The organism is Hallerella porci (genome assembly GCF_003148885.1).
GTDB lineage: Bacteria > Fibrobacterota > Fibrobacteria > Fibrobacterales > Fibrobacteraceae > Hallerella > Hallerella porci.
Genome location: NZ_QGHD01000020.1, coordinates 1 through 45,640 on the forward strand (window position 1 = coordinate 1; position 45,640 = coordinate 45,640).

The 45,640-nt window shown below is 45.4% G+C and carries 34 protein-coding genes; 9 read left to right on the top strand and 25 right to left on the bottom strand.

The annotated features are described in order from the left end of the window. Positions 1 to 143: 143 nt before the first annotated feature. Complete coding sequence (locus tag B0H50_RS09165; RefSeq protein WP_106199097.1) at positions 144 to 830, bottom strand: hypothetical protein; 687 nt, start codon at positions 828 to 830, stop codon at positions 144 to 146. A gap of 478 nt (positions 831 to 1,308) precedes the next feature. Here B0H50_RS09165 and B0H50_RS09170 point away from each other — a divergent pair, with 478 nt between their 5' ends. The 3 genes from B0H50_RS09170 to B0H50_RS09180 are packed head-to-tail and all read left to right on the top strand — an operon-like array spanning position 1,309 to position 2,084. After that, positions 1,309 to 1,584, top strand: coding sequence for a type II toxin-antitoxin system RelE/ParE family toxin (locus B0H50_RS09170; RefSeq protein WP_106199094.1), 276 nt, complete (start codon positions 1,309 to 1,311; stop codon positions 1,582 to 1,584). Next, positions 1,565 to 1,876, top strand: coding sequence for an addiction module antidote protein (locus tag B0H50_RS09175; protein WP_106199091.1), 312 nt, complete (start codon positions 1,565 to 1,567; stop codon positions 1,874 to 1,876). Before B0H50_RS09170 ends, B0H50_RS09175 begins: the two co-directional genes overlap by 20 nt. Positions 1,877 to 1,889: 13 nt before the next feature. Further along, positions 1,890 to 2,084, top strand: coding sequence for a hypothetical protein (locus B0H50_RS09180; RefSeq protein WP_106199089.1), 195 nt, complete (start codon positions 1,890 to 1,892; stop codon positions 2,082 to 2,084). A gap of 170 nt (positions 2,085 to 2,254) precedes the next feature. Here B0H50_RS09180 and B0H50_RS09185 read toward each other — a convergent pair whose 3' ends face one another. From B0H50_RS09185 to B0H50_RS09245, 13 genes are all read right to left on the bottom strand, one after another. After that, a complete protein-coding gene (locus B0H50_RS09185) occupies positions 2,255 to 3,025 on the bottom strand; it encodes a hypothetical protein (protein ID WP_146193727.1) in 771 nt (256 codons plus the stop codon). Then, positions 3,025 to 3,960, bottom strand: coding sequence for an MlaD family protein (locus B0H50_RS09190; RefSeq protein ID WP_106199085.1), 936 nt, complete (start codon positions 3,958 to 3,960; stop codon positions 3,025 to 3,027). The genes B0H50_RS09185 and B0H50_RS09190 overlap by 1 nt, the downstream gene beginning before the upstream one ends. Before the next feature lie 106 nt (positions 3,961 to 4,066). Beyond that, the gene (locus B0H50_RS09195) at positions 4,067 to 4,825 is read right to left on the bottom strand and encodes an ABC transporter ATP-binding protein (RefSeq protein WP_109587600.1); all 759 of its coding nucleotides are present in this window, start codon (positions 4,823 to 4,825) and stop codon (positions 4,067 to 4,069) included. Then, a complete protein-coding gene (locus B0H50_RS09200) occupies positions 4,825 to 5,697 on the bottom strand; it encodes an ABC transporter permease (RefSeq protein ID WP_109587601.1) in 873 nt (290 codons plus the stop codon). Before B0H50_RS09200 ends, B0H50_RS09195 begins: the two co-directional genes overlap by 1 nt. Continuing rightward, positions 5,694 to 6,296, bottom strand: a complete 603-nt coding sequence (yihA, locus tag B0H50_RS09205; RefSeq protein WP_106199081.1) for a ribosome biogenesis GTP-binding protein YihA/YsxC — start codon at positions 6,294 to 6,296, stop codon at positions 5,694 to 5,696. The genes B0H50_RS09200 and yihA overlap by 4 nt, the downstream gene beginning before the upstream one ends. Continuing rightward, positions 6,293 to 6,886, bottom strand: a complete 594-nt coding sequence (recR, locus tag B0H50_RS09210) for a recombination mediator RecR (protein WP_106199080.1) — start codon at positions 6,884 to 6,886, stop codon at positions 6,293 to 6,295. The genes yihA and recR overlap by 4 nt, the downstream gene beginning before the upstream one ends. Next, positions 6,879 to 8,114, bottom strand: a complete 1,236-nt coding sequence (locus tag B0H50_RS09215; RefSeq protein WP_106199079.1) for an EAL and HDOD domain-containing protein — start codon at positions 8,112 to 8,114, stop codon at positions 6,879 to 6,881. The genes recR and B0H50_RS09215 overlap by 8 nt, the downstream gene beginning before the upstream one ends. A gap of 8 nt (positions 8,115 to 8,122) precedes the next feature. Further along, positions 8,123 to 8,962: an ATP phosphoribosyltransferase gene (hisG, locus tag B0H50_RS09220; protein ID WP_106199078.1), complete on the bottom strand. Its 840-nt coding sequence runs from the start codon at positions 8,960 to 8,962 to the stop codon at positions 8,123 to 8,125. Beyond that, entirely contained in the window at positions 8,959 to 9,219 is a 261-nt protein-coding gene (gene hisE / locus B0H50_RS09225) for a phosphoribosyl-ATP diphosphatase (RefSeq protein ID WP_106199077.1), read from the bottom strand. The genes hisG and hisE overlap by 4 nt, the downstream gene beginning before the upstream one ends. 80 nt (positions 9,220 to 9,299) lie before the next feature. Continuing rightward, a complete protein-coding gene (locus tag B0H50_RS09230) occupies positions 9,300 to 9,488 on the bottom strand; it encodes a hypothetical protein (RefSeq protein WP_109587602.1) in 189 nt (62 codons plus the stop codon). Positions 9,489 to 9,559: 71 nt separating this feature from the next. Beyond that, complete coding sequence (locus tag B0H50_RS09235) at positions 9,560 to 10,279, bottom strand: hypothetical protein (protein WP_106199075.1); 720 nt, start codon at positions 10,277 to 10,279, stop codon at positions 9,560 to 9,562. Between the two features lie 132 nt (positions 10,280 to 10,411). Next, entirely contained in the window at positions 10,412 to 10,966 is a 555-nt protein-coding gene (gene pth, locus B0H50_RS09240) for an aminoacyl-tRNA hydrolase (RefSeq protein WP_106199074.1), read from the bottom strand. Positions 10,967 to 10,973: 7 nt separating this feature from the next. Then, positions 10,974 to 12,248: a bifunctional folylpolyglutamate synthase/dihydrofolate synthase gene (locus B0H50_RS09245; RefSeq protein WP_106199073.1), complete on the bottom strand. Its 1,275-nt coding sequence runs from the start codon at positions 12,246 to 12,248 to the stop codon at positions 10,974 to 10,976. 31 nt (positions 12,249 to 12,279) lie between these two features. On the opposite strand from B0H50_RS09245, the gene B0H50_RS09250 reads away from it, so the two are divergent. Further along, positions 12,280 to 13,143 (top strand): hypothetical protein, encoded by an 864-nt coding sequence (locus B0H50_RS09250; protein ID WP_109587603.1) that lies wholly within the window; start codon positions 12,280 to 12,282, stop codon positions 13,141 to 13,143. Positions 13,144 to 13,245: 102 nt separating this feature from the next. Here B0H50_RS09250 and B0H50_RS09255 read toward each other — a convergent pair whose 3' ends face one another. Further along, the gene (locus B0H50_RS09255) at positions 13,246 to 14,730 is read right to left on the bottom strand and encodes a carbohydrate-binding domain-containing protein (RefSeq protein WP_109587604.1); all 1,485 of its coding nucleotides are present in this window, start codon (positions 14,728 to 14,730) and stop codon (positions 13,246 to 13,248) included. A 119-nt stretch (positions 14,731 to 14,849) separates the two neighbouring features. Next, the gene (locus tag B0H50_RS09260) at positions 14,850 to 16,985 is read right to left on the bottom strand and encodes a carbohydrate-binding domain-containing protein (RefSeq protein WP_146193728.1); all 2,136 of its coding nucleotides are present in this window, start codon (positions 16,983 to 16,985) and stop codon (positions 14,850 to 14,852) included. A gap of 232 nt (positions 16,986 to 17,217) precedes the next feature. On the opposite strand from B0H50_RS09260, the gene B0H50_RS09265 reads away from it, so the two are divergent. Both B0H50_RS09265 and B0H50_RS09270 read left to right on the top strand, forming a co-directional pair. After that, positions 17,218 to 18,357, top strand: coding sequence for a glycosyltransferase (locus B0H50_RS09265; protein ID WP_106199100.1), 1,140 nt, complete (start codon positions 17,218 to 17,220; stop codon positions 18,355 to 18,357). Between the two features lie 5 nt (positions 18,358 to 18,362). Beyond that, positions 18,363 to 20,828, top strand: a complete 2,466-nt coding sequence (locus B0H50_RS09270; RefSeq protein WP_233244696.1) for a DNA topoisomerase III — start codon at positions 18,363 to 18,365, stop codon at positions 20,826 to 20,828. A gap of 29 nt (positions 20,829 to 20,857) precedes the next feature. Here B0H50_RS09270 and B0H50_RS09275 read toward each other — a convergent pair whose 3' ends face one another. Both B0H50_RS09275 and B0H50_RS09280 read right to left on the bottom strand, forming a co-directional pair. Further along, a complete protein-coding gene (locus B0H50_RS09275) occupies positions 20,858 to 21,952 on the bottom strand; it encodes a 3'-5' exonuclease (protein WP_106199068.1) in 1,095 nt (364 codons plus the stop codon). Then, complete coding sequence (locus B0H50_RS09280) at positions 21,952 to 22,503, bottom strand: hypothetical protein (RefSeq protein WP_106199067.1); 552 nt, start codon at positions 22,501 to 22,503, stop codon at positions 21,952 to 21,954. The genes B0H50_RS09275 and B0H50_RS09280 overlap by 1 nt, the downstream gene beginning before the upstream one ends. 40 nt (positions 22,504 to 22,543) lie before the next feature. On the opposite strand from B0H50_RS09280, the gene B0H50_RS09285 reads away from it, so the two are divergent. Together B0H50_RS09285 and B0H50_RS09290 are read left to right on the top strand one after the other, a co-directional pair. Then, entirely contained in the window at positions 22,544 to 23,404 is an 861-nt protein-coding gene (locus tag B0H50_RS09285; protein ID WP_106199066.1) for a glutamate--tRNA ligase family protein, read from the top strand. A gap of 310 nt (positions 23,405 to 23,714) precedes the next feature. Further along, positions 23,715 to 27,806, top strand: coding sequence for a DUF3320 domain-containing protein (locus tag B0H50_RS09290; protein ID WP_109587607.1), 4,092 nt, complete (start codon positions 23,715 to 23,717; stop codon positions 27,804 to 27,806). A 126-nt stretch (positions 27,807 to 27,932) separates the two neighbouring features. Here B0H50_RS09290 and B0H50_RS09295 read toward each other — a convergent pair whose 3' ends face one another. The 7 genes from B0H50_RS09295 to B0H50_RS09325 all read right to left on the bottom strand — a co-directional run bounded on the left by B0H50_RS09295 (position 27,933) and on the right by B0H50_RS09325 (position 44,243). Beyond that, positions 27,933 to 32,279 carry a fibro-slime domain-containing protein gene (locus tag B0H50_RS09295; protein ID WP_109587608.1) on the bottom strand — a complete coding sequence of 1,449 codons (4,347 nt, stop codon included), beginning with the start codon at positions 32,277 to 32,279 and terminating at the stop codon, positions 27,933 to 27,935. Positions 32,280 to 32,512: 233 nt separating this feature from the next. After that, complete coding sequence (locus B0H50_RS09300; RefSeq protein ID WP_233244698.1) at positions 32,513 to 35,884, bottom strand: SNF2-related protein; 3,372 nt, start codon at positions 35,882 to 35,884, stop codon at positions 32,513 to 32,515. A gap of 133 nt (positions 35,885 to 36,017) precedes the next feature. After that, positions 36,018 to 39,152 (bottom strand): efflux RND transporter permease subunit, encoded by a 3,135-nt coding sequence (locus B0H50_RS09305; RefSeq protein ID WP_109587610.1) that lies wholly within the window; start codon positions 39,150 to 39,152, stop codon positions 36,018 to 36,020. 21 nt (positions 39,153 to 39,173) lie between these two features. Further along, entirely contained in the window at positions 39,174 to 40,217 is a 1,044-nt protein-coding gene (locus B0H50_RS09310) for an efflux RND transporter periplasmic adaptor subunit (RefSeq protein WP_106199060.1), read from the bottom strand. Positions 40,218 to 40,229: 12 nt separating this feature from the next. Further along, complete coding sequence (locus tag B0H50_RS09315) at positions 40,230 to 41,618, bottom strand: TolC family protein (RefSeq protein WP_106199059.1); 1,389 nt, start codon at positions 41,616 to 41,618, stop codon at positions 40,230 to 40,232. Positions 41,619 to 41,886: 268 nt separating this feature from the next. Continuing rightward, on the bottom strand, positions 41,887 to 43,428 hold the full coding sequence (locus B0H50_RS09320; protein WP_106199058.1) for a carbon starvation CstA family protein: 1,542 nt from the start codon (positions 43,426 to 43,428) through the stop codon (positions 41,887 to 41,889). A gap of 110 nt (positions 43,429 to 43,538) precedes the next feature. After that, positions 43,539 to 44,243: an acid phosphatase gene (locus B0H50_RS09325; protein WP_106199057.1), complete on the bottom strand. Its 705-nt coding sequence runs from the start codon at positions 44,241 to 44,243 to the stop codon at positions 43,539 to 43,541. An 882-nt stretch (positions 44,244 to 45,125) separates the two neighbouring features. On the opposite strand from B0H50_RS09325, the gene B0H50_RS09330 reads away from it, so the two are divergent. After that, positions 45,126 to 45,545, top strand: coding sequence for a DUF6261 family protein (locus tag B0H50_RS09330; protein WP_106199056.1), 420 nt, complete (start codon positions 45,126 to 45,128; stop codon positions 45,543 to 45,545). Positions 45,546 to 45,640: the final 95 nt, after the last annotated feature.

The window sequence follows — 45,640 nt, forward strand, 5'->3', positions numbered from 1 at the left end:
ATCATCCGAATCCTTTTGCGAACTGCTAGAGTTCTATGTAATTTCGGATGTACTTGAATCTTCTGCTGCTGCAGAACTTCCACTGTCGTCACAAGAACAAAATAAAGAGGCTAAAACGAAGAGTGAAATTTTAGTTAGATGTTTCATTGGTTTATCTCCTTTAAAATCTTACTGACTTTTTGATTGAGTTCTTTGACAGCTTCATTGCTTATTTGGCTTTGCAGGTATCGAGACCAGCCGACAACGCGAGTGCCCTTGTATGTTCCAAAGTAGAGAGTCGCTTTCTTACCATCTCTCTTTAGCACAATTTCTTTTTCATCTAGAGGAGATATTTTTTCAATAAAAGAATTGACGACCGTTTGGCCATTCAAGAAAATGATATTGAACTTTTTCTGATCTAGCAGCTCCTTAAGAAATGGACTGCAAATTTTCAAAAGTTCCTTTTGAATAGGCTTGCATTCACTCCACTTTTTTTCCGTTGCCCATTGAACTAAGTCAAGGTGCACTAAAGTGCTGTCGTAGTACGATAATTCAGAATCTATATCCTGAATAAAGCGGTTGATTTTGTTGAACCAACGTTTGTACGGATTATTCTGAAAATAATTTAAGCAAGCAGCATACACCTTTTGCGCATCATCTGTGCTTAACTCTTCATCATCACGCTTGTCGAGTGACTTGCGAGAGCATAGGCGCGCCTTGTTATCGCTTAGAATATCGCCTTTGCTGTCACGAAATTCGTTGAAACTTGGATTGATTGAAATCGTACATGCATTGGCTTTTTCAATGTTGCCAAAGAAAGGCACGAATGTGGATTGTTTTAAGATGCCCAAACCAGCTGGAATAGGCTGACCAGCTACCTTAAGTAAACTTTTGTTTACACGAAGGGGGGGGGGGGGGTAATTTTTAACTTTTCATTCATATGTTTGAAATATAATTATTTTTTTACAAGTCTGCAAGTTTCTTCATTCTCAATAATTTAAGGAACGCCTTATTTCGCTACGGTGTCATTCTGAGTGAAGAGCGATGCTCGAAACGAAGAATCTAGCATCATGCCGAAGGCACGCATTTTTTAAATTACTAATTTCCATCCGACCGCAAAGCGGGCTAGACATTTTGCAATGCAAAATGTCTACTTATTTCTAATTTTTCCCGCTGTCACTTTTTGTCATCCGCTTTTTATTATATTCTGTCTAAACAATTTTAAGCCTCACTGTTTTTAGCATGTCGGTGAGGAAGGAGTGAAAATGAGATGATTTTCTTGAACATCTTGACAATTTGTAACCAATTAGCTACATTATGGGAGGGTAGATGATTACCGTTTATAAGACGGAATATTTTACCCGCTGGTTTAATCGATTGCGTGATGCTAGAGCGCGAGCAAAGATTGCAATGCGGATTCTGCAAACGGAATGCGGAAATTTTGGAGATTCAAAATCTGTTGGCGACGGCGTGCTTGAAATGCGAATTGATTATGCTCGAGAAAATAATGAAGTCGTTATTTTGCTTGCAGGTGGAGACAAGTCCACTCAGCAAAAAGATATTGCCAAGGCGAAGGAAATAAAAAATGAAAAAGAAAAAAGTTGAGATTACAAAATTAGATGTTGCAGATCTTCTCCAATCAGAAGACGATGTTCGTTGTTTTCTGCAAGAAGCACTCAATGAAAACGATGCGGAATTGTGGCAAAAGGCAATAGGATATGCAGCTCGATCTGCGGGCATGGCAAAAATTGCAGATGCGGCAGGGCTCAACCGAGAAAGCCTTTACAAATCGCTTAAAGAAGGTGCCCACCCTCGTTTTGACACGATTATGAAAGTTCTTAACGCCATGCAATTAAAACTTTGTATAATGCCTATTACGAAGATGAACTTTTCCTAAGGCTGTTGACTGTATGACGGATTTATTATACGAAAAAGAAACAGCCTTCCGCAAGGGAGAAAAAGCTGGAATTGCGAGAGGAGCTGCTGCAGGAGCTTTGAACAAAGCTCGCAAAATGGCAAAAAACTTGCTTAAACTCAAAAAACTGTCTATTTCTGAGATTGCAGTGGTTTCAGGTCTTTCGGAAGCAGAAATTCGCAAGCTGTAAATTTGACACGCAATTCCGCAAGCAAAAAAAAGTAGTCCTCCGACTACTCTTTCGTCCAATTTTCCTTTTCTATTCCGAAATTTTGTGATTTTCACAATTTTTCGGTCTTGATTCACGCACCAAGTTCTAGATTCTTCACTGTGAACATTCCGCGCTTCGCAAGAAGAATTTTACTTTTTCTTTTTCGCGCGTTCGGCGTTGCGCGGAAGGCCTAATAATTCAAAGGCATTTGCGCTGCGGAGAAAGCAATCTTTGGCGATTGCAGAATCCGATGAATTGAGACCGCGATAATAGAGAATTGTCGCCGACATAAATGGGCGATTCGCGCGGATGGAATAATTTAAAGCGACGCCATAAAGCGAATCGGCGATGGACTCGTGCAATAAAGAATTGACGCGGGCAGATGCAAATGCAAATTTTCCGGGAGCGTCTCCGTCGAAAGCATCGTCGGCGTCTTCTAAATATTTTTTTGCCGAAGTTGCATTTCCTTTTTGAGCAAAGGCAATCGCTGCTGCACTTAAAATGCCACCGCGAATTCCGTCGGGAATTTCATCTAAAAATTTTTCGGAAAGCGAATGTTTAATGTTGATTACTTTATCCACATTTTTCTTTTCTAAATACAATTCCATCCACGCAAGGTAATAAGCGCCGAGAGTATTCGTATCCAATTCCACTTTGCGCACTTGCTTTAACAAATCTTCGGCAAATTGCAAATCCAAACTTTGAATGCGGAGAGTCGCCATCGAAACGAGAATACGCCCTTCGGCAGAAATGTCCGATTCTTTTCGCGATGAAAGAAGTGCTCGTTCGTAGAGGCCGTAAGCCTTTGCAAATTTTCCTGCTTGCACCGATTTGTCTGCGCGATACGCCAAATCCCCCGACTCGGAATCGGCGAATAAAAATGCGCACAAAATAAGCACACAAAAAATGCAGCGACGCATTACCATGCATCCTCCGCGACAAACGGAACCGAATCGCGTTTCGGAATCGAGCGGCGAATAATCCACATATTCGATGCACCTTCAATTAAATTGTCTGCGCTGTGGAGAGTTTCTTCGCCGCGGGTCACGAGATCGTTGACGCCGCCCACCATGCGTCCGAGCGAATCCACCGTTCCATTCAAACGTCCGAAGACATCGTCGATGGAATTAAACAAATTGTTGACTTTTTGCGGCGTTCCTTCCAACGCATCGGTCATCGTGAAAAGTTTCTGCGTGAGCGTATCGGTGCGGTAAAGAATTCGCGGCACTTCTCCGCTGAGCACATCCAAAAGTTTCACGCCTTCATACGAGAAATGATCCAAGCGATCGAGCTGCGTATTCAATTTTTCGTAAACGAGTTTCGATCCGAGAAGCGCGCCGATTGTCGTATTCGTATCCATCGTGAGGGCGACGAGAGTATCTGCGGCATCGATTAAAACCGTCACACGTTCGAGGACTTCATTTAATGTTTCGAGAACGGTTTCAATGTCTTGCGCTTTTCCGGCGACAATCATATCACCATCATCGAGGATGCGGCCTTCGCCTTTGCTCACATCGATGTTGATGACGCGTTCTGAAATCACATTCTGATCGCGGATTGCAAAAATCATTGCGCGGTCAGTAATCCACGGTTGAAATTCTCGTTTGAGAGTAAATTCCATCCGCACTTTTCCCGATGCGTCAATTTTTAAATCGGAAACGTGACCGACCCGCACGCCGTTAATTTGTACTTCGGTTCCCGGGTGCAGACCTTGCGCTTTATCAAAGTAACTGTAAAGTTTATATTCTTCGACGCCGATGACACCGACCGAAGTTAAGCGCGCGTATAAAACGAACAAGAAGACCATCAAAGTAAATGTGAGAAACACGCCGACCAAAAGGCCAGAGAGATCCATCCAATTTATCTTTCGCACCGGTTTCAGCAACCAGTCATCTCCTTATTCTGAAACAAATCTGAGGTTCTTTCAAAAAATAAATTTTTCATTCGCCGTCCGAAATCCTTTACAAAAAATCGCGCAAATTGCGGAACATTTCGTGCGCAATCGGAATATCCGAACGAATCCATTGTTCAAATTTATAACGCTCGGAAAGTTTCTTGTTTTCTAAGAAGCAAAGATCGGCGCCGAGCTCTTTGGAAATTAACAAATCGTGAGTGACCAAAATCAGCGACGTTTTAAAAAGCGCTTGCATATTATCGATCAAAGGAATCAGCATGTTGCGGTTATAATTATCGAGACCTGCCGTCGGTTCATCCATTAAAAGAAGCCGCGGGTCCATCGCCCACGCCCGCGCAATTGCGACACGTTTTGCAACTCCCGAACTCAGCAAATGCGGAAATTTATCTTGCACGCTGCGGACGCGCATCAAATCCAAAGCCATATTCACACGACTTTCAATTTCTTCGTCCGTTCCGCGATGATGATAATATAAAGGCATTGCAATGTTATTGCGCACGGTTAAATTCGAAATGAGCGCACCATTTTGAAAGATGAGTTCGACGCCGCGCTTCGCTACTTCGAGCGCTGTATGCTGCGACTTCGGGAGATGCTCTCCGAAATAATAAAGTGCGCCCGCATTCGGCACATCCAATCCTGCGATAATGCGAAGGAGCAAACTTTTTCCTTGGCCCGATGCGCCTGCGATGCAAAGAGTTTCACCGCGTCCTAATTTCAAATTCAAATCGCGCAAAACATCATCGTTATCGCCGGGATAACGGAATCGCAAATTTTCAATGCGCAACGCTTCGCCTTGATTTTCCATTAAATAATCCTCGACATTTGCGTGGCATAATCGAAAATGTAAAAGAAGGAAAAGAGCACATCCAAAACGATGACATACAAGAAAGAATAAATCACCGAGCGCGATGTCGCCTTTGGCACTTGACGAATGTCGCGACGAATCGTGAGTCCGCGATAACAAGCGTTGATGAAAATAAATATGCCAAAGAAAATCGGTTTAATCACAGCAAGTGCAAAATCGGTAACGGTTAATGACGCGAGAATAGACGCCGAAAGAAAATGCCACGAGAGATTTAAATTCAAAGATTCGCCCGAGACGGCGATTAAAAATTTGGTGATTAAAAAGCCCGCGCTAATTCCGCAGACAGAAAACAGAACCGTTGCGATGAGCATCGAAATGACGCCGCCGATTAAAGCGGGCATTACCAAATAGCGCACCGGATTTACGCCGAGAGTTGCAAGCGCATCCACTTCGGAGTTAATGGACATTGTCCCAATCATCGTCGTGAGCGCAGAACCGCTACGGCCTGCAATTAAAAAAGCCGTCAAAATGGGACCGACTTCGCGGATAATGACCGCGACCATTAAGCCGCCGAATGAATTCGAAAATCCGACGCGAGGCATCACCGTGAGCGCTTCGACAATCGTCACCGTTCCGGCAAGTGCTGCGACCACAAAAAGCACGGGGAAAACTTCGACCGCTGTAAAATAAATTTGCTGAATAATACTTTGCATGTCGCGTTTAAAATTGCGACCTTCTGCAAAAATCGAATGAATCGTTTGAAAAAATAAAAGCAGTTGGCAACCGAAAACCGTTGACAAAAATCGTCGCCCGATTTTATTGAACACCGAGCCGAAAAAAGTCCAGTCATCCAGTGTTCTGTGAATTTTCATTTTGCCTCAACCGCAACCGTCGAAAGAATTTCTTGCCAAATTTCTTCCATGCCGACTTTTTTGAGCACGCTTAAACGCAGCGGTTTCACATCGTTCCCGAGAATTTTTTGAATCGCGTTGCGCGTCTTCGCTTGTTCGGATTGATTCGCTTTATCGCATTTGCTCATCACCGGGAGAATGGGACAGCCCGCCGCGCGGACATTTTCAATTGTTTCCACATCGATGGGTTGTAATCCCACTTTCGAATCGATGAGATAAATGATGCCGCGAAGATTTTTGGATTTTTCCACATAAGCGCGGATGCCATTTTCCATTTCACTCATCTTGTTAAAATCGACGCCGGCGAATCCAACTCCCGGAAGATCGACTAAATAAAACGCTTGATTGATTTTAAAGAAATTGATTTCCCGAGTTTTTCCCGGCTTTGAACTAATGCGGACGAGTTTTTTCTTGCCCGAGAGCGCATTTAAAAGCGAAGATTTTCCCGCGTTCGATCGCCCGAGAAAGGCAACTTGCGGAAGTCCATCATCCGGAATCTGCGAAAGTTTTGTCGCAGCGGTCGTAAATTCAGCGGTGATATTCATCATCGTTTCGTTCATATTCCAGTCCTCGATTCAAATGCACGCAAGACGGTGACTTCATCAATATATTCTAATTCGCTGCCCATCGGAATGCCGCGGGCAAGACTTGTGCGCTTTACAGGAAGATGCGCGAGTAATTTATCGATTAAAAGAATTGTCGAATCCGCTTCGGGGCTAGATCCTAACGCAAAAATAATTTCTTCAATTTTTTCATCTTGAATGCGTTGAATTAACTGCGGAATATGCAAATGCTCGGGCCCAATTCCATCAAGTGGCGAAAGGACACCGCCGAGAACGAAATAAAGTCCGTGATAAATTCCCGCATTTTCAAACGGTAAAATATCCGAAAATTTTTCGACAACGCAAATACTTTTTGAACCGGCGCGCGCTTTGCAAAGCGGACACGGATCTTCTTCGGCAAAAGAATGACACAGGCTGCAGCGTTTTACTTTTTCGCAAGCTTCGGCGATGGCTTGCGTGAGCGAGTCTGTATTTTCACGCGGACGATTTAATACAAAATAAGCAAGACGTCGCGCAGTTTTTTTTCCAATTCCCGGAAGCGACGCAAATTCCCGCACCAATTTTTCGAGGCTTGGCGGCTCAACCATGGCTGTTTCCGTAAGCAGCGTTTAACGCTTTTACCAAATTTTCATTCGAAAGCGAAAGGCGTTTCATCAAAGTGCCGACGCGTTCTTGGCGGTCATTTTCTACCGCTTCGGCGAGCGCTAAAAGAGTTCCCAATTTTCCCGAACCGTGGAGAAGCGCTTGCGTTATTTCTTTATCGACTTTTAAATCTTCCAAAATCGTGGGCATCGGCGCTTTGACAAGGGCGTCCATGCGGCTGATAATCGCGGTGATAAATGCCTGCGCCGAAAGAGGACCTTCGGCGTCAATATCTTCGGCGAGAGCTTCGACGAAACAAGCCCGCTGCGATACATTTTGAAAGAGTGCAGTCCCTTGCGCGCGTCCACCCATTTCGGGTTGCGCATAAAGTAAAAGCATTAACCAATCGCGAATTTGCGGAATGCCTAACCACGCAATCGCATCTTGAACGGTTTCGATCGGGCGACGGCGATAGGACTTTTGCGAATTGGCGTATTGCACCAAACTTTTCGAAAGCGCTTCTTGTTCGGAAAAAACTTTTTCGATATCGGTAAACGAAGGTTCGCCGCGCAAAAATTGAAGCAAATGCAAAATGAAAGCGAGCGAGCCATCGATGCGTTTTCCGCGGACGATTTCCGGCTGCGCAAAAAAGAATCCTTGGAACAAATCGTAGCCTTCGCTCAATCGTTCTTTGAATTCTTCTTCGGTTTCCACTTTTTCGGCAAGTAACATCATTCCGCGTTCTTTAAAATACGGAACAGCAGCCTTTAACGCTTCCGGAGAATTTTCGATTAAATCGAGTTTCACATATTTGATATACGGGAAAAATTCTTCTAAGCGTTTGAGATTTTCTGGTTCAAAGACGACATCGTCGAGCGCAAATTCAAATCCGCGGGCGTGATATTTTTTGACAATTTCAACGATGTCTTTTTCAGCAGAAACCGATTCCAAAATTTCTAAGACGAAACGGTCTGAATCCAGCGGACCAAAGATGCCGTCTAAAAGCATTTGACGGCTGCAGTTGATAAACGCTTTGTGATTTCCTACGAGTCTTGCAAGCCCGATATTGTTCAGCACATTTTCAAGAACTTGCGCCGTTTCACGGACACCGTTGTGGATTACCGCACGATTATCCGGAGAATCGCGGAACAAAAGTTCATAAGCAAAAATGCCTTGGTGCGAATCTAAAATCGGTTGGCGCGCCAAGTACGCAGGAGATTCTACTGGATTCATTCCGAGCCTTAAATTCTCGCGGACTTGATGGCGAAGAGAAGAATGCTGCGTGCGCCCGCATCCCAAAGCTTATCCATAATGGCGTTCGCTTCTTCTTGCGGAACCATCGCTTTGACCGCATACCAATCGCGACCATGCAATTTGGAAATCGTCGGCGCATCCAAACCCGGAGTGAGTTTGCACGCTTTGTCCAAAATATCCGCAGGGCAATCGTACTCGATCATCATGTAATTTTTGGCGACGAGCTTGCCTTCGATGCGGCGAATGAGCGTGTGAACTTCTTCTAAATCTTGTTTCTGCGGATGGCAGAATAAAGCCGCGTTACTGCGGAAGAGCGGTTCCCCAACAATGCGAAGTCCCGCTTGTTTTAAAGTCGTTCCCGTTTCGACGACATCGACAATCGCATCGGCAACTCCTAAGCTCACCGAAATTTCGACAGCGCCTTCTAGCACGACGAAATTCATGTCTTTTTTGTAGTAGCCGCTCACGATATTCGGGAAACTCGTCGCAATCGTCGAATTTTTGAGTTCGTCCAAAGATTGCACCGGACTTTCGTTCGGAACTGCAGCGCACATTTTCGAAGCGCCAAACGGCAAATCCAAAACTTTTACCGCAGGACTTTTTGCTTCGGCGTTAAAATCAATTCCGGTAATTCCCGCATCGATAATGCCGCGGCCGACATACATCGGAATATCGCTCGGACGCAAGAAGAAAAATTCAATATCATTCTTCGCATCGATTTGCGTCAAAGTCTTGTAAGGCTTCGAAGCCTTGTAACCGCATTCTTTTAAAAGCTCTTGAGTCGGGTCAAAGAGCATTCCTTTATTGGGAAGAGCGACTTTAATCATAATTTCGCGTAAACCTCTTCGAGCTTAATTCCTTTTTCTGCCATCATCACGGCGACATAATAAAGCACTTGCGAAAGTTCTAAGCACTGCGCATCGTGCGATTCAAACCGAGCCGCCATCCAAGATTCGGCAGCTTCTTCGACAAGCTTTTTACCGATTCCATGCGGACCTTTCTTGAAAAGTTCGGTGGTTCCCTTTCCTTCCGGCATATCCTTTTTGCGCTGGCAGGCAAGAGCGTACATTTCTTCAAAAGTCATAAAAACCTCGATTTTGAATTTTGCCCAAATGTAGAAAATTTGCCCCCAAAAATTTTTCCGCAGAAATCGGAAAACGAAAACTATCTCGATTTTCCGACCCGATTGCCGTAAGCATCGTAATAATCGACGGAGCCGTCGGAATTTACCCGCGATTTGCCCACATAATTGCCGTGATCATTATAATACTGCGTCGTATTTCCGCGTTCTTCAGAACGTCCCGTTTTATTGCCGTGATCGTCATAAAAATCCGCAGCAAAAATCAAGCTCACAAAAATGAAAATAAGCGAAAAAAATTTTCATAAGAATAATTTAGAAAATTGACAATGCATTAATTTCTCTTTTATTTCATCGCTTTGAAAATTCCTTTTTCCAAATCCAAATAACCGCGGTGATGTTCCATGAGAGCGCAGCCTAAAATTCCGTGAATTGTATTTTCGGAAATCGCATTGGCTTTGGCGATTTTCTGTTTTACTTCTTCGGATAAAACGCTGTAACGAATGGGAAAAGTAAAGCCGCCGACTTCGGAAAGTGCGCGTAAAATGGGCGCCGTATTGTAGCCGACGAAAACGTGAAAATCGGTGCGATTTCCTTTGCGCACGCAAGCGTCGAGCCAAAGACTTTCGGCAAAAGAAGTCGTCACTCCCGAATCTAAAATCATTTTGCGCGGAACGCCGTTGACTTTGATCGATACGATAATGCAGCCGTCAATTCTTTCCATCGGAATCGTATGCCAATCGGGAGAAAGCGAAATTTCTTCGGTGTCAAATTGAATGCGTCCTGCGGATTCATCGACGATGAATTTAAATCGTTCAAGTCCATCGAGCCCGAGAATTGTCGTGACCGAAACGCCGACATGTTTAGAAATAAGTTCCAAATCGATGCCGCGATTTTTGAGTTCATTCGCTTGGAATGAAATCGGAATTTCCGTTCCGCAAATTTGAAGCGGTTCATCGGAAACGCTAAACGAATGCACCGATCCTGTATCGACGAGAATCGTGTGATTGTCCTTTTGAAAAAGGATGAATCCATTTGTATCGGGCAAAAGCTTATAAATTTCCATGATGAACCTCCGCAAAAGTTAGTCATCTTCTTATGAATAAGCATATATTCATTTTGACAAAAAAGAACAAAGCGCCACAAAATTTTGCAATTTCGTGACACTTTTTTCGCTTTCAAATGGATGAATTGAATTTTATTTTCCGTTAAATTTTTCCATGCATTTTTTAATGCCGAATTTAAAATAACATTCGACTAATGCGGGAACTTTTGCGATGGCATTTTCAAAAGCTTCGCGGTCTTCGGGCGGAAATTTTGAAAGCACCCAATTTGCCAAATCCCATTTCGGCGGGCATTTTCCGACGCCGAAACGCACCCGCGGAAATTTATCGCCGATGTGTTCGATGATATTGCGCAGACCATTTTGTCCGCCGTGACTGCCGCTCGCGCGAACGCGAATGCGCCCCACATCTAAATTGATATCGTCCGAAAAAACGAGAAGATGATCCGCTTTGACTTTGTACCAAGTCATGAGCGCTTGCACCGCTTCGCCCGAGAGATTCATAAACGTCTGCGGCTTTGCGAGAAGAACTTCTTCGCCGGCGACGGACACTTTTTGCGTGAGCGCTTTGTGTTCGGATTTCCATTCGCGGTTTGCGTCCGCTAATTTTTCAACTGCAGCAAATCCTGCGTTGTGATGCGTGTTCGCATATTGCGTTCCCGGATTTCCAAGTCCAACGATTAAATACATAAATTCCTCAACGATGAATCGGTTTGTGCGTTTCGCTTGCAGTCATTTCCATTTCGCGGAAAAATTTTAAGCTATCAAATTTTTCTTTTAAAAGTTGAATGGCTGCGCCTATCATATACAGCGAACCGGTGATGAGAACGGGTGAATTCGCTTCGGTTTGAACCGCCTGCAAAAATTCTTCTGACATCGGTGCCGACGTGCCAACTTGACAACCGAGCGATTTTAATTCCTGAGAAACTTCGTCAATTTCGCGGAAGCGTTCGTAGGGCGTCCGCGTCACATGCCACACCGAAATATGCGGCGCCATCATCGGAATCATTTCTTCAATAGCTTTGTCTTTGAGCGCGCCAAAAATACAATGAAATTTTTGATTCGGATAATCGGATTCTAATGTTTCGGCTAAGCGTTTCACCGCATGCGGATTATGAGCGCCGTCTAAAAGCCAGCAGAATTTTCCGTTCGCATCGATTAACTTTTGCATGCGCCCGAGCCACTGCGCATTTTTTAACGCATTGCGCGCGGTCGTTTCGGAAAATTTTTCGCCGAGAAATTTTTCTGCAGCGGCAAAAGAAAGCGAAGCATTTTCGATGTAATGATGTCCCGCATTCAAAAGTTTTAAATCTTCGAGAATTTCCGGTTGGACAATTTTTGCGGGAATTGCGCGGACAAATTCTTCGGCATCGCGGACAAGTTCATTTGAAATGCCGCCGACAAACATCGTCGCCTGCGGAGAAAGAATTCCCAATTTTTCGTGCAAAATCGCAGACTCGGTTTTTCCCAAAAGTTCGGTATGCTCAAGCCCGATGCTCGTGAGAATTGCGAAATTTCCTCGCGCTGTCCGCGTGGAATCTAAACGTCCGCCGAGTCCTGCTTCAACAACTGCAGCGCCGACTTTTTCTTCGGCAAAATACAAGAAGCAAACTAAAGTCACCACTTCGAAAAAAGAGATGAACGTGTGCGTTTTTTCGGAAGCTGCTTTGACTTGCAAAAGCAAGCGATTAAAATTTTCTTCGGAAATCGGAATGTCGTCAATGCGGATGCGTTCCCGCACGTTCACCAAATGCGGGCTCGTGTAAAGCCCCGCGGAAATTCCGTGCGCTGTTAAAATTTTGGAAAGATAATAAGCGGTAGAACCTTTGCCGTCTGTGCCGACGACATGAATCGTTTGAAAATTTTTCTCAGGATGCTGAAACACTTCTAAAAGGCGTTCCATATTTTTTAAATCTCCCGTCATCCCAAGCGGAGCGAGAGAATGCAAATAATCTAATCCAGCGTGATTCATAGTTTATAAATTAGCTAAATTCGATTTTACTATGAGCGAAGAAGCTTTAGAAAAAGCGTGGAGTAATCACTCCATTTTGTGGAAAGAAAATGTTTGGGTTTATCCCGTCATTAGCCGCCGCGCAGGCGGAATTTCTATCGGCATCAATTTAAATCCCGATAAGCACTGCACATTTGACTGCGCTTATTGTCAAGTGGAACGCAGCGTTCCCGGGCTTTCTTTAAAAAACGATGTTATCGAAATCGAGAAAGAACTCGATAAAATTATTTCTGCTTACGAGAAAAATGGACTCGCTGATTTTGTTTCTTTTCAAAATGTCGAAGCCGAAAAAAGAATGATTAAAGACATTTGCATTTCGGGCGATGGCGAAAGTACAATGTCTCCGATTTTTCCGCAAGTTTGTGCGATGATGCGCCGCAAGCAAGACGAACTTTCCCAGTATCCACTACAGCTTACGCTCATTACAAACGCAACTCTTTTGGACCGCGAAAATGTGCGAAAAGGGCTGAAAATTTTAACGGAAAAACGCGGCGAAATTTGGGCAAAGCTCGATGCGGGCACAGAAAATTGGTATAAAAAAATTGACCGTTCTCGCATTCCACTTGAAAAAGTCGAGCAAAATATCGAAGGCGCAATTCGCGATTTTCCGCTGCGCATTCAGACGATGCTTTGTCAAGTGCAAGGCGAATTTCCGAGCGATGAAGAAATTCAATTTTATATTCAGCGGCTGCAGAAAATTTATGCGATTTGCCCGCAGAATTTTTTGGGAGTGCAACTTTACGGCGTCGTGCGCCACACGGCAATTCCCGATGTACTTCCGCTCAAAAAAGAATTTTTTCAAAATGTCGCCGAAAAAATTCACGCGGTGCTTCCCGTTTCTGTGCAAATTTTTTAAGGCAAATTTTTATCGTAATTTTTTGAATTTGTTAATGCAAAAACGCAGCACGAAGCGCTGCGTTTGCGGTTTATCTTTTGCGAAAAGCAGAAAATTTTTGAACTAATTGACGCATTGCGTAGCGATTTTATTGGATGCGTCAAATGTAAACGAGCAAAGCGTTTGAGAATCGATGACAACCTTATATTGTCCTGCGGAAAATTCCGAAGTGGCCGCAAAAATCGATTGAATATTTTTTTCTGCGGTCGCCGTCAAAATAACGGTTCCTTCCTCATTTTGAATGGAAACTTCTGCGCCTTTTTTCACTTCTTCAGAAAGATTCAAAACGGCGGTAAAAATTTCTGCAGACTTCGGAATCATCGTTGAATCAAAGCCGCCGCCGAGACCAAACCAACGACCTTCGGAAATGGTAAAATTCTCCGAGCCGATGAACGGTTTTGAACTTTTTGTAATTTCTGCGCTGCCGTTTACAAGCATTAAATTTTTGCTTGCATTAAAAGCTTCGTCGCCCGATTCAATGGAATAATCGCCTTCAAAAATTTGAACGGTTTCGGCGTGGAATGCGTCGCCGTTTTTCGTGCGAATTTCAAAAGTTCCGTTTCCGATAGAATCGAGATTGGTCGCTTTCACGCCGGCGTTTCCGACATCCATTTTGAATTTTCCCGTGCTGATAGCGATGCGTCCTTTTTCCAAATTGCCAACCTTATCCGAAGAAATTCCCGAGCCATCGCCCGTGCGCAAGTAATATTCGCCGCCCTCTTTAATGCGGACCGAACCTTTTCCTTTTAATGCATTATTCACCGCGTTCACATAAATTTTCGGTGAGTCTTTAATCACCAAATCCGCTTTCGTGTGAATGCCGTTGTTGTAATTTCCCGTCACATAAAGAGTGCCGTTTCCGCCGATGGTCATATCTTCACGCGAATAAAGACAAGCTTTCGGAACCGAATCCGCTTCGGTGTAAGTGCCCACATTCATAAATTCATAATGGCGCGAGTCCGAAAGAACATTCACCGAGCCTTCGACAAGTTCCAATTTGACTTTATCGCCTTCGACAAAGAAAATCGGCGCATTTTTAGAATTGTGAATTTGAACGCCGTTCAAAACCAATTCGACTTTTGCCGTTTTGATGACGTTGATTAAAATTTGTCCATCGGAAAGATTTCCGCTGAGCACATACAAACCACCGCTTCCGATAAGCAGTTGATTTCCCGAAACGGAAACCGATTTTGTGCCCGCATTCGTGACAGAAATATTTTCATCTTGAAGCGAAACCATTACCGCAGAATCCGGCGCTGTATAAGTTCCCGATTTCGGAGCGGGAACATCCCACGTAAGCCAAGTACTTGTGCTAAGCGTATCGGTATCCGCATTTTCGTTGTCCGAAGGATCGTCTTTTTCCGGATTTTCTACCGAAGAATTGGAAGATTCCACCGAAGGATTTTCGGTGAAACTCGACGACGATTCTTGAGATTGAGAAGAGCTGCTCAATTCTTCTGCGGGAGCCGTTGACGAAGAATCCGAAGAGCAAGCGAAAAATGTAAACGCAGCCGCTGCGCAAGTCCATTTCCAAAAATTCTGTTTCATAAAGCCTCGGGGCAAAATTTTCGCCTATAATATAATTTCGAATTGGACGAAAAATAAAAGAGTTAAAATCAATTAACAAAAGACGAAAAACGCCCCGAATTTCGGGGCGTCCAAGCCATTTATTTGTAATAATATTGCATTCCATTCGGGAAAGTAATTGAATTCATTCCCGAAACATCGACGGTTGAAACCGATGCGACATCGCCGCCGTAAATAATCATGCTTCCAGAACCTTGCGGCTTAAACGCTGCATTTGCTGAACCATAATAATTGGCGTTCGTGTAAGAAGTCGAAGAGCAACTCGGATAGCTTTCGGTTTGACTGCCGAAGCCGAGAAGAACACCGCCCGAAATCGTGAAGCCGTCATCGGTATCGATTAAACCACCCGATTGATTCGTAGAACAGCCGCTTCCGCCGCCCATGCCGCCGCCATTACTCGAAGGAATTTCGAGAATCAAAACGCCGCCGGTTTGCGTTGCAGTTCCGTTTGCATCCAAGACGTCGATGTCATTGCCCGATGCGCTCACATAATGATAGCCGCCGCGGATATAAGCGTAGCAGTGAGACGAAGATTGCGGGCCTCCGCCCATGCCGCCCCAGCCGCCCATGCTACCCGAAGATCCACTCGAGCCGACAGCAGTTCCGCCCGCAGCATTCCAACCGTCATCGGTTGCGTATGTCGAAGTAACGCCGCCGTCAAAATACATGAACCAAGCTTCCATGCCTTCTACCGCTTTCACAATGTTAATTGAACCGTCGTTGACATGTAACGCAGAGTCTGCGTGAATGCCGTCATCGCCCGCGGTCACAGTCGTTTCGCCACCGTTAAAGAGAATGCTTCCGTTCGAATGAATGCCGTCATCGCCTGCGGTCACGGTAACTTTGCCCGCTAAAATATTCACGAGAGAATCCGAGACAATGCCTTTGCCCGCGTTAGCGGTAATCGTCATCGTCGGGCTGCTCACACTGTCCGCAATCACAATGAAATTGGACGCTTCAACGCCATCATCTTTCGCGGTAATCGAGAAAGTTCCGCCGGTAATCACAATGCGACCTTTTCCACTCGCCAATTTTTCTGCGTCGTCTTCGTCGGATTTAATGCCATCGCCCAAAGTCGATGTTAACGTAATATTTCCGCCTTCAATTTCTACGGAACGTTTTCCTTTGAGCGCGTTTTTCTTTGCGGTGACAGAAAGCGTCGGCGCATCTTTGATTTTCAAATCTTTCGTCGTGTGAATGCCGTTTCCGCAAAGACTCGTATCGGCGCAAGAAACATTCACCGTTAACGAACCATTGCCTTTTAATGTCAAATCTTTTTTGGAATAGACAACTGCTCGCGTCGTATCATTTTTCGTTTCGCCTTCATCGACGAAGCTCCAAACTTTATTGCGCGTTGCCGCGTCGCCGAGTTGATTCGTCGTGCCATCGACGGCGTAAAGGAAAACTTTGTTCGCGTTCTGCACGTAAATAGCAGCGTCATCGGGACTCGTTAACGATAATCCGTTCAAGTACAAATAAACTTTTGCGGTGGTATCGGCAGCGACTAAAATTTCATACGACGATGTACTGCCCGCTAAATAATAATTGCCGGCGCAGAGAATTTTCACCACCGTTCCTGCCGTATCCACGCATTGATTATTCTTTTCAATCGTGAGCGCAGATTCGTTAAAAGTTAAAATCGGATCATTTTCATTCGGGATAATCGCGACCGATGAAATGGGAATTATAAAATTACTCGACGAAGAAATTTCGGGAATCATGACGCTCGACGACGATTCATTTCCCGACGGAATCGCTTCGGAACTTGACGAAACAATCGCAGACAAATACGTTTTTTCGCAAGATGCATTTGCCAAATCGTAATAATACGAGCCCGCAGCATCGCTATAAAAATACCGCGTTCCAATGATCGAAAGCGGCGCTGAAGTTTCATTGCAGATAAATGAAGCTGCCGAAGAGCTCGACAAAGTCGGGTCCACAATTTCTCCGTTTGCACTCGACGAAGACGCCAAAACCTCGGGATATAAAACCGTTCCGTCCGCCAAGACAGAATATTCAATTGCACCAGAACTGTTCAAGCAATAAGTGTTGCCGAGTCCATCTTCGAATGCGGTAAATTCACCGCAAACCGAAGAAACCGGATTTACATCTGCACCGCTTTCTGTTCCGCTCGACGAATCGCTTCCGCAGCCAAAAAACGAAGCCGTACTCAAAAGCGAGAGTGCGAGAACGCTAACTTTCTCCAATTTTTTCATACCAAACTCCTTTGTTTCTTTCAAAATTAAACGCAGATTTATCTCTTTAGGCGTAAAATCGCATTTACAAACAAAACTTTTTGAAACCAAAAGTTTCACTTCAAATGGAATGGGAAAAATTTTCTCAAAAACCTTTCCCGAGTCATTTAATTTTCGTTCCTGCGCCCTAGAAGCCCTAAAAATTTCGCCTCGTTTTTTCGCATTTCGTTTTCCTATTTTATTTTTGCTCTGTATGATTTTCACCGTTCTCGAATACGCCTTTGTGGTGCTGCTCGTTTTCTCAGCGATTTTTTACGCTGTTTTTCAAACGCGGCTTTTTTGCGCACTCGGGAAAGTGCATTTGGGAAATTCGATTCGGACTCCGCTGCCATCGGTGAGCATTCTCGTTTCCGCAAGAAATGAAGAAGCGGGAATTTCGAAAACTCTCGATTCGTTGATGAAGCAACTTTATAAAGGACGCTGGGATATTTGGATTGCCGACGATCGTTCTACCGATAACACGCCAAAAATTCTCGCGGATTATGCGGCAAAATTTCCCGACCGCATTCATGTGCTAACGATTACCGAGCTCACTCCGGGCGAAAGCGCCAAGAAAAATGCCATCGCAAAACTCGTCCAAGCTTCTGCGGGCGAAATTCTGCTTTTAACCGACGCCGATTGCATTCTCCCGCCGACGTGGATTCGTGCGATGATCCGCGAATTTGAACCGGGCATCGATTTTGTCGCCGGGCATTCTGCCATTGAACTTCCGAAAGATCGCACCAACTGGTTACTCAATATGCAAGCGGTCGAAACGATGGCTTATCGCATCGCAGGCACGGGCGCCCTCGCCATGGGAACGCCCATCACGAGCACCGGAAATAATCTCGCCTACCGCCGTAAATTTTTCGAAGAAGTTCACGGATTCGAAGGCGTCTCAAAAATTCAAAGCGGCGATGATGATTTGCTTCTTCAAAAACTCGCCCGCGAAGCGCCGTGGAAAGCGCATTATTCCGTAGATCCCGAAGCGTTCGTCATCACGCAAGGCAAAGAAACTTTCCCCGAACTTTGGGAACAGCGCAAACGTTGGGCGTCGAAAACGACTTATTATGCGCCGAAAGTCGTCGTCATTCTTTCTCTCGTTTTCCTCTTTTTTACGCTGATTTCTCTCGGTTACATTTTATCCTTTTTCAGTCTCCCGATTTTCTTTGCAACCGTCTTCGGCGTTTTAGTCAAACTCGTCGGCGACACTTGTGTTGAACTTCGCGGACTCCGCATCTTTCATCAACAAGAACTTTTCAAATGGTTTCTCCCCGTAGAAATCGTTCACGCTCCTTTTACCGTCTTTGCCGTGCTCTTCGGAATCGCCGGTCATTTTAAATGGAAAGGTTAATTTCAATGGTTAAAAAATCTGATGTCGTCAATTCATTAACTCTTGTCATCGCCGAAAAGCCAAGCGTCGCAGCAGATCTTGCCCGCGCCATTACCGTCGGCGGAAAATTCAAAAAAGAAAAAACGCATTTTGAAAACGACGCTTATATTATTTCGTGGGCGCTCGGCCATTTAGTCACCCTTTGCGATCCCAAAGAAATCAGCGATGTTTATAAAAGTTGGAAGATGGCAACTCTTCCGATTATTCCCGATACATTTCCGTTAAAAGCCATTCCCGAATCCCGCGCCCAACTTACCGCACTCGGAAAACTCATCCGCAGGAAAGATGTTTCGACAATCATTAACGCATGCGATGCGGGCCGAGAAGGCGAACTCATTTTCCATTACATTTTGGATTTTGAAAAAGGAAAAACCGGACTCAAAGGCAAAACGATTCAACGCCTTTGGATGCAAAGTATGACGCAAGCTTCTATCCGCGAAGCATTTGCCCATTTGCGTTCTCACGATGAAATGCAAAATTTACTCGACGCAGCCATTTCGCGTTCCGAAGCCGATTGGCTCGTAGGCATTAACGGTTCCCGCGGACTCACCGCTTACAATAGCAGCGCAGGCGGTTTTAACATTACCCCTTGCGGACGCGTGCAAACGCCGACTCTCGCGATGATTGTCAACCGCGAAGAAGAACGCAACAATTTTATTTCCAAACCGTATTGGACAATCCAAGGCAATTTCCTTTCGGGAAAATCCGAATATAGCGGCAAATGGATTAACCCGCAAGCAAAAGCGGAAAAAGATCACATTTGGGAAGACGGCAAAGCCGAAGAAATCGTCAAGAAATGTCTCGGAAAAACGGGAACTGTTTCCGAAACGACAAAGCCGAGTTTTCAAAAATGCGGACCGCTTTACGATTTGACAACTCTCCAACGCGAAGCGAATAACCGTTTTGGTTTCAGCGCAAAAACGACTCTTTCCATTGCGCAAGCGCTTTACGAACGGCACAAACTCACATCGTATCCGCGTACCGATAGCCGCGCTCTTCCCGAAGATTATGTGGGAACCGTAAAAAAGACTCTCGCCACGATGGAAGGAAATCTCGCCCAATTTGCAAACAAAGCGTTGGACAATAATTGGGTCAAAAAAGATCCGCGGATTTTTAATAACGCAAAAATTTCGGATCACTTTGCCATCATCCCGACGGGCAATAAAATGCAATCGCTTTCCGAAGCCGAGATGAAAGTTTACACGATGATTTGCCAGCGTTTCATCGCCGTCTTTTATCCGCCCGCAGAATATTTAAACACCACCCGCATTACCGAAATCGAAGGCGAAACATTTTTAACGGAAGGAAAAATTTTAAAAGTTCCCGGCTTCAAAGAAGTCTACGGAAAAACTTCGGAAGATGAAGCGAACGTCGCCCCACTCGACGGCAGCGGAAAAGCGACTGCGAAAGAATTCAACATTTCTGCAGAACACACCAATCCGCCTCCGCGCTACACCGAAAGTACTCTTCTTTCGATGATGGAAAACGCCGGAAAATTGGTAAAAGACGACGATCTAGCCGACGCGATGAAAGACCGCGGCATGGGAACTCCCGCCACCCGAGCAGCCATTATCGAAAAATTGATTTCGGATAAATATATGGTCCGCGATGGCAAAGAACTTGTGCCCACTTCCAAAGCATTCGGGCTCATTCAAACCGCCCGCGCGATGAAAATCGAAAACTTGACAAGCCCCGAACTCACCGGCGAATGGGAATATCAACTTTCGCAAATTGAAAAAGGCAAAGAAACCCGCGAAACTTTCATGAAAGGCATCGAAGATTTAACGCGGACGATGATTCAAAACATCAAAAATTTTGATGAAGAATCGACGAAAACCGAAGCCTCTTTCAGCCCTGTCAACGGAAAAAAAGTTTACGAAACCGTTTCGCATTTCGAAACCGAAGACGGCATCCGCATTCGCAAAATTATCAGCAGCCGTCAAATGAGCGAAGAAGAAATCGTAACCTTACTTTCGCAAGGTCACGTCGGTCCCTTGAGCGGTTTCCGTTCCAAACGCGGCGCAGAATTTACCGCAGTTCTCGAAATCAAAGATGGCAAAGTTTCTTTCCTCTTTGACGCTGCCGAAGATAGCATTGAACTCGGCGAAGAACTCGGCATTTCTCCGATCGATGGCAGCCCGATTTACGATACGCTCACCACCTACGTTTCGCAAAGTTACATCGACAAAAAAGAAACCGGATTCCATTTGAACAAAGTTCTTTTGGGCAAAGAAATCTCGGTAGAAAATTTGAAGAAAATGCTCGCCGGCGAAAAGACCGATTTAATCCAAGGCTTCCGCTCAGCAAAAACGCATCGCCTTTTCGACGCTTACTTAAAGCTTGAACCGAAAACCGGAAAATTGCAATTTGAATTTCCGCCTCGCGATCCGAGCAAAAGCCGAAAATTCTTCAGGCGAAAAACCGCCAAATAAAAAAGCACGCCTCGGGCGTGTTTTTTTGTTTAAAGAAATTGAATTTTAACACCGTTCTTTTGCATCGCACTGCGGATCATGGGAACGAGATTTTCGGCGGGCGCAAACGGAATTAAACGCTCTAAAATTTCGTGCAAACTGTAACCATTTTCTTCTTGGATAAATGTGTAACCTTGCACTTTTCCTTTTAACACGATGACAATTCCGCGGTCGCCTAAAAATCTTCCCGATAGAAATAAAGCCATATCGGGCAGAGGCGCTCCAATATCGGGCTTCTTCACCGCCTTTGAATTATACAGAAACGCTTTTTGCGCCAGTTCCGATTCCAAACAAAGCTTCGCCAAAATTTCGGAACCGAGTTCTTTCACTTGAATATCGACGAGATGAGATGCTAGCCCTTTCAGCACGCCGCGTTTCGTATTCGCCAAAAGTTCGAGAACGCGACTGCGCATATTCCGCGCCGCCGTCGCATACAAAACGCCATTTTTCCCGAGCAAATAAATGATTCCCGGATTCCGCGAAAGCTTTAAAATTTTTGCATCATCCCAACCTTGGGGATAAAAAAGCGGACGCTTTCCGCCGCGCAATAATTCTTCGATTTGCGGAAGTCCGCCGCGTTCTTTTGCCAAAATCAAAATTTGCGCTGCTGCAATCGCATCGTTTAACGCATGATGTTGTTCAAAATCCGGAAGATTCAACGAAGCGGTGAGTTCGTGCAAATTGTATTTGCGGAGTCCCGGGAAGACGCGCCGCGAAAGTTTTACCGTGCACAATTTCTCGGGCGAAAAATCAAAGCCCGCGCGTTTTAATTCTGCGCCTACCGCTGCATAATCCGAAGCGACATTATGCGCCACAAAAATTCGACCGTCTAAAAGCGCATCTACTTTTGCCGCAATTTCTTCGAACGCGGGAGCGTTTTCCAATTTTTTCGGCGTGATTCCCGTGAGATTTTGAATGAACGGAGAAAGTTCCCGATCCGTGTGCACGAGCGACGAAAATTTCTGCGTAATTTTCCAATCGTCAATTAAAGCGATTCCAATTTCTATCACGCGAGAATCGGCGGGCTTTCCTCCGGTGGTTTCTACATCGACGACCGCAAAACGATAATTTGAAAAATCCGCCATTACCGCACATCAAAATCGATAGAACTGAAACCGTTTGCAATGCGCGCTTTAATCGCTTTTCCATCCACTTTCATCTGCAGCGGAACAGAATGCAAATAAGTCACGTCAGCCGTTTCCGAAGGCACCGCTTCCGATTCCGAAACGGGCGCTTGATAAATTTGTTTTTTCCCGACCCAAATGGTATAAGTAAATGTCCGCGGATTTCCGCGATGCACTTGATTTTCGGCGACGCAAAAATGCACAATGCCGCCCGCGGGAAGAGTCCGCAGACTGTCTTTAATTTTTTCTTCGGGCTCGTCGTTTGCTTCCATTCGCATCCGCATATCTTTTTTGAGTTTATCCGCCGATTCATATTCAATCGAAACGTTCGTCTTCACATCTTCGGGAATTGCCGATTCGCGAATATCGCGCACGCGAGAATTATTTTGGTAATATTCCCAGCGTCCATTTTCGTGTAAAATAACCACAGACCCATTAGAAGTTGTCGCAGTCATATCGCCTGCAAATGCAGCCGCCCAAGCCAAAAAACAAAAAGCAAAAATTTTCTTCATAGCGTAAATTTAGCTTTATTCTAATTTCTAATTTTTTTTTGTGTTTACTCGATTCGCTCCTAGCCCCACAGGATTTTTACATCGCGGGCATGTTCTCTCCGCCCTTTATGTCACGGCAATCGCCCAAAAATTCGGCGCAAAAATTCGTTTGCGCATCGAAGATCACGACCAAAGTCGCGCGCGCCCCGCTTACATTGACGGCATCCGCGAAGATTTAGAATGGCTCGGATTTTCTTGGGATGCAGAATCCATTCAAAGCGAAAATCAAGAACGCTACATTCATTTTTTAAAACTTTTACAAGAAAAAAATTTGGTTTACGCCTGCGATTGTTCCCGCAAATTTACCTTCGAAACCAATCCGCAAAACGCCGACGGAGAAATTATTTATCAAGGTCATTGCCGCAACCGAAAACTTCCTTTTTCCAAAGAAAATTCTGTGCGTTTCAAAACTCCCGACGAAATAATCAAATGGGATGATTTACGCCTCGGGCATTTTTTAGAAAATCCCAAGCAGCAATGCGGTGATTTTGCCCTCAAAGATAGACTCGGACAATGGACTTATCAATTCGCAGTCGTCGCTGATGATTTTGAAGAAGACATCGATCTCGTCGTCCGCGGCGAAGATTTACGCGTTTCCACCGCCCGCCAAATCGCCCTTTCCCAAGCGCTCGGCCGAAAAACTCCCCCTTTATTTTTTCATCATCCGCTCATTTCCGACCCAACCGGAAAAAAACTTTCCAAGCGCGACCACGTAGCAAGCATACGCGGCGAACGCGACGCCGGCATTTCCCCCGAAACCATCCTCGGCGAAATCTGCACCGCCGCTGACATTCTTCCCCAATTTCAACCGCTTTCGTTCGAAGAAGCCGCAAAGAAATTAGGAATCGTTTTAAATGAGTAATTAGGAGTGAGGAGTGAAAAATTTGATCTTAGAAATTCTAAGCTCTAAAATCTAAGTTCTCATTTTCTCTCATGCAACGCTGCGGCAAGGCTTTTTAAATGAAAAATGAGATGATGGTGCGCCGGGGTTTTGAGAACTTAGAGCTGAGAACTTTGAACTTAGAAATTCTAAGATCTAAACTCTAAGCTCTAAGATCTTGCATTACCGCGCGGAGCACCTAAATTTTGAATTGTTAATTATGCATTGAATTGAATCCAAGCGAGTTTCTAAGCTTCCTTTTTTCGCGAATTTAACATATATTCCATACTATATGGCGGATGATCTGTATCACAAACTTTTAAATCTTCGAGACGCTTCCTTTGACTTAGACTTCAAAAGTCGGCTTTTGAATTTTGTGCCAAACGCAAAATTTCAAACCCCGCTTCTTTCGGAAGATGGAATTTCTTTTTTTGAACGATGGACGCGGAACCCGGTTGCGCTGCCTCTTTCAATGTTTGCGCCGACTAATGCGGCATTTTCGGAAAAAAATCAAAGCGACCTTTTCGCCGATTTCCGCTATGCGCTGCGCATTTTTGAAGAAGGCACGGGAGAACAAAACGCATTCCTCGCCGTCGGTTTTCTGAAATCGCAAGGAATGGCGCCGCTGCTTTTATTCCCGATTCAAATCGACGTGAAAACTCTCACCGTTTCCCTCGCCGAGAGCCTCCCGATTGAAAATGTTCCACTGCGGCTCAAAAATAAAAACGTCGTTCAGCTGCCCGCAGCCAAAGAATTTATCCGCGAAAAAAATTTTGACATCCGCGAATACTTTGCAGCCGTCGCCCAAGCGATTAGAACGATGCCCGATTGGCGCAGCACTTCGCGCGGAATGTTCCTCGGATTCTACGATGCCGCAGGACTTTATGCCTTTAGCGATGCCGATGATTCGGCTTGGAATCACAGCGAAGAAAACAGCAAACTTCTTTCGCAGTTACTTTCTCCCGAAGGATTTCACGTGGTCGAATCCGATCTCGACAGCCGTAATCCCGATGAAATTTTTGATCCGGTGTCGCATTATTTTGTGCACACTCTCGATTCCGAAGCGAATACTTCCCTTCTCGAATCGCTTTCGCCCGAAAATTCTCTTTACGTTGTCGAAACGCCGCCGGGCTCTTCGCGCGAAGAATTTTTAGCCAATTTCATTGCCGAAAGCGTTTCCACCGGTAAAAAAGTTTTGCTGACTTACCGCAAAAAAATTTCGCTCGTCCGCTTTGAAAAATTGTGGAATCGCCAGCGGCCCGATTACAAAGATATCACCTTAGAAAAATCCCGCGAAACTCTTTCTCAAACCCGAAACACATTAGTCGCTTACAATAACGCAGTCAATCACCCGATTCCTGTCGGAAATTGCACATTATCCGAAGCGCTCACGATGCTTGCGCAAGCGGGAACGCACAAAAAAGTTTGGCCCGATTCGACATTTAACGGTTCCGAAAATTTAAGCCGCGAAGAATTTCATTCAGCGCAAAGCAATCTGCAAGATTTACTCGAAATTTTAGAACGCGATGAAGCGAAGAAATCTTTGATCGCCTACAAAGGCGTTGCCCTAGATGCGACAAATGAATTGCAACGCAAACGTCTCGCGTCAAAGCTCAAAAAAACAGTCGCGGAATTTTCCACCCTTTCTACTCTTGCCGATAGCGTCGCCAATGTTCTTTTCTTTAATCAAAGCATCGACATTCAAACTCTTTCGGATTTAGGAATAGCGATTTCTCCCGATTTCAATAGTGCTACGCCATCCTTTGACGGTTGGACTTTAGAATCCAAAGATTGGAGCACATTTAAAGATTCGTTGTTAGCGCTTCCAAATGCTGGCGCCACTTGGTCGGAATTTCGTCGCACCGGTTCTCCCATTTACGTCGATGGCGCAATCAATATGCAGCTCGGCGCTGCCCGCGAAATTTTAAAAGAAAATCAAGATCGCACCTTCAAAGCTTTTTCGGAATACTATCATAACGCGCGGAAAACTCTGCTCAAAACTTTGAAAGATCCGCGCCTAGGGAAAAAAGACGAAGACCTTTTAGCGCTGACCGATAAACTCATTCAGCTGCAAGATGCGAAAAAACTTTATACGAATACCTCGGCATTAGCGGGTCGCCTTTTGGGAAAAGATTGGCTATTTGAACACACCAACTGGATTGTGCTCGACGCCAAGCTCCGCTGGTTTTACAACTTCCGCAAAAAAGTGGAAAAATCCGAAAACGCTTCGCTTTCATTCGCTATCCTTTCCAAGTACAATCAAATCAAAGATCAAATCAGCGATGCCGCTGCTCTCCGCGAACTTTGCGAAAACGCCCGCACCGATTTTGAAGACCTTTGCCGCGAATTGGATTTTTCAAAAATTGCCGATTACAATAGCGTGACCGAGCAAGCTGAACTCGTCAAAAAATGGGAAGATGCTCTTCCACTTTTACCGATTTACACCCAAATTCAATCGAAGAGAAATGAGCTCAAAGCGCAAAATCTCGACGAACTTGAAAAAGCGATTATCGGTGATCACGCGGGCAAAGAATTTCTTTCCAGAGAATTTTCACGATTCTGGAGTTCAGATCAAATTCAGCGCGCCTGTAAAATTTTCCCCGAGCTCTTTTCGTCTACGCCGAAAGTGCACACGAAACGCGCCCGCGATTTCCGCGAAGCGACCGATGATTTGTGCATGATGAATTTGCGTTTTGCCAAAGATGCGGTGCAAAAAAATCCGAAATTGCTCACAATTCTTCCCGCTGGGAAAGTGGCTGCGCAAATTGAAAAAACGGCGAAACTTTTTGATGTCGCAGTTATTCTCGACGCCGAATCCGTCCCGCCGATGCAAGCGATGCCTGCGATTCTTCGGGCAAAACGTGCGGTGCTTTTTGGCGATTCCAATTTACCGACGGCGCCATTCCCGAATATTTTTGGCCAAGAACGGAACGCCACATTTATCGCATCGCAATTCGAAAGTATTCTTTCTTATTCGCTGTATAAAGGCGCACCGCTTTCTTTCCTCGCATTAAATTGTCGGCATAAACATCCGATTTTAATCGAATTTGCCAATCAAAATTTCTACGGGCAAAAAATCAAAAAATTGCCGCCGCCCAATTCCGAAATTCCTTCGGATTTGCAAATCATCGTCGAAAAAAATATTTCGCAGGCGATTGCCGATGCCGCAGCCAAACATGTCGAACAGCATCCGATGCAATCTCTCGGCATTATCGTTTTTACCGAAGAGCGCCGCAAAAGCGTTTTCCAAGCGATTGAAAAGAAAGTTCACGAACATCCCGATTTAGGATTTTTCTTTTCGCCCAAAGATATTTTACGCGATCCGTATGTGAGTTTGCCCGAAGAAGCTTCCGGAAATTTCCGCGATGTTCTCTTCGTTTGTGCAGAACCCGCCGCCGCGATTGCGGGACAAGGAATGAATGCCAAATGCGTGAATGTTTGTGCAACGCATGCGCTTTCTTCGCTCCGAATTTTTGTGAATGACTTGCCCGAAAAAACGGTTTCGACGAATGCGGGAATTCGCGCATACTCCGAATTTTTACAGTTTGCGAAAAATTTCAAATCGGTGAGTCTTTTCAAAGCGAGTCCGCTGCTTTCTTCTTTTGAAGAACAAATTGTGCAAAATATCGGCAACGGAAAATGCCAACTAGAAAAGAATTGGAACTATAATGGCGCTGCCATTTTATTCGCCGTCCACGATGAAAATAATCCGGAACATTTTTTAATCGGCATTGAAAATGATTCGTCGAACGGATTTTTGCGGGAATCGGTCGAAGACCGCTTGTATTTGCGACATAAAATTTTGGAGCAACTCGGTTGGAAAATTATTCCGCTTTGGTGCCCGAATTGGTTCCGCTCAACCGCCGACGAATGCGAACATATTCTGACGACGATTGCTGTGGAACAAAGTGTAGCGCCACCGCCTCGTGAGAAAAACGAAGAAGAGGAAGCTCCCGCCGAATTGCACGTGGAACCTTATACCATCGTCAATCCGAAAATCGAAGGAACTGTGCACGATGTGCCCTTTCCCGATTTAGCGCCAAAACTTTTGATTTTGCAAATGAAATTTTTCATCGATGCAGAATCCCCGCTGCACGAAAAAAGCCTCATTCGCCGCGTTTTGCATTTGCACGGTTTACACCGCGCAGGTCCCGCCGTCGTTCGCGCCATCAAGAATGCGATTACACAAGGACTTGTCCGCAAAGCGTTTATTAAAACCGGCTCCTTCTTCTATTCGGTAACGCCGAAGCCTATCGTTTTACGCGATCGTTCTGCGCTTCCGGAAGAAGAACGCAAGCTGATTTTCGTTTCGCCCGAAGAACGTGAACTTTTCCCAGCGGGTACCGATGAGCAAACGATAAAAGAAACTCTTGGTTTAATTTAGCGCAGCTTCGCTGCGAAAGAGAAAATCGCGCGCCAAAGGCGCGCGATTTTTTTATCCATTTTTTTCAAAGAAAAAAATGGATAAAAAAAGCCCCGCGTAGCGGGGCTTTTGCTTTTAGATTCCACTTTACTTGGTAATGCGGCGGACGCCCCATGTCTGCGTCACGTTGTGCTTACCCTTCTTCCCTTGCATCGGAATTGTCGCATGAGTACTGAGCTTTGCAATATAAGCGCCAGTTCCTGCGAGGCGACCCTTCGAAGTCACCATGTCCCAAGCGAGGTAAACGTAACCGCGGTTGTTACGGCAATCGCCGCCGAAGAATTCCTTATCCGAGCAAGCGATCGAGCCCGACTTGTGCGCCACATAAGTGCCGAGATTTGTGAAGATATCCAATTCATAATGGAGCTTCACATCGTCGATCGAAATCTTGCCCGCTGCGATTAACGAATCCAACTTCGGATCGGTCAAGATGTTGCCCATATCCGTGCGGATAATATAACCGAGAGTATGCGGATACTTTTCTGCCAATGTTCCGATGGAATCATAAATTCCCATGAAATACGGCTGAATAATCGGAGCGTCCACATCGGTTTCCGTCGTGACAGTTCCCATCTTAATGCTTGCGATGGTCGACGGAGCGTCACCTTCCAAAAGCATCCACGGAGAAGGAACAACCACATCGTAATCGGTCAAAGCGTTGCCGTTTGCATCGGTGAGTTCGCCCGCTTTCGCACGGACAAAGTCACCCGACTGCGGAATCGTTCCGCTCGATGTATTGTAGAACATCGTCACATTCGAATCGACCACATTGGCATTTGCCGCAAGCACTTCTTTGTACTTTGCCGAGCCGACTAAGTCTGCTGCCGAACGCAGATAATACATGAAGAGCGAACGGACATTTTCACCCGTATAAGCGAGCGGTTCCGAGAAAGTGATGCGAACTTGGAAGAGTCCATCGGACATTTCCGAAATCGTTCCGCGGGTAATAATCGGAGCCACCTTATCCGTAATGGATTTATCGAAGCCTTGATTGGCGACGACACCATTCTTCTTAAAGCGTGCCCAAGAATTGATTGTCGCAGCGGAATTCACGGTCTGCGGTTTTGTCGAAAGCGAAAGTCCACTAAAGACGAGGATAGAATCGTAGAGAGTTCCGTTTTCAATCGTCTTGGCAGCCTTCTTAATTTGCTCAGTCGTAATCGTCACCGTTTCCGTCGTATCCGTCGACCACTTCACCACGATGGAATCTGGGAGAGAGTCCAACTTGAACGGACGATGGTAACGAATCCAAAGAGAATCGGCAATACCGTCTAAATATTCGTCGCGGGTAAAGGCTTGATCCAAGCCGGCGTAAGTTTTTGCTTCGCCCTTAGAATCGAAGACCATCACAGAATCCGGAATTGGTACCGGCGGTTCGCTAAAGACAAGTCCTTTATATGTCGCAGAAATCAGCGGATTTTCTGTAGCGACAACAGACATTATAGCGCTATCGAGCGAAGTTCCGCTCGGATAAAGCATTGTCGAACGGAAGCGAATTTCCGCTTTTCCTTCGACCATTTCGAGAGCAAGACCGCTCACGCCAGCCGAAGAAGTCGCTTCATCCACCATCAAACCATAAGAGCAAGAGGTGCACGGAAGTCCCGTTGTCGGATCGAACATCAACACGTAAGCCTTGTATTCTGCACCGCGATAAAGAATCGAATCCGAGCTGATATTCCAGTTACCGTATGCCGGATTTAATTGTTTTTCGTAGGTCGAATCCATGAAGGCGATTGCAGGGAGAGTAAAGGTCAACGCGAGCTTTTTATTGCGCACCCAAATATTTTTCACAATCGAAGCATTCGTCATCGCCGAAAGCGGAACGGTTGCCCACAGCGTATCAATACCGCGAAGACCCACTTCTTGACGATCCGCATTGGTTAACGCAATCGGAGCTGCGCTATCTGCATAAACCATTAAGCCATCATCAAAGGAAACGGTATATTTTTCGCCGACTGCACTTTCCAAGTCCACATCCAAATTGCCGTCTTCCAAAGCATCGCCGATTGCACCGACATAAACCGGAATACGTATTCCCGCCATTGCCGATGTCTTTACCTGATAAATGTGACCGGTCGAATCCTTACCGTTAGCGATCATCACATCCAAGTTACCAGCGACACGGAGAGTCGCAATCGTGGACTTTTTATTGTTCACCGAAGCGATAAGCTTATAAGTGCCCGAAGGAAGGCCTGCAACCGCTTTCTTATCGATTACCGGCTGATACCAACTTGAAGAGAAGTCTATTGCGCCAAAGAATTTCTTTTGACCTGCAGCATAAGCGGTGCTGAAATACGATTCATCGTAAGTTTCGCCGCTCGCTGTCGTATAAGGCTTGCTTCCCTTCCAGAGAGAATAAGTCAAAGTCACAATGCCTTGCATCTTTTCGTTGCAATACACCTTTTCTTCGGTTGCCGAAGCACCGGAAAGTGCAGCAGCGCAGTCACCAGCACCGGTTTCTTTATAGCAAATGTTGTAACGATCACCGGTTCCCGAATAAGTCGTATCCCTAGAACGTTCCAAACCTTGGCTCTGTTGAATATACATGTTCGTGTTAATGCGAACGTTACTCATCGTCGTTCTGCGGTCGCAGAAGAAGATATCCAAATCGTAGGTTTCGCCTTCGACGAATTTATTGCCATTCTTATCGGTCAAATTATCGAGAACAGCGTAACCAGGTGCAGCCAAGTGCGTTCCACCCAAGTCTACAGCGAGTTTTCCACCGATAAAGACCCAAATATCATCGTCCCCGCGGAAGTTGAAGCGAAGACCCGGCTTATAAACAAACTGCGCATGGCTTTCAAAGCAGAACTGCTGATTGCGTCCCGTTTTCGAAGTCCAACGAGGTGTCCCTGTTGCAGCCGTTTTTTCGGTACCATCCACATAAGACGGCCAACCTGCCGGTTTATTGTCTTGACAAGACCAACCGAGGAAGCAGAATTCTGCCGAAGCCCCTAAACCAAGCCAAGTCTTAATTGCCGGAACATCATCATCACCGTTTGCAAAGCGACCGGAGCAATCGTCAACTCCGCCTTCCCAACCGCCGCCGTTGCAAAGCAAGTCGATTTTTTGTGCATTTTCTACCGGATCCATTTCGCGTAAAAGCGGTCCGACAAACACAGGGCCTTCGGCTAAACGCTTTGTACGAGCCGCCGGAACCGGCGAAGAACCGTAAGAAGTCATCACATCAGCATCGGTTGTCAGTTCTGTCGGATAATAACCACCTTGAGCGGTAACGCCTTCACTTGTATAATAATCGGAATTGAATTCCCATTTGCCATAAGCATCACGGCTAAATGTCAAGTCATGGCAAGTCATTTCGTTCACGCCCGTCGTCGGGTGGAAAAGCTGATTAAAGAAATCTTGATTGATAAAGCAAGTTTCGCCCATACCGCCCATCGCAGCGGTTTTTAGAAGCGGCTTTTTATCGGCGCTAAGCGTATCTTGCACAATATTGTGAGTCACACCAATGCAAGCGTTCACCGCCGCTTGCGCAGTCGCAGCATCCACGCCTTGAGCACCAAATTGGCAGCCTTCGCCCCCTGCGCTATAGCAAGAGAACGCCGGATGCAAAGAAGCATCGGTATCATAAATAATCGCGGCGAGTTTGTAGCTGCAGTTTCCATCTACTGCGGGGTCAGTAATCGAGAAGCCTTTATCCGCTTCGTTCATCGTTTCAGACCACATTCCCGCATCCGAAACAAAATAAAGACTATTGGAATTAAATGAAGTGAAAATATCGTTCATCGGAATCGGAGTCGGAGCAGATCCTGCGCCGTCAAAGCCATCCCAACCGATAATTTCTTCGCGTTCCGAGTCCGAATCGCGGTAAATCGTCACCGCAGACGGAGGAGTTTCATTAAACCAAATGTAATAGAACCAACCGCAGCGATCCGGATCTGTCTTCATCGCAACGCCGGTCACACCGCCATCGGTACTGAGCATCGGAACCGAGCTATTCCAAATCGATTCTTCGGGAGGAAGGAAGTAGAAATACTTTGCGTTAGGAGGATCCGTAGAAATGGCGGTTTTGCCAGCGGTCGTCGGATCTTCGTAAATATAAAGGGTGGATGCCGTACCGAAGTCACTGCAAGTAAACTTATCGCCCTGGTCCCAGCCAGTTTCGTTGTACACGCTTTTTGTAATGCCGTAGTCATTCCAGCCGCCTTCCGATGCGGCAAAGAAGAAGTTATCGGCATACTGAGAACCATATTCCAAAGTATTGATCACATACCAGCCGTCGGAAAGAGATGTAGACGGCAACAAATTAAATGCCCCATCTACCACCAAATACATGGAATTCCAACCACCTGGATTCGCTACATAGATCGTTCCCGAGCAACTGAGCGCCCAAGACGAACCCATTCCAAATAGGAGAGCAAAGCCAAATACAAGCTTTGCAAGCCAGTTTGTGACGTTTTTAGCTTTTTTCATAGTTTCTCCAAAACCAATCGCAGCATCCCAACCACGAGAGTTGCATATGACGACCCAAGAACGGCTTAGCTAAAAGTCGTTCTCATTCGCTTGAAAACTATCCTTTTTTACGAAAAAAGGGTAGTTTTTTCTCTATTTCTCTAAAATTTTACGATTCTGAGTGATAAAAAACGCATTTTTTTGAAATTTAAGCAATTCAAAAGTAGAGAAACAGCACAAAATATTTGAGAATTCTAACTGATTGTGAAAATTTGCCGCAATTCATCGTCGGAAAGTTTTGTAATCCAACTTTCGCCGGTGGCGACCGTCATCTCGGAAATTTTCTTTTTGCTTTCGATAATCGCGTTGATTTTTTCTTCGAAAGTGTCTTTTGTGATTAAACGGTGCACGACGACGCGGCGATTTTGTCCAATTCGATAGGCGCGGTCCGTCGCCTGCGCTTCGACAGCGGGATTCCACCACAAATCGTAATGAATCACTTGTGAAGCACACGTTAAATTGAGACCGGTTCCGCCCGCTTTGAGCGATAAAATTAAAATGCGTTTTTCGGGCAACGATTCAAATTCGGCGATGACTTTTTCGCGGGCAGAAACCGAAAGAGCGCCGTGATAAAAAAGCGCTTCGGTTTTTAATTTTTTCTTCAAGACTTTTTGCAAAATTTCGCCCATTTCTGTAAATTGCGTAAACACGAGAACTTTTTCATCGGTATCTAAAATAGCTTCGACGATATCCAAGAATAATTCCATTTTTCCCGAAAGCGAAGTGTCGAAATTGCCGTCTTTTAAATATTGCGCGGGATGATTGCAAATCTGTTTTAAGGCGATGATGAGTTTTAAAACTTCTGCGCTGCGCTCAAATTTTTCTTCGGGATTTTCTAGTTCAAAATTTTCAATATTCGTCATGTAACTGTTAAATGTCGCCTGATATAATTTTTCTTGTTCTGGAGAAAGTGTTGCCCATTCATCTTGTTCCAATTTTTCGGGCAAGTCGGCGATAATGTTTTTGTCGGTTTTAACGCGGCGAAGTAAAAAAGGCGCAGTGATTTTTTTGAACAGTTCAGCGCGGTGTTTGTTGTTGCGTTCTTGAATCGGAAATTCAAATTCGGTATGAAAACTTTTTGCGCTACCCAAAAAGCCGCGATTGCAAAAATCCATGATGCTCCAAAATTCGAGCAGACGATTTTCGACGGGAGTTCCGCTCATCGCAATTTTCACGCGAGCCGATAGAGCGCGCACCGCACGACTTTGCGATGTTCCCGCATTCTTGATATTTTGCGCTTCATCGATGACAGCGAGCTGCCAACGTATTTTCGAAAGTTCTTCTTTATCCGAACGGAAAACGCCGTAAGTGGTGATGATGACATCAACCGTAGAAAGTTCTAATTGACGATTCGCACCGTGGTAAATTTTCACTCGAATTTGCGGGGCAAATTTTGCCGTTTCTCGTTTCCAGTTTTGCAAAAGTCCTGTGGGAACGATGACGAGTGCTTTCATCTCGTCAAAGGCGCCATCGTTTTTCATTTGCTGCAAAAGCGTAATCACTTGCAGCGTTTTTCCAAGTCCCATGTCGTCGGCGATGACACTTCCGAATCCGAGTTTTGCATTGCCGAGCATCCACGCAAATCCGCGTTTTTGATACGGGCGAAGTTCTGCTTGAATTTGCGGCGGCACCGGAACGTCGCATTCGTTTTCCGCTTTTAATTTGTGAATTTCTTCGAGGGCTTCGGGCGCAATGTCAACGGTTAATCCTTCAAATTCTCCGGCGAGGGCAATTTGCAAAACTTTAAACGCCGGCATTTTAAATCGGTCGCGCAAACCATCTTGGATTCGCTTTGCATCGCTTTCGAGGACATAAAAATATTGGCCATCGAGATACAGCAAATTTTTGGATTCTTTATACATTTCCAAAAATTCTTTGCCGCCGATAATTTTATCGCCGACTTGAAGAATCCAATTCATCTGCAGCAAATTTTCGAGGCGAGCAAATCCTGCTTGCATTTTTTCTTCGGAGCGCACGATCTGCGGCTGCGGAATTCCACGAATGACATGTTCAATTCCCGCGGGCAAATTCATCGCCACGCCAAGCGCACGAAATAGCGGCACCGATTCATTTAAAAAGCGGATGAGAGAACTTTCATAAAGATGAATGTTGTCCGTTGCTTTTCCCGAAACATACGCATCGTAATCGGGGAGATATTGCTGCAGCGGCTGCGTGCTGAGCAAAACTTGATTGCGTTTTTCACTCGGAAAATTTCGCGTCCACAATTTTGAATACGGATTCACTTCGCCGGTTTCTTGTTCGATAAAATCCAAATCGACGTCGACTTTTCCAAAGCCCGCATCGACACCGTTAATCACCGGCAAATAAGAGGCGTTTGAAATTTCATAACCCGCGAGCCATTTTTCTAATTCGCCATCGCGCAAAATTCCATTTGAATCCAAAGTGATGCCGCGGAAAAATGCATACAAACGATCATCGCAAAATCGCTTATCTTTTTCGACGCGCATATACGACGAAAGAATTGCGATGACGAGCATTTCCGCCGAATTTTTCGTCATTTCCTTTGGCGATTCGAGCATGCTGCGGACAAATTTTGCGGGCAATTTTTTTTGCAACTGCGCAATCGCATTTTTTACTTCGGGAATTGACTGAAGCGGCAACCAAAAAATCTGCGCCATTTTCGAATCGACAAGAAAAAGCTTCGGATAAACGGCGCCGCGTTTTAAAATTTCTAAAGCTGTTTTTCGTGCACAATCGAGGAGCCGTGCGGATGCATCCGCCTTTTGCATTCCCGTCGGACCTTCAACAGAAAGCGCGTCCAACACATACGAAAGCGGAACATTTCCAAATGTCCACTGTGAACTTCCGAGATAGCGCACTTGCCCCGGGCGCGTTAAATCGACAGATTCATCGGGATAGCGTTCAAAATTTTGCGAAAAAATTTTCGTTAATGTTTCGCGATAATTAGTAACAAAGTCAGCGTTAAAGCGGGAATTTGGCGCAACCGCATAAAGAATTGCCGAACGCACATCGACGATATTCGCCGGTTCGTATTCGGAGTTTTCATTCCCCGTCGTCGGTTCAAACGGCACCTTGATAAATTTGTCGGCGAAGGTGGGAAGCTTTGCTGATTTTACAACCAACGGTAAATCTTCTTGCCATTTTGCTTGGCCGCACTGTTCAGCGATAAGCGATAAATCGAGTCCGCGTTGCGAAAAGAGAAGCTGCGGATCGCGATCTATTTTTTTTCCTAAGCCGTAAATGGCTGCGTAAATATGCGTGCACAAGCCTTGCATGCCGCAAGTGCACATCGCCGAAAATTTCACGCCGGGACCTGGGAAAAGGCGCACGTCCGATTGTTCAATCAGCGGTAAAATTTCGGAAGTTAAAATTTTCGAAGAAAAATTTCCAATAAACTGCGGATTCTTTTTGAAAATTTCCAGAATTTTATTTTCTTCGGTTTCTGTAAATCGCGATAAACGAAAGATGACTTTTTGCGTTTTCCAAGAACCATCGACGACTTTAACTTCACCAGAACGACCCGATAATTTAATTTCCGTTGCCGTCGCTTCGGAATGCGAATACGAAGAATAAAACTTCTTCATCGAAGTTCGCCATTTATCGCCCCAAAGTGTTGGTTTTGGATCTACTGCCATCGCCCCAAAAATAGAAAAGAAGTGCGTTTGAAACACACTTCTTTTTCATGAAAAATCCCCGCACTAAGACGGGGAAATTGAATTAGGCTTTTGCACTGCGCTTCGCTTTAATCACAGCGGCTTGCTTTTTAACTTTCGAGAAGATTGCGTTCGGAAGCCAGAAGAAAGTCGGGACTAAGTACATCGTGAGAATTGCCGAGATCAAAAGACCGCCGACGCTCGCGATACCCATCGGCTGAGTCGATGTTGCAATATCACCACCGATACCGAAGGCAAGAGGAAGCTGAGCAATAATCGATGCAGCAGAAGCGAGCATAATCGGTTGGAATTTATCTTTGCCCGCCGTTAAAATTGCAGAGCGACGGCCCATTCCATTATGGCGCATATTGACGTTTGCTGCATCCAGTAAAAGAATTGCGTTGTTCACCACCACACCGATAAGCATCACGATTGCCATGAATGCCACGAGGGAAAGCGGACGCCCTGTAAAGATCAAGGCGAGAATCACGCCGATTGCACCCATCGGGATGGTCGTAAGAATCACGAACGGCTGAGCGAAAGATTCGAGCAATGCGACGAGCAAGATGTAGGTCAAGAGAATTGCCATAACAATGGCGACCGAGAATTCTTGCACCATGTCGTCTTGCATGTCTGCGTTACCGCCGAAACCGAGTTCAACACCTTCCGGAAGACCCCAATTCTTGGAATCCGCGGTAATCTGGCTCATGACTTGACCCGTAGTAAAGCCCGGTTGCAAGTTCATCGAAATTTCGATCATACGCATCTTGCGTTTACGTAAAATCTGCGTTGCCGCTTGCGAGTTTTCGACATTGAAGAGTGCGCTCATCGGGACGTAACCCTTCGAAGTAAGAATCGGAAGGTCCAAAATGTCTTGACGATTCTTACGGTCGCTTTCGCGGAGACGCAAGTTAATATCGTATTCTTCACCGTCTTCGGTATATTGGTTCACATTAAAACCACTGACGTAGATGTAAGCCGCATTGGCAGCGCCTTGCACCGTCACACCGTAATCTGCCAAAGCACGACGATTCGGGATGAACGAAATTTCCGGTTTCCCCGCTTCGTGCGAAGATTTCACTTCGGTGACACCTTTAATTTGCGTCACATAATGTTTCGCAATTTCAGCAGCGCGAATCACCGAGTCCGCATTCAAAGAACGCACTTCCAAAACGACGTCGCCCGATTCGCCACCGCCCATTTCCGTAGTACTTGAACTCTTCAAACTAATGTAAGCATCCGGAATATCCGAGAGAACAAAACGCAAAGAGTCAATCACCTCATCGGTATTGCGAGTACGACCATCTTTCTTGTCGATAAGAGTGATACGCATCGTCGCTTCGTTCACCGAAGTCAAACCACCTTCACCACCAACGGTAACAAAGTAACGCTTGAGTTCTGGAATTCCTTTAATGCGGCTTTCCACGATTTGGACAACACTGTCGGTTGCTTCCACATTGGTACCCGCGGGCATTTCAATCGTCACCTTGATAACGCCTTCATCGCTCTGCGGCATCAGTTCCACAGACATGAATTTCGTGACCAACATAAATGTGCCGTAGATAAGTCCAACCAACACAATGATTTGGAAAAGCACACCCGGAATCGAAAGGGCGAAAGACAAAGTCTTCAAATAAATGGCGCGGAAGAAGTTAATAATCTTCGGGAAGATACCGAGCACACGATCGAGAATCGAAGGCTTCGTTTCCATAATCGTTCCGTCAGCATTTTTCTTCTTGCCTTTGAAGAGGTAAGCCGCCATAAGCGGGGTCAAAGTAAACGTTAAGAGGAGCGAAACGACCGTCGCAAAAACCATCGTCAAGCCGTAATATCTAAAGAACGAACCCATGACGGATTTCATGAAGGCGATAGGCACGAACACGCAAACGTTTGTTAACGTCGAAGCCATAATAGCGACCATGATTTCCGAAGTTCCCTTGTAGGCAGCTTCTTTCGGATCTAGACCTGTTTCCAGTTTTGCAGAAATATTTTCCAAAACGACGATGGAGTTCGTCACCAAAAGACCGACCGCACTCGAAAGCGCCATTAAAGTCATCAAGTTAATCGAGAAACCTGCGAAGTACATGAGCGTGAACGCACCGATCACCGAAATCGGCATCGTCACAGCGGCGATGAACATCGTACTGAATTTACCGAGGAAGAGAAGCAAAATGATAGCCGTTAAAACAATAGCGATCATAATGTTCGAAATCACGTTATCCAAAGATTCTTGGACTTTTTCTGCTTGGTTATACACCAAGTTCAGCTTAAAGCCTTCGGGAAGGGTTGCGTTGATTTTATCGACTCTCTTGATGACCGCATTTGCCACAGCCACCACGCTCGCTTCGGTTCTCTTCTTGATGTCGAAACCGATGGAACTTTGGCCGTTATAACGCGAGTAAGAAGTAATATCTGCAATCGAGTCTTTCACATCAGCGATATCCGAAAGACGAATCATTCCGTTCGCCGTCGGGATTTCCATGTTGCGAATTTCATCAATTGTTGCGAACTTACCTTTCGTACGCGAACTCGTATTCTTACGAAGACCGCGAATATCACCGCTCGGGTAGTTCAAGTTTGCACCTTGAAGAACTCCCATCACCGTGACCGGATCCACTTTGCGAGAAAGCATATCTTCTTTGCGGAGTTCCACGTTAATCTGACGCGTGGTACCACCGAAAAGGTCAACGCTTGCAACGCCCGGAGTCGCAGTCACAATCGGCTTCAATTCATCATCAGCCTTTTGACGTAATTCCGAAGAAGAAATCGGGCCGGTAAACGCAAAGCTCACGATTGCATCCCCGTTAATGTCCACCTTCGAAATAATCGGGCTTTCCACAGCATCCGGGAAGTCTGCAGCCGCTTGCGAAATCTTATCGCGCACGTCCGAAGCAGCCACGTCAACGTCAGTTCCCATTTCAAAGAAGATGACGAAAACGGCGTAGTGTTCCAGAGCGATGGCTTTCACATAGTCGATACCATCGATCAATTCCACTTGGTCTTCGACCGGCTTAATCACGGTCGTTTCCAATTCGTCCGGACTTGCACCCGTGTACTTCACCGTGGCAGTAACCACCGGCACTTCAAAGTTCGGGAGCATGTTGACCGGCATCATACTATAGGTATAAATACCGAAGACGACCACGGTCAAAATAACCATCAACATGGTTATCGGTTTATAAATACTTGCCTTGATCATGCAAAAATCTCCTGGTTTCGGTTATTCCATAATCAGGACTTTGTCGCCATCATTCAACTTAGAATGACCTTCATAAATCACTTGGTCGCCAAGTTCAATTCCCGAAAGAACCTGCGTCGTATTGTTGCCCACAACGCCGAGACGGATGAGTTTACGCTTTGCATTGCCGTCTTTGTCAACGGTCCAAGCAAAGTTCACACCGTTATTGTAAACAACTGCGTCGTTCGGAATGCTTACGCCCTTGACCGTGCGCGTATGAATGCTTGCGGTAAGGAACATACCCGGGAGAAGTTTACGGCCTTTGTTTGCAAAGGTAATTTCAACCGGGAAGAAACGCGTTTCGGCATCAGCAGCGAGCGGAACCATCGAAACTTTACCCTTGAAAATTTCGCCGTTCAAATTGATTGTCGCTTCTGCGCCTTTTTTAAAGTAACCGATATCTTGAGTCAACACATCGAGCTTCATAATCACTTTGTCGAGCTTTGCAATGGTGAACATCACCGAGCCGACATTTGCGACTTCGCCCACTTTGTAGCGGACATCCGTCACCGTTCCCGCAGCCGGAGCGAGGACGAGAGTTGCACGGCGAGCTTGTTCAAGTTGCATTTTCGCAACATCGAGCTGCGTCTGCGTATTATCGATTTCTTGTTGCGAAATACCGCCCTTCGCCTGCACTTCTTTCATACGGGCGAGGGATTTTTCTTGAAGCTTCACTTGCGCTTCGGCTTGTTGATAAGCAGAGTTATCGCCGGTGAAGACAAATTCTGCGAGAACTTGATCTTTCGAAACATTCGAACCGACTTGCACATTGATTTTAGAAATCGGGTCGCTGAGTTTTGCAATCGCATCCGTCTGCTGAGAACCTTCAATCGTTCCGTTAAATTCGCGGTAATCGTTGAGCTTTTCGTCTTTTGCGGTGACAATGCGAACAGGCTTGCCTTTTTGCGCCTGAATTTCTTCCATCGTCGGAGCGGCTTGTTTAGCTTCTTCCTGTTCTCCGCAAGCGGCGAGGAGCATGGCGAGTGCGAAAACGGCAATCAGTTTGGTGTTAAATGTTTGCTTCATACGGTTCCTCTCTTAATATTCTCCGGTGGCTTTGAGCATTGCGTTATAGGCCTTATTCCAATCAACGATCGCAGAAAGATAATCCAAGCGAGCGTTTTTCAGGCTCATGTTCGCATCCAAAAAGTTAAGCTGAGTTTCGCGGCCAGCTTTATACGCCGCTTCGGTCATGTCCAAATTCTTTTGCGCGAGTTCTACGCGACGTTGCTGAATTTCAATTTGATTTTCAGCATCTTCCAAAGTATTCTTCGCCGATTCCATTTCCAGTTGGATGCCGCGGTCGGCGTTTTCACGCTGAATTTGCGTTTTGCGCAAAGTCGTCTTCGCTTGCACAACCGCTTCGCGGGTCTTCATCCCATTGAAAAGGTTCATCGAGAAATTCAAATAGATTCTCTTCGAAATGTTATCGTCCCAATCCGGAGCCGACCATTTGAAGAAATCGTTATTGCCATCTTGATAAGTAATAGAACCGCCGAGAACGAGAGTCGGCTTGTAATCGCCCGCTTCGATGTCGATGTTATTTTCGTACATTTTGACGCTTTCATCGAGTTGCGCGAGTTCTTTGCGGCGCTTGCGCACATTTTCCATCACCGTATCTGGAGCAGCGTAACCGTTTTTCGGATCGCGAAGGTCGCCGTTAAATTCGGCTTCGGCATCCCACGGAAGACCCATGGTATTCAAAAGTGAATTGCGCGCGATGATGCGGTTCTTTTGCGTCTTTTGCAAATTCGTTTGGAGTTCATCCATCGAGATTTGCACGCGGATGAGATCCAATTCGGTAGCAAGACCGCTCTGCACTGCCTGCGTCACATAGTCCAAGTTTTCTTGGAGCTGATCGATTGTCGATTGCAGAATCACGATTGCCGAATCCAAATAAATGAGTTCGTCAAAAGCGACTTCGACATTGTAACGCACATCTTGCTTCGCCGTTTCCAAGCTGAGTTCGCTCACGCGGCGGTAAGATTTTGCAATTTCGGTACCGGTCGAAACTTTACCTTGCGCGTAAAGCACTTGGGTCGCAGTAATGCCGATTTGCGTTCCCCAGCGGTAACCGCCCATCTTCGCCATCGCGTAATTGTAATTGTCAAAAACGCCGGCGAGCATTTCTTCGTTTTTGGTGGCGGCGTCATCGAGCATATCGCTAATTGCGGAATTCTTTTTTACATCTCCAACGCCGAATGTGCGCGTGTATGTGGCGCTAAGGTCGACAGTCGGAAGAGCACTTCCGTAAGCAGAAGTCACCTGAGACTCTGCAGACGCCAAATCCTGCTCGGCAGATTTAATGTCAGGAGAATTTTCCAAAGCGATCCGGACGGCATCGTCACGCGTATAAGCAGACTTTGCAAACGCAGGCATCGCAAGGATAGCGCTTGAAAGGATGAGTAATTTTACGGTTCGATTCATTCGTTTTCTTTGTGTTTAGGGTTTTCCATTTTATAGCGCTGCCAAATTAGAAAAAATTTGATTACAAAAAAGGGTACATTTGCCTATTTGCAGACTGGTATGACGAAAAGCAAAAAAGTATGGATAAGCGGAATTGACGGATTAAATAAATCATCATTCAATTTAATACTTTGTGCGCACGCTCACATTCCTTGCTTCCGCAAAAAACAAGTCTGCAAATCTTCACCACCGAGAACGCAAAAGCCGCGCTTCGCGCGGCTTTCTGCAGTTAATTTTCCGACTTCTGAAATTCCTTTTTCGAATCCCATTCATCCGGTTCAAATGTTTTCTCTTTAATCTCTTGTTCGAGCGCCTTTCCGCGGGAACAAAGCAAGAAGCCGAGAATTAACGCATCTTGAATAGCGAACATCAAAGCGATTTTATACGGAAGACCGAATCCGAGAGGAGCGCCTTTCAAATTTTCCGGACTCACCCAGAAGATGTATGCGCAAACAATAAATGTCATAAAGAGACACGGCACAAGAGCAATCCAGAAATTTTTCTTCTTCGCACGCAAGTAAACGACCGTCACGCAAAGGCTGCAGACCGCCATCACCTGATTCGACCAGCTGAAATAATTCCACAAAATGTTAAATCCATCTTTATTCAAATTGCTCCAGAAAATGAGAATTGCGCAAATCGCAAAAATCGGAATCGTCAAAAGCAAACGATTTTTTGCACTCGTCTGATCGATGTTGCAAAGTTCGGCAATCGTCAAACGAAGACTGCGAAGACTGGTGTCACCGCTCGTAATCGCAAGAATAATCACGCCCACCACCACAAGAATCGAAATCGGCGCAAACGGAAGAACCGTCGAAACGAGCTCGCTCAAAACGCGAACTCCCGAAGCACCGCTCAAAAGTTCCGGCATCTTGTGATAAATAAACATACCGCCCGCAGCCCAAATCATTCCGATTAAACCTTCGATAATCATCATCCCGTAAAATGTTTGACGGCCCGTGCGTTCCGTGCGTTCGGTCCGCGCGACAATCGGGCTCTGCGTGCTATGGAAACCGCTGATAATCCCGCAAGCAATCGTCACAAAAAGCATCGGAATAATCGGCTGACCCGCAGGATGCTTGTGGAAGTTTCCTGCGAAATCGCTAAAACTAAATTCATCCAAAACGCTGAGCTCGGGAGCAATGCCCACGAAAATTCCAATCGAAGCGAGAATTAAAAGTCCGCCGAAAATCGGATAAATGCGCCCGATAATTTTATCGATTGGGAAGAATGTACTCGCAAAATAATAAGCGAAAATCAAAGCGACTGCGACCCAGAAAATCGTCGGCGATGTATTGCCTTCGCCCACGAAAATCGGCGTATTGATAAGACCAGCCGGCGTATTCGTGAAAACAGCGCCCACAAAAATAAGAGCGACCGAGATAAGAATCATCACGAGTTTCGCTGGAACGCGTCCGAGGAATTTATGCGCTAACGCAGGCACGTTCATACCGTCGTTTCGAATGCTCACCATGCCCGAAAAATAATCGTGCACAGCACCGCCAAAAACATTTCCAATCGGAAGTAAAATGAAAACGATTGCGCCGAATTTAATGCCGAGAATCACCCCGATCACAGGGCCGATGCCCGCAATATTTAAAAGCTGTACGAGCATATTTTTCCAGTGAGGTAAAAGCATCCGGTCAACGCCATCGGGATGCTTTACCGCAGGCGTTTGCCTATCGTCTGGATGAAAAACATGCTCCACAAATTTTCCGTAAGTAAAATAGCCGCCGATTAAAATTGCGACACCGATAAGGAATGTAATCATTTTCTTTCCTAGCTTGCTTGGGGGCCGATTCCCCGAAAAGCGTCCCAAAAATAGCAAAACAAAAGTGCCGTTATGAAAACGGCACAGAACTTATTCTCCATAAAAATGCGTTAACGAGAATTTCGTTTTTTCTCAATTTCCGCTTTGGCTTTTTGCACCTTGTTCAAAAATTCGGGTTCCGCACAAAGACGTGCGAAAATAGCGCTTGCGATAGCGCGGGCGGCATCGACATCGCTTTGATAATGAAATCCTGCGATGACACGACTTTGCCCAATATCATAACCGAGTTTTAATATTTCATTTTGATGCGCGGGATCGAGAAGCACAAAGACAAGGGAAACGAGCCAAGCCTGCGTTGAATGCGCCGAAGGATACGAAGTAAAATTCGTCGGCGATTCCTCTTCGGGAACTAATGTCGGTTCTTTGAAATCTTGATAAGGACGATGACGCGCAAATTTTTCTTTCGCCGCTTTCGTCACCGGTTTCGATTGTTTCAAAACGCTGCGGATAAGCACTGCGGTTTCTGGAAAATCTTTTTCATTCAAAGAAAGCCCGATGACATCGCCGTAAAAACGCAACATCGCTTTGAGTTTATTCTGCGCAAAAAGAATCGCCGAATCGCCTTTCGTCTGCCGTAACGATTTCCCGTATAAATAATACAAGCTATCTGCAGAATAGCCCAAGCTCCCCGGATACGCAGGCGCCGGCATAAATTCTTTGACGACCGGCAATTTTTCGGGAGAAACAAATTCCACTTTTTCTTTGGCAAAGGAAAAAGCGACAAGACAAGAAAGACAGAGAAGAAGTTTTTTCATCGAAACTCAAAATAACAAAAAATGAGAACTTAGAGCTGAGAAACTCTAAGCTCTAAAATCTAAGTTCTAAGATCTTGCATTACCGCGTAGTTTCAATGCACAATTAACAATTATAGCAAGGTGAGAATCGCAAAAATGAGCTTGCTCATTTTTATGACCGAGCCGCAGCGTAATGGGCGTAAGCCAATGCACAATGTACAATTGAGAATTAGGCGCGCCTTTGGCGCGCTTGTTATAAATAGCAGCGAAGCTGCCTAACTTTTATCAATTATGCATTATTAGCCAATGCACAGGAAATAATGGCGGCGAAGCCGTGCGGGGTTTTGAGAACTTAGAGCTGAGAACTTTGAACTTAGAAATTCTAAGCTCTAAAATCTAAGTTCTAAGATCTTGCATTTCCCCGCGCGAAGCGCCTAACTCTCTAATTATGCATTGTTAATTATCCATTATAAATTGAATCCACGCGGGCTTTCCCTTCGGACGCAAACCTCATTTTCGTGCAATGCTGCATGGACACTTCAAATGCCTTTTGAACTCTTCGTACAATGCTGCATAGACACTTCAAATGGCTTTTGAATACTTCCTGCACCGCTGCATAAGCGATGCAATCAAAATTTTACAGTATTTCTGTAACTGAATCATAAATTTTGACCTATTTTACCCTTGTGTGGTCATTTTGGGAATAAATGTTTCAATTCACAAACACTCGATGGAGGTTCACATGAGTCAGATTCGGTCATTTACTTTGACCAATGTCAACAACGCAGCACATTTTTTGTTTATGAAGGATTTTTGGGAACGTGCTTTCGCCGACGAAAACATCCAAAATTCTTTCCCCGCACAAGTAAAAGCTTTGCAAATCGCCGTTAAACAAGAGTGCGAATGCTCATCCATTTCAAAAAAAGCTTAGCTACCGATGAAATTTCCAAAGCAGATGCTCTTCGCGATAAAATTTATGCCGGCTATAAAAAAGCGGTCCAAGCCTATTTAACTCTCCCTTTAAAAGACTACACAGAAGCTGCCGTTATTTTAAATCAGCATATCATTGATTATAAAATCTGCGGGCGCGATCAACTCAATAAAGAAACAGGCGCATTACTGGGGTTTATCAAAGATTTAGAAACCGTGCATCAATCTCTTGTCAATAAACTCCACTTAAATATTTTTGTGGAACAATTAAAGCTTGCAAACGATACAGTGAATAAACACACCAATATTCGCACCAACGAACGCTCTGCAAAAATCGCTGACGCGATGAAACAAGCCCGCATCGCTTGCGAGGTTCTGTCAAATAAACGGTGACATTTAGTTTTTGTTAGCTAAAAAAAGAGCTTTGAAATTTCAAAATTGAAGAAGCGAAAAGCAAAATCAAAGCGATGTTTTTTCAACTCGATTTT

Coding starts and splice junctions, on each gene's coding strand:
- B0H50_RS09255 (WP_109587604.1), bottom strand. CDS start 14,730: ATGAAACAGAATTTTTGGAAATGGACTTGCGCAGCGGCTGCGTTTACA.
- B0H50_RS09320 (WP_106199058.1), bottom strand. CDS start 43,428: ATGATTACATTCCTTATCGGTGTCGCAATTTTAATCGGCGGCTATTTT.
- B0H50_RS09305 (WP_109587610.1), bottom strand. CDS start 39,152: ATGATCAAGGCAAGTATTTATAAACCGATAACCATGTTGATGGTTATT.
- B0H50_RS09185 (WP_146193727.1), bottom strand. CDS start 3,025: ATGCGTCGCTGCATTTTTTGTGTGCTTATTTTGTGCGCATTTTTATTC.
- recR (WP_106199080.1), bottom strand. CDS start 6,886: ATGGTTGAGCCGCCAAGCCTCGAAAAATTGGTGCGGGAATTTGCGTCG.
- B0H50_RS09295 (WP_109587608.1), bottom strand. CDS start 32,279: ATGAAAAAAGCTAAAAACGTCACAAACTGGCTTGCAAAGCTTGTATTT.
- B0H50_RS09260 (WP_146193728.1), bottom strand. CDS start 16,985: ATGAAAAAATTGGAGAAAGTTAGCGTTCTCGCACTCTCGCTTTTGAGT.
- B0H50_RS09235 (WP_106199075.1), bottom strand. CDS start 10,279: ATGGAAATTTATAAGCTTTTGCCCGATACAAATGGATTCATCCTTTTT.
- B0H50_RS09215 (WP_106199079.1), bottom strand. CDS start 8,114: ATGAATCCAGTAGAATCTCCTGCGTACTTGGCGCGCCAACCGATTTTA.
- B0H50_RS09250 (WP_109587603.1), top strand. CDS start 12,280: ATGAGCGAAGAAGCTTTAGAAAAAGCGTGGAGTAATCACTCCATTTTG.
- B0H50_RS09275 (WP_106199068.1), bottom strand. CDS start 21,952: ATGGCGGATTTTTCAAATTATCGTTTTGCGGTCGTCGATGTAGAAACC.
- B0H50_RS09195 (WP_109587600.1), bottom strand. CDS start 4,825: ATGGAAAATCAAGGCGAAGCGTTGCGCATTGAAAATTTGCGATTCCGT.
- B0H50_RS09315 (WP_106199059.1), bottom strand. CDS start 41,618: ATGAATCGAACCGTAAAATTACTCATCCTTTCAAGCGCTATCCTTGCG.
- hisE (WP_106199077.1), bottom strand. CDS start 9,219: ATGACTTTTGAAGAAATGTACGCTCTTGCCTGCCAGCGCAAAAAGGAT.
- B0H50_RS09290 (WP_109587607.1), top strand. CDS start 23,715: ATGGCGGATGATCTGTATCACAAACTTTTAAATCTTCGAGACGCTTCC.
- B0H50_RS09310 (WP_106199060.1), bottom strand. CDS start 40,217: ATGAAGCAAACATTTAACACCAAACTGATTGCCGTTTTCGCACTCGCC.
- B0H50_RS09325 (WP_106199057.1), bottom strand. CDS start 44,243: ATGAAAAAACTTCTTCTCTGTCTTTCTTGTCTTGTCGCTTTTTCCTTT.
- yihA (WP_106199081.1), bottom strand. CDS start 6,296: ATGAACGAAACGATGATGAATATCACCGCTGAATTTACGACCGCTGCG.
- pth (WP_106199074.1), bottom strand. CDS start 10,966: ATGTATTTAATCGTTGGACTTGGAAATCCGGGAACGCAATATGCGAAC.
- B0H50_RS09175 (WP_106199091.1), top strand. CDS start 1,565: ATGAAAAAGAAAAAAGTTGAGATTACAAAATTAGATGTTGCAGATCTT.
- B0H50_RS09180 (WP_106199089.1), top strand. CDS start 1,890: ATGACGGATTTATTATACGAAAAAGAAACAGCCTTCCGCAAGGGAGAA.
- hisG (WP_106199078.1), bottom strand. CDS start 8,962: ATGATTAAAGTCGCTCTTCCCAATAAAGGAATGCTCTTTGACCCGACT.
- B0H50_RS09200 (WP_109587601.1), bottom strand. CDS start 5,697: ATGAAAATTCACAGAACACTGGATGACTGGACTTTTTTCGGCTCGGTG.
- B0H50_RS09330 (WP_106199056.1), top strand. CDS start 45,126: ATGCTCATCCATTTCAAAAAAAGCTTAGCTACCGATGAAATTTCCAAA.
- B0H50_RS09190 (WP_106199085.1), bottom strand. CDS start 3,960: ATGGATCTCTCTGGCCTTTTGGTCGGCGTGTTTCTCACATTTACTTTG.
- B0H50_RS09265 (WP_106199100.1), top strand. CDS start 17,218: ATGATTTTCACCGTTCTCGAATACGCCTTTGTGGTGCTGCTCGTTTTC.
- B0H50_RS09170 (WP_106199094.1), top strand. CDS start 1,309: ATGATTACCGTTTATAAGACGGAATATTTTACCCGCTGGTTTAATCGA.
- B0H50_RS09270 (WP_233244696.1), top strand. CDS start 18,363: ATGGTTAAAAAATCTGATGTCGTCAATTCATTAACTCTTGTCATCGCC.
- B0H50_RS09300 (WP_233244698.1), bottom strand. CDS start 35,884: ATGAAGAAGTTTTATTCTTCGTATTCGCATTCCGAAGCGACGGCAACG.
- B0H50_RS09245 (WP_106199073.1), bottom strand. CDS start 12,248: ATGAATCACGCTGGATTAGATTATTTGCATTCTCTCGCTCCGCTTGGG.
- B0H50_RS09280 (WP_106199067.1), bottom strand. CDS start 22,503: ATGAAGAAAATTTTTGCTTTTTGTTTTTTGGCTTGGGCGGCTGCATTT.